Here is a 57,671-nt window from a genome sequence, read left to right on the forward strand (position 1 = left end):
GGAGCGCGTCCGGGTCGGCCAGCAGCCGCGCGACCGTGCCCTCCACCGCCGCCGGGGTCATCGCGTCGGCGCCGTGGAGATGCGCCAGGAAGGCGAGCACGTCCAGCACCGTCCGGTACCGCGCCGCCTCGGCACCCGCCGGGCGCGGCAGCCATTCCAGCGCCGCCAGCCGCAAGGTCTCCGCGTGGGGCAGCCGCGCCAGTCCCCACCGGGCGGTCGCCACCAGCCGGTCCACCCGCATCGGCCCGGCCGAGGTCCCGATCGGCATGACCTCCGCCAGCAGCCGCCGCGCCCGGTACTCGGCCGCGCGGTGGCCACCACGCCGTCCCGCGTCCGCGACCGCGTCCACCAGTCCTCTGTGGAGCGTGGTCCACGACGCCTCGCCCGCCGTCTCCGGGCGTGACACCTCCGGCCGCGGGCCGATCAGCTGTTCGGCCTCCGCCTCCCAGTCGATCCCGGCCACGACACCGGCACCCTGGCGTTCGCCCAGTGCTCGCAGGTGGTCGAATCCCGGGGCCTCCGGCGTCCCTTCCCGCAGTTCCCTGGCGAGTTCGGTGCCGGCACCTCCCCTCGCGAGCTCGTCGACCACCGCGTGCAGCATGTGCTGGTACAGCTGCCTGGCACGGTCGAGGGACAGACCGCCCCGGGTGAACCGCCGCTCGTCCAGCGGGCCGATCAGCTTCTCGGCCCTGCTCAGCTCGCCCCAGCGCAGGTGCCGCGGGTCGAGGCCGTCCAGATGCGCCCGGCCCGCCGCCGCCCTGCCCGCCCAGTGCCGCTCGAACCGCTCGGCCAGCTGGTCGAGGCCCGGGCCGATGATCTCGTCTTCCTCGTAGCCCGGCAGTCGTACGCCGTCGTCCTCGTACCGCGGCGTCGGATTCCTCGTGGTGAACAGTTCCCGCAGCCCGGTGTAGCCGGTGCCTTCCCGCAGCCGGGTGAGGACACCGGCCGCCCGTGCCCTCGGGTCGGGCCCGAGATCCAGGTACCGGCTGACGACGTCCACCATCCGCTCACGAAGACGCGCCACCTCTTCCACGCCGAGCCCGGCCGCCCGGTCCCCGCCGATCAGGGAGTCGATGAGCGAAGCGGCCTCGCGCCGCCGTTCCGCCGGATCCACGTTGAGCGCACCGGCCCCGGCCGCGAGGTCGCGCGCCTCCCGCTCGAGTTCGTCCAGCATGTCCTCGAAGTCGGCCACCAGATAGGCCAATTCGTGCGTGCCGGCCTGCCGCAACCGCTGGTCGGCGGCCTCCTCGTCCACCGCGTAGCCGGTCCGCCCGCCGGTGAACGGGATCCCGTCCCGCTGCCAGGAGCGCACCCGCTCCGCCTCCTGGCGGACGAACCGGGTCTGCTCCCACGCCGCCGCCGTCCATTCCCCGAATCCCCGGACGCCGAGGTAGAAATCGGCCAGCCGGGCGGCCAGCAACGTAGTCAGGTCCTCGTGCAGCTCCGTCAGTTCCGGGCTTCCGTCTTCGAAGCCGGGCTCCCGCACCGGGCCCAGCATGGCGCTCGCGTAGTCCCGGAACAGCTGTTCGCGCCGCGCGGGCAGGCTCTCCAGGATCTCGCTGGCCGATGCGAATTCGTCGTTCCGGCGCTGACGGAACCTCCGGAGCAGCCCCGTGCGCACGTCGTACCGGACCAGGTGTTCGAACCTCCGCCGCAGCGCGCGGGCGGCCTCGGCGTCGAGATTCCCGCGTACCCCGGCCTGGCCGATCCGCTGCCAGAGGCGCTGTTGTTCGCTGAGGCTCGGGCCGCGTCCCTGACGCGGGAACGGCTGGTCGCCGAACAGCTCGGCCGCGCGCCGCGACTCCTCCGCGGTGAGCTCGGCGGTTTCGGCTTCCGGCGGTATCCGCTCGTCCAGTTCCGCTTCCAGCGCGGCCAGGTCCGCCGCGAAGGGCTCCGACTCGAGCCTGCTCTCGGCCAGGTCCTCGAACGAATGACCGAACCACACCCTGGCCAGACCGTCCGAGTTGAGCCAGTGCTCGACGTGCCGCACCACCGGAGCGCGACGCTCCCAGGCCTCCTCCGGATCGGCTTCGGCGAGGTCCGCGGCCAGGAGGTCGGCCAGCCGCCGGTACACCAGAACGCGGCTCGCCCCCACCGGGCCGTTGCCCGGCTGACGCAGCGGGCCCAGCATCGTGCGGCTCTGCCGCCGCCGCTCGCCTTCCACCGGCCTGCCGGCCAGCGCCGCGTCGAGCTCGGTGAGCAGCCGCGTCCCGGAATCCTCGCCCAGCAGCCGGTCGTACCCGGCACGCAGCGCGGCGCCGTATCCGGCCCGCTCCTCCCTCGGCTTCCCCGCGACCGCCGCCGCCATGGCCAGCCACAGCCGTTGCTGGTCCGCGGAGCTCAGGTCGACCCCCCGCCTGATCTCCAGCGACTTCCCCAGCGCGGCCACGGCGGACTCCCACCGCCGTCCGGGGTCACTGTCCATCGCCAGCGATCGCTGACCTTCGCGGATCTCCTCGTGCAGACCCGCCTCGAACTTCGCCGCGGCGAACCGGATCCCGCTCTCCTCGGCCCGGTACCGGAGTTCGTCCCGGTTCTCCGGAGCGAAATCGACTCGCGGCACCCCGTCCCGGTTGAACCAGTTCTGGAGGTCGGGCAACAGCGAGCCGTCGAGCAGCCGGTCGATCTCCTCCGCGGCGTCCTGCCGCGCGTCGTCATCGGCGGCGTTCACCCAGTTCAGCCGCAGTCGCGCGAGCAGTTCCACCAAGCGGCCGTGCACGAACCTCTGGTCCGCGTCCCCGGTGCGCGCCTCGCGCAACGGTCCCAGTACCGCCATGCTCCACGCCCGGGTGTCGTGCTCGTTTCCCGATACCGCGCTGTCGTTCCCGGGGTCCAGGTGGTCGATACGGGCGAGCAGGAGTGCGGGTTCGCCGAAACGCCGGACGAGGCGGTCATTGGCTTCGCCCCACTCGACGTCGAAGAAGCGTTCCTCACGAAGCTCGCGGAAGGACGTGCCGATCGCCTCGGCCAGTTCGTCGACGTCGCCGGACTCGCGCTGCTCGTCGTCCTCGGCGGCACTTTCGGCCGCCTCCGTGTGCCCGAGCGCCATGGCCAGCTCGTCCACCGTCGCCCGTTCCCGGTCGTCGAGGTCCGCGCTCCAGACGTCGTTGAGGAGGAACCTTCCGTACGCGCGCTGGGTTTCCCGTCCCTCCCGTACCGCGGCTTCTTCCTCTTCCTGTTTCACGACTCCGGCCGCGGTCTTCAGGGATCGCTGGTAGCCGGTGAACTCTCCCCAGTGCTGCCCGCGAAGCCGGTTGAGCTGATCGTCGGAAAGATGCCCGGCGTAGTGCGCCTGGTACAGCTGGGCATAGCCGGTACGCATCGCCTCCGTCTGCTGCCAGGCCGAGCGGATCATCGACCATTCGGTCCGCCCGGTCGTTCCCGCTTCCGCCATCCGCATCAGGGAGGCGGTGAGCACATCGGCGAGCTGCCGGTGGAGTTCGGCCAGCATCCGCCGGTCGGGCGTTTCCGCGACGTCCGGCCGCTGGCCGAGCAGGGTGCGCGCGATCTCCGGCGCGTGCCGCACCAGCCAGTTCGGCGACTGCGCGACGTGGTCACGCCCCGCCAGGTAGGAGTCGGCCCCCAGGACCAGGGAACGCCAGCCGACAGCCAGCGCGTAGGCCTGACGCTGGAACTCGCTCCCTTCGCGGTGCTGAACGATCTCGTCGCGCGCCGCCGCCCTCGCCGGGTCGAGGGAGTACTTCAGCGACACCGGGTTCAGTCCGCTGATGAACTCCGGACCACTCGAACCGCTGGTGCCCGAATCGTCGCTGTCGTAGCCGTCTTCGCCGTCGTGGTCGCCGTCGTGGTCACTGTCGTCGTCCGAGTCGCGCGGAGAACCCGCCTCGTCGAGGTCACGGAACTCCAGCTCGATCGCGTGCTCGTCCGGGAACTTCCCGTCCACGGCAACGTGTTCCCGGAGTTCGTCCTCGGTCAACGGCGCCAGCTGGCGGTGACGGCCCCAGTTGTTGGTGTAGGACAGGCTCGGATACGCGTATTCCATCGCCTGCATGGCTTCGTGGAAGGTGTGGTGCCTGCCCGCGAGCATGTACCCGAGGATGCCCAGCCGCACCAGCGGCAGATCGAGGTCCACGCCGTTCCCCTTCAGGAACCCGGCGAAGCGGATCAGTTTGTACGCGGTCGCGGCCAGGCCCGTGCTGATCAGCCCGCCCGTGGCCTCGGCCTCGCGCTGCTCGTTCCCCGCCATCTGGACCATGTCGGTACTGGACGCGGTCTTCCACGTCAGCCCGTCATCGTCCAGCACGTAGCCGGCTTCCCTGGCGGAGAGCGGCGGACGCAGCGACGCCGGGTCGAGGTCGGTGCGCAGCTTCTTCCCGCGCTCGCCGCGGAGGTCCCACCGCTCGTCCTCGGAGAGGTGGGCCCACCGAGGATGCCCCGTAGTGGGTTCGCTGACCCACTTGTAGAGATCCGTGGGTTTCCGGAAAGGACGTTGCGCCCTGATCGCCGGGAACCGCTTGGGCAGTTCGGGAAACATCTTCTTGACAAGATCGAAGAACGCCAAAGTGTCGATGAAGTGCATCCGCTCACGCAGGTTCCCCGAGCGGACGACCTCCTCGTCGTGCACGCCTCCACCGGTATAGCCCATGTTGGCGTTGGTGTCGGGACGCTGTTCCTCCGAATGCGCCTCCAGCGCCTGTTCGGGTGTCACCAGATCCCACACCGCGGCGGCGAACCTGCCCATTTCCGCGGTCACGTCCGGATGCACGACGAGATAGTCGCCCAGCCTGCGCTCGAACTCCTTCGACCGCGCCGCGTATTCGTCGCGAGCGTCGAGCCGGATCGGATCCGGCAGTTCGTCCCGGTTGAGCCCCCGCAGCCCGGCGTAGTCCCCGCGCAACGGCGTACCGGGCCGGACCTCGTCCGCGATCCGCGCGCCCTCGACCAGATCCCGCGCGACGCGCCTCGCGACGTCCAGCGCGTCCGGTCCGATCGGCGCGCCGGTTCCGCCGAAGCGGGCCAGAACGTCCGCGGGGTCCACGAGTTCGCCGACCCGCCGACGTGCTTCGTGAACGTCGTCGATGTCGTTGTGCAGCAACGAAAGCACCTCACGGCGCACCTCGTCGACGAGCAGTTCGTCCAGCTCGCTTCGCGGGCTGGGGGCCGCCGCGCGGCTCGACACCACCGCCTCGGCGGTGTCCGGGGCCGTGCCCTGGAAGTGGATCCCCTCCCAGACCAGGTCGATGACGGGAACGTCCCTGACCTGTTCCCCCATCGTCCGCAGCTGCGTGGACAGGTTGGTGCGGAAGACCTGGCCGCTGTCCGGGGCCGCGCCGACGCCGTGGAGGTCCACGCCCAGCGCGGTGGCGGCGATGCCCGGTGTCACGAAACCACCGGGGTTGTCCCAGCTGCCCAGGCGGGCGATCTGGTACGCGACCGACTCCGGCGTGCGGTCCGACCCGAACCGGGCCAGCTCCTCGTCCCCGGCATAGGGCCTGCCATCGCGGTTGGCTTCCTTCGCCTGTTCGATGGCCTCGGCCAGCCGGGCGTATCCGATCTCGTGGTCGGCGTCGACGTCGCCGCCGAACAGGTCCGGATTGTGCAGGTACTGCCGGACGAACTCCCTGGCGAACAGCTCACGCGCGCCCGCCACGTCCGGCGTTACCCCGCGAGCGGCCAGCATTTCCGTCCAGTCCAGCCCGCGCGCCCACGCGGACTGTTCCAGCGCGTGGGGAAGGCAGTCGCCGTCCGGTGGGGTCCGCGACAACCGCAGGCCCAGCTCGCGCAGCCGGTTGTTCCGCGCCTCGTCCAGATCGACGGCGGGCGGCCCGGTGGCCTTCTTCGGCTCCGTCTTCGGCGACGCGGGAGCCTTGTCCGCCACCGGAGCGGGCGGGGTCGTGTCGCGGGTGGACTCCGGGTCACGTCCCACCGGGGCGAGGTCCGGCTCGGTCTCCTCCAGCACCTCGGCTTCCCGGTCTTCGCCGAGGGGAGCGGTCTCCTCCTCGGCGATCGGCGCCAGCGGGGTCCGGGCGCCGCTCGGCTCGGTGTCCTCGGTCACGGGCCCCGTCGGCGGCTTCAGGCCGAAGTCGGCCAGGCCGCGGGCATCGGTGACGACGAAGAACGACTCGTCCGCGCCGGTCCTGATCGGCTCGTTCCAGGCCGCCGGTCCCTCGATCAGGTACTCCGGGGTGAGCCGGTAGTGCGGGGCGGCGAGCTTGACCAGGTACCACCGGCCGTCACCGGCCGGACGATCGCGCTTGGTCGTGTGCTCGCCGTTCGCCTCGTAGACGGGCACGCTGCCCAGCGGGTTGGCGAACTCGAGCGGCCCACCGGCCGCGGTCCGGACGTTGCTCTCGTTGATGGACATCGCCCGCACGTCGGCGCCGAACGACTGGACGGTGTCGATCGTGACTCCGGACCTGTGCTCGATCTTCTCCCGCTCCGACCCGCCGGCCGTGACCGGGTCGTCGACGATCCCGAGGACTTCGACGCGGGAGAAGTCGGCCTGGATGTCGACGTGCCGCAGCACGTCGCCCGGCGTCCGGATCCGGTACCCCCGCGCGCTGACGAGCGCGGCGAGGTTCGCGCTCAGCTGCGCGACCATCGTGCCGATGACCAGGGCCTTGGCCGCCTCCGGGCCCAGCCGGGGCCGGTTGACCATCCCGGTGACCTGACCGGTGAGCAGCTCCGTGACGCGGTCGTCGAGCCTGGGCTTCCGGAACTCACGGTAGACGTAGACACTCGTGTCCTTGCCGAATCCCGGCGGGAGGCCCTGCTGCCGCCGCCACCGCAGCCAGGAACCACGCCGCACGCTCAGCGGTTCCAGGGACCTGAGCGCCAGTTCGTTCTTCGAAACGGTCGAGCGGCCCGCGCCCGGCAACGGGAACCGGTGCACCCTCGGCGCGCCGAACTCGGCGACCGACACCGGCAGCCCGACGGCCTTCAACGCCTTCAGGTAGGTACCGGGCTCCGCCTTCGGATAGACCTCCACGATCGCCCGCAGATCGTGCAGGAACCGCTCGGCCTCGTCGTCCTGGGTGCTCAGTTCGACGGTGACGGTTTCTTCGACCGACTCACCGTTTTCGGAGTTCCGCTTGACCTTCGCGGTCACCAGGATGTTGGTCAGGTTGCCCGGCCCGGTCGGCCCGTTGGCGTTGTAGAAGAGCACGCCGCCGCTGCCGGCGAGCCCGGAGGTGGTGGCCACGGTGTTCGACCGCCCCCGCACCGTCTCGCTGCTCCTGACCTCGGACACCCCGGTGATCGTGTCGAGGTACTCGCCGGGGCCCGCGATCAGGCGCAACCGGAGAAACTGCTCGAACCGGTGCTCACGGGTGAGGCGGTAGTTCACCATCGAGTGCCCCCCGTTCATCGCCGCCGAGACCATCGCCTCGGTACCGGCGAGGCCGAGCTGCGAACTCACCCGGTCGATCATCCGCTGGGTGAACTCGCCGAGCGTCCTGCCGAGCCAGTCCGGCTTCGGCTCGGCGTCCGCGAAGGCCCGGGAGAACAGCTGCGCCGCCAGCTGGGAGATCGGATTCCGCTCCGCCCATTCCCGCCGGCTGTACGCGGACCATTCCCCGGCCGAGGCGTCCAGTGCCTCCCGGAGACCGGCGAGCAGCAGGGGGATCGTCCTCGCCGGGTCGTAGAGCTCCATCGTCCCGACGCCGCGGCCCACTTCGGCGGGCACGGCGGGGACCAGCGATTCGGCCGAGGTCCCGGTGCCTCGCTCGTCGACCGGGTCGACGGGGTCGCCCGCGTCGTCCAGGTCGACGACGCGGGGAGACGGCTCCTGCTCGGATTCCCGCGAGCCGTCGAGGCCGAACGGATCCGTCAGCACCCGGGTCGCCTCGTCCATACCGCCGGTGGCGAACGCGTGCGCCACCACCTCGCGCACCTGGGCCCTGGGCAGGCCGGCGGGCACGCCGTTGTCGGCCAGCAGGCCGTCGGCCGTGCTTCGCAGCCCGTCCCCGGCGTCCGCGTCGAGGCCAGCCAGGTGGGAGCGGGCGCGCTCGACGCGAGCGGTCCAGTCCCCCGGCGCGGCGGGCGGGACCCGCTCGCCGGTCGTGCGCTCCTGCCGTTCCGGCCGTTTCGGTGTCCGCTCCGGATGCACCGCGGTGTACCGTTTCCGGTCCTCGGGGGCGAGCCGGTCCACGCCGTCGCCGGTCAGCCTGCCCACCTGGTGGATCTCACTGGCGGGCACCCAGACCGTCACCGCGTCCGGCACGTCGACCCAGCGGGACGCCTCGTAGGCGGGCCGGTCGTGCCACATGTTCCAGATGTCCAGCAGCGACCGGCGTTTCGTGGTCCGCACCCGGTAGACCCCGTCGTACCTGACCTGGTACTGGCGTTCGCGGTGGGTGCGCCGGTGTGATTCCTTGACCTTGTCCTCGGTGCCGTTCCCGTTCGTCCGCCGGACGTCGCCGGAGACGACCCCGCCGGGGCCGACGTAGGTCACCGGCGGGATGGCCATGAGGGGCGCGCCGAAGACCTCCACGTCGGCGCCGTAACCCCTGTCGTCGGCGTTCTTGATGTCGACCGTCGCGGACTGCTCCCGCGTGACCTCGCGCTCCTCCACGGCCCCGACGATCTTCGCGTTCTTGAGGCGCAGCGACAGCTCGCCCTCCCCGGACAGCTTCCAGCGGCTCAGCAGGCCACGCCTGCCGTACCGCTCGAACCGGAACTTCTCGCCGACGGTCATCGACCGCAGCCGGGCCGTCTGGTGCTCACGGCTCTCGGCGATGTCCAGGGTGGTCAGCGCGGCCGCCGGTGATTTGGCGTGGCCGGCGGGCTCGTCGAACTCCTTCGGCGGTCCCCCGAACAACGGCCGCAGCCACACCTGCCACCGCGCGAACGACGGCGCCCGCAACATCTGCGACAGCGCGGTCGCCGGGCTCGGGATCGGCTTCTTCTCGATGATTTCGGGCGTGGTCGGCAGGTACGCCTCTTCCTCCCGCCGCGTGGGCCGGGGACGGGCGTCCCACGGGGTGTCGGCGGACTTCGTCGTCATCCCGGGGAACCGGCCGGGTACCTCGGACGCGGTGACCTCGACGAGCATCCTCGGCGGCTTCCCGGCTTCCGGGGCGCCCGGTTCCGGCTGGGTCGGGGCGAGCCGCGACCACCGGCCGTCGGACAGGACGTCGAGCGTCGTGGGGTAGAGGAACTTGTGCTGCGGCCCCTCGCCGGACCGCCGGTACCCGCGGTCGTGCGCCTCCCCGATCTCGGTGTCCGCCGACGTGGACTTGGTTCCCCTCGCGTGGAACTCGAACCAGTTGAACATGCCGACCGCGGCGGTCACGATCCCGTAGGCGAGCCCACCGATACCCGCCTTGGTTTCGGTCGTCTTCCGATGGCCCGTGCTCTGCTTGAACCCGCCGGTGAGGCTGGTGTCGAGCCGCCCGCCCGCCGCGGACACGAGCCGGGCCCCGGTGGCGTCCAGGTTGGTGCGCACGCGCTCGTCCGGCGCGCCGTCGTACCACTCGCTGATCGGGATCCGGAGGCCGTTCCTGTTCAGCGCCAGGTGTTCCGCGTTGGCGTGAAGGAAGTTTTCGATCCGGCGGACCAGCACCGGCAGGTCGTCGGTCGCGATCGGGCCCCGCGTCCGCTCCGGGCGTGCCCGGACGGGTGCCCTGTTCTCCAGCGGCACGTCCTCTTCACCGGACTCGCCGGGGCCGCCGGACCGGCGCGGCCGGTACTCGACGAGTTCCACGTCGTCGGTCCGCGCCGGCGAAGAGGTCTTGGCGGCCAGGCTCCGGCCGAGCCGCTGTGCCTTGTCGGCGCCCACCCGCAGCACCGAGGAGCCACCGATCACGCCCTTTTCCTGTAGCCGCTGGGCGATCTGGACCGCCCACGTCTTCGCGGTCAGCGTGGGCAGTTCGACCTCGGCGTTCTCCCGGTAGGGCACGTCGTGGGCGCTGGCCCCCACCGGGTCGTCGGCCCGGTCGGTGGCGAACCCGGCCCTGTCCTCGCCGTCCCGCGCCTCGCGGGTTTCCCGGTCGGACCTGGTGAGCTGGTCGAACTCGTCGATCTGCCCGGGGCGCGAGGTGGCCTCCGGCTCTTCTCGCTCCCGCAGGATCGCCAGCCCCTCCACACTGCCCGTCGGCTCGACGGTCCTTTCCCGGCGGGAGAACATCTTCGACCACCACCCGTCGGCCGCCGGCGCGTGGTCCTCCACCCACACGTCGAAGAGCACGGGCGTCCGCAACGAGGTCACGGACTCCTCGGTGGTCAGATCCCGCGAGAACTCCGTGAACGGCGAAGCCGAGTCGCGCGAGGCGTCCGTGACCGAGTGGTCGATCACCGGTCCGAGCGCCACCCCGGTGACCGGCGCCGCGAACTCGCCGACACCGACCCAGAAGCCCCAGCCGCCCGTCACGGTCCCCGTGTCGGTCGCCCCGACCGCCGAGACGCCCTCGGTGTGCCGGGTCCGCGCCGCCCGGGCGACAGGCCACGACCGGACCGCGGTGATCGGCCCCTCCGGACGGCGGATCCCGACGCGGACCGTCTTCGGCCCGCCCTTCCCGGCGAACTTGAAGGTTCCTTCCGCGATCTCGCCCGAGAACAGTTTCGGCGCGATGTTCTCCAGCTTCGCCAGCCACTCCTCGAAACTCGCCGCCGCCGGCCACGAGCCCTTGTGCGCCGCCTTCGGGTCGTTCGCCGCGAACCCGCCGAACCGCTCCGACAACAGGTCGTAGATCCCGTCGATCCCGACGAGGTCGGCGGATTCGACGGCGGCCGGATCGACCGCCTTCTCCTCCCGGCCCGCCGAATCCCGCCGGGCGAGCGTCAGTTCGGTGGACACCGACGGCAGCCGGAAGATCTTCTGGCTCGTCCACGGGAACCGCCGGGGCTTGATGGCCGTGACCTCGAACCGCGCGCGGTACCGGCCGTTGGTCACCGGCACGTCGCGCTCGGTGGTCCGGACCGTGCGCCTGCGCGACCACCCGGCCTCCATCCGCGAGCTCATCGTGTTCAGCAGCCCGGCGAGCTTGGCCTTGAAGATGACACTGACCGGCCCGATCGGGACCGGGATCTGGATCCAGGGCGAACCGGTCCCGGTCTGCGGAGTCTCCTTCGCGGAACTCGACGTCTCGTCATAGATCGTCTTCTCGCCGGTGAAGTCGGCCGTGCCCCGGCCGAGCGTTTCCAAGAGGTCCAGACCACTGAGCTTCATCTTGAACTCGGGCCCACCACCGTTCGCCCGGTGTCCCAGCCGGACGACCACGCTGTGGTCCCGGCTTTCCGCGAAACGCTCGTTCAGGTTCGCGTCCGACATCTGCACCTCGACCGCCCGGCGCCAGCGCTCCGCGTCCGCGCCGAGATGGTCGAGCACGGCCTCCCGCAGCTCCGACCAGTCGGCGCCGCCGACCATCTTCGGCTGCTCCACCCTGGCCCGCGCCGCCTCCTGCGCGGCCGCGTCCGAGTACACCGGCGGGACGTGGCCGCCGAAGTCGTGGGCGACGAACTCACCGTTGCCGGTGAGGACGAGCCGGCCTCCCGCGCTCAGGCCGACCTGCGTGGTCGGGACGAACACCGGGCCGCGCTGCCCCAGCGCCGCCAGCGTGTCGACGAACTGGCGGGCGAAACCGGCGTCGACGCCGAGCACCGCCAGCGGCCGCTCGCCGTGCTCGTCGAGCGCGCGCAGCCGAGCCCAGGTGTTCAGCGCCGCCGCGTCACCCCGCTTCCCGTAGATCTCCCGCAGCTCCGGATCGGCGAGGTCGTCCCCGAGGTCGAAGGGCACCACGATCGCGTCCCGCAACTCCGGCGCCGCGACCCGGGTGGCGGACCCGAGCACCGGATCCATCCGCGAGTACTGCTCGATCCCGGTGTCCCCCATCGCCTTCGCCAGCCCGTCGACGGCCTCCTCGGCATACGGCGCCCGCCCCTCGGCGAGGTCGGCGTCCCTGGCATGGGCCGCGATCAGCTTCACCCGGCCGTCCGGGTACCGGCGAACGCTCTCCGGCCCGGCGGCGGGCGACGCGGTGATCTCCCGCCGTGCGGCCGTTTCCTCGCGTGCCGCGCTGCCCCGGTCGGCGGCGATCTCGTCCGCGACGGCCAGCGCGTTCACCCAGCCCGCGTGCCGGACCGTCCCCGCGATCACCTTCCGGATCGCCGCCGCCACCTCCGGTGCCTGCTGCTGGTCGGCGTCGCTGAGGTGCCCGTCCTCGAACGCCGCCGCGATGACCCTGTCCGCCCGCGCGAAGTCCGCCGCCGACAACGCGTTCCCGCTCTCCGCGAGCTGCCGGTCGACCCGGGCGGCCACGTCGGTCAACCGCTCCGGCCGCCATGCCCGCCGCAACGACGACCCCGCGCCGAAACTCTGTTCCAGCTCCGCCCGGACCCGCGCCCCATCGCTCTCGTGGATCTCCCACGCGGTCTTCTCCCGCAGCCGCCACCGCTGCACCCAGTCCAGCACCGGGAACTCCGCGAGCAGCTGGTCGGCGTGCGCCAGCAGCGTCTCCCGCTCCTCCTCCGAAAGCTCGCGAAGCTCGTCCCCGGCCGCGGTACGGGCGTTCTCGAAGTCCTGCGTGTTCAGTCGCGCGTCGACCGTTTCCCGCGCCATACCCGGCCGGTCACCCTGCCCCGGCGCACCGCCACGAAGACGGCCACGGTACTTCTGCTGGAGCACCCAGCTCGGCTTCACCGAGCCGGAAAGGCGGCTCAGATTCGCGACGTACCAGTCCAGTTGCGGGCGGGGGGTATGCCGGGCCTCGGCGGCCACGAGCCGGAGTGCCTGCCGGGCGTAGGGATCTTCGTCGGCGTAGCGCATATCGATGGAGTCGAACAGTTCCCGTACGCCGGTGGTGTCGATCTCGCCGAGTGCCTCGGCCGCCCTGGCGATGTCGTCGACGCCCGCCACCGTGATTCCCGAGCGCCCGGTCACCGGCGGGGACGAAAGCCCGTCGGCGCGGGCGTCGAACCCGGTGAAGATGTCCTGGGCATCTCCGACCACGACCTCCCGGGCGGCGCCGCGGTTCAACCGCTCGACGAGGACGTCGACGGCTTCCTGATAGCCGACCGGGTTCTCCTCCCGCAGCTTCTCGACGTCACCCGCTTCCGCCAGGATCTCGGCAGCGGTCGCGCGGTGGTCGGGGGCGCCCGCGCGCCGCGGGTCGCCGGCCGCCGGTCCCGCGTCCTCGGTCATCTGGCTTCCGGACGGCGTTTCGGATTCGAAGTACCGCATGTACGGCGCCGTCCGGTCCGTCGTCACCGGTTCCTGCCTGGACGGGCCCGCCGCCGGGCGGCGTGCGCCCGGTTCGGTGCTCCTGCCCAGTTCGGCTTCCAGGTAGTCACCCGGCCGCAGCGGCGGGTACCCGAGCGCCGGCCTCGGTTTCCTTGCCACGCCGAGCTTTCCGCCGATTTCGTGCGACAGGGCCGTGGCCTGGTCGATGTTCGGCGCGGTGACGCCGGACTCGATGAGCCGCTGGGCGACGAGCTGGATCATCGGCGCGCGCCAGTGCAGATTGGGCGGACGCTGCCTGAGCCGGGGCGCCAGCTCTTCGTTCTCCATCAGGCTTCCGGGCCTGGCACCGCGCGGCTTCTTGTAGGGGCCGGTGAACACCCGCGCCTGGTCGACGATCTGGGTGGCCAGCCTGGTCAGCTCGTCCGCCAGTCGCTCGTCGAACCCGCGCAGTGCCCGCACCGCACTCGCCGCGGTCTTGCCCTCGCGCAGCACCCGTTCCGGGGTCCACTCCAGCGGAGTCCGGTTCGGCCCGCCGCCGAGCCGCCCCACCCGCTTGACCGCCAGCTCGTGGGCGAGCTCGTCCACGACCTGCGCCGGTGTCCGCGACGGGTCCCGGCTCAACCGGTTGATCGCGACGAAGGCGAGGTCGCTCTTCGAAATCCCCTTCAGCTGCGCGACACCGAAGTGGACCAGGTTCCCGAGCTGCTCCCACACCGAAACCCAGGATTCCCAGGGAACCCCCGCACGGGCCTGACGCCCGAGTTCCGCGTCGAACCGCTGCCGGGCCGGACTCGTCTCCGGCTGCTCGGGGCGCTCCGGGGCGGCGCGGCGCTCGAGCCTGCCGGATTCCTGGAGCGGGCCGAGATGACCGAACCCGGCCGGGTCGATCCCGGTGAGGTCGGCGACGAGGTCGTTGGTCAGCCCCGCGACCGCGTCGGCGAGCCCGAGGAGGTTCGCGACGGTGCTGTCGATCCGTCCCGAAGACACGTTGGCGGAACGCTTGTTCAACGCGGCCGACACGACCGACTCGGCTTGGCCGCGGATGTCGGGATCGGCCAGCCTCAGCACGTAGTCCTTCGCGAAATGAGATCCCGGGAAGGAGCCAAGACCGCTGACCATCGCCAGCCTGTCGAGCAGCGCCGGAGTCCACTGTGGACGTCGGCCGGTTCCGGGGCCGAACTCGCCCTCCGCCGTCCGGTGGACGAGATCGTCGTTGCCGAACGCGGTGAGGTAATCGACCGCGGCCGAAACCTCGTCGTCCGACACCGCTTCGTGGGCCTTCCGAAGCGTTTCCATGATGTTCAGCTGCAGGAACGGGGCGTACGCCTCGTTCCCCGGCTTGATCAGGTGCGCCATCGCGTCCGCGATATCGCCCGTGTCCATGTCGAACGCCCCGAGTGCGCGGTCCAGCTTCCCGGCCTCGTCCGCATCGGTTACCGGCTTGAACAGCTCCCGCTCATCGAGATCTTCGCCCTGCTCCTCCTGGTCGGCCTGCAGATCCCGCGTCTCCTCCGCGGCTTCGTGGATCTCCTGACGGCTCAGTCCCAGGCCCAGATCGTCCCGGATGGCCTGCGCCACCACCGCCGCCTGCAGCAGCAGCGTGCTGTCCCTCGAACGCACGGCCTGCGCGTAGATCCGCGCGAGCACCGGCCCGACACTGCCGACCAGACCGCGGTTGCCCAAGCGCGCGAGCGAGAAGTACCGGTTCAGGGCCCGGCCGGTGTAGTGCTTGGTCATGGCCAGCTGTTGCTCGTCGAGACCGGAGGCGTAGCCCTTCGCCGCGTTCCCCGCCGCCACGAGGTCCTGTTCCGTCCACGGCGACGACGCGATGCCCATGACGACGTCCTCGGCGGGAACGCCGTACTCGGCCTGCGTCCTGGCCGCGACGAGCGCCGCCCCGGCCGGAGGGAGGTTCCGCCGCCGGAGACCGGCCAGCACCCGCTCGCCGTACTGCCGCGCGGAATCCTGCATGGCGCGCAGGCGTTCCTCGGTCCAGCCGTCCCGCGCCTCATGGAGCGCGGCCCGGAAGTCCGTCGTCGTCCAGGTGGTCCCGATACCCCGGCCGATCCGCATCGCCCGCTCGAAGGCCGCCGTGCCCGGCGCTCCGGTCCGATCACCGCTTTCGTGCATCGCCCACATCAGGACGGAGGTCAGTTCCCCGGCGTACGGCGCGACCTTCGCCGGGTGCTGGGTGCGCGCCAGCAGGCCGGCGGCGTCCCGCTTCAGCCCCGCCAGGGTGTCGTCGTCCAGCTTGGCCCCGGCCAAGCGCTGACGCGCGGACCAGTCCGCGTGCCGCAGCAGGTAGGGAGTCCACTCGGTCGGATGCGGCCGCGGGGTGTACCCGCCCTCTCCGGACCTTTCCTCCGGTTCCTCCAGGTCCACGATCATCTGATCGGCCCAGTCGAGATCCCGTTCACCCCGCGCGCCGGAAGCGGTGCCCCCGGCGGGCGTCGCGCCGGCCCGCTCCGGCTCGGACTCGCGGCGTGCCCGCTTCGCGGGTGGTTCCCGGCCCTCGGCGGGCGGGCCCTGGATCCGGATGTCGCGGACGCGGCTGGCCGGGCGACGGTCCCGTCCCTCGGAAACACTGCCCACCGCCCGGGTCGGCATGAACCAGGTCTGGTGGTTCCGGTCCGGCTGGATCAGGCTTCCCGCACCGTCGCGGTAGGTGACCGTCCCGTCGGCCGCCACGTCCGCTAGGTACTTGACCTCACCGGACTGGCCGTCGAGGTAGTGCACCCGGCGGCCGCGACGGTCCCGGTAGACGTTGATCGCGTGGCCGGGGCCGCCCCGGTCCCGCACGGTCATCAGCACACCGTGCGCGCGCTCGTTCCGGTCCCGGTCGACCATGGTCCTGGTGACCTCGTCCAGCCCGGCGACGCGCGCGAACCGGGAGCCGAAGTAGCTCTCCAGGTCCAGGGCCCGCCGCGGTCCCTCCAGGGCGGCGGTGCGCACCGACCCGCCCAGTGTCTCGAACACGGCGACCGTGGCCGAGAAGCAGTTCGTCATGGCTCCCCGGACACCGTCCAGGAAGTTCTGGCGGTTGATCGGCACCAGCCGGCCCCAGACGCCCCGCAACCGGTTGCGGGTGTGCGGTTCCGGCGGCAGGAGGCGGTCGAGAACGCTGGCCGCGTCGCGATACCCCGGGCTCGTCGGCTCCAGGGACGCACGGGGCGCCTCACCGGTCCGGCGCACGCGCTGGTCCAGCCGGCCGATCAGGACCATGCGGACCTCGGCCGCGCGCCGCGCACGCGGATGCGTTGCCGGGATCCGGTCGCGCTCCCGCTGGATGATCTCGTCCACCACGGACTCCAGCGACCGCCGCCGTCCGGGTTCCATGGCCGACAGGAGCTCGCGGACCGCCGCCGCGCGAGTCTCGAGCCCCACCGGAGCGGCGTGCGCGTCCGGCCGGTCGCCGCTGTCTTCGACCGCGTTGTCGAACAGCTCGTCGAGGGACTCGTGCGCGAGGTCGCGGGGCACCCTGCCCTGGTGGATCACCTCGATGCTGCCGGTTTTCAGCTCGGCGGCGATCGAGGGCACGTGGGACATCGCGAAGTCACGGTCCTGATAGGACAGATAGCCCAGCGCGTCGAGCACGAGGTGGTGGACCGGCCGCCGGCGTTCGAGCTCCTCGCGGGGCAGGCCCTCGCGGGGCGCGAGCCACGGCAGCATCTTCAGCCGGTGGAACCGCGCGTCCGACGCCGGCACACCCTCCCGCATCCGCCTGGCCAGGTAGCCCAGCGACGGGACCAGATTGTCCATGATCCCCGCACCGGACGCGTCGATCCAGAACCGCGCGGCGGCGAGCCGGGCGGTGTTCTCCCCGGCGGGCTGCGGGAGCAGCGCGGCGAGCAGGTCGGTCATCCGGCGGCGCAGCCGTTCCCACTCGTCGAGGATCCCGGGACGCTGATGCCGTTCCTCGGTCAGCGCCGGGAAATCGAGGAGCTGCTCGGCCCGCTCTCGCAGAGATCCGGCGTCCCCGGGGTGCCCGGCCAGGACGTCCTCGGCCCAGCGGAACAGGTCCTCGCGCTGGTGACGCATTTCCCGCAGCGCCAGCTCCTCCGCGGAGGCGTGCTCGGAAACCTGTTCGGTGTCCTCCGGTGCTTCCCCGGGGTAGCCGGGCGGCTCGCTCTGCTGTGCCGCTTCCGAGTACGCCGGGCGGTCGGAGTCCCGTTGCGCACCGGTGTTCCGGTTGTGCGCCGACCACTGCTGGTCGTGGTGGATCACGGTGCCGACGCGGAGGTCCGGCTGCCCCCAGGGACCCTGGTAGATCGCTTCACGGATGTCCGCGAGCGATTCGAGGGTCTTGGCACGCCCCCGCGACTCGTCGGTGATGCGCGCCTGCCTGCGCTCGATGTGCTTGCGAAGGCGCTCCAGACGCTCCGGCGCGTCGTACCGCGAAGGTGGCGTCGCCGCCTGTTCCTCCTCGTCGAGCCAGTCCCGTTCGCGGTCCAGCTGGTCGCGGTCGGAGTCGAGGCGGTCCAGCACGGCCACGCGCTTGTCCTGCTCGGCCTGGTTCGCCCGCAGCTCCGCGTCGTTCCGGGCACGGTCCAGCTGGTACGCGCTCCGTTCCCGGCTGAGCGCGTCCCGCTGTGGCCGGGTCGTCGCGGTCGCGGTGTCGAGCGCGTCCTGCCTGCGCCGCAGGTCGTCGCGCCGCCGGTCCAGCTCTGTCCTGACGTCTGCCAGCGCGCGGCCGGCATCACGCAGAGCGCGGAGCTGGTCCCCGACCTCCTCGGAGAGCCGGACGGCCTCGTCGTGCCAGTACCGGTCCAGTCGCAGCGACTCCTTCCACGCGGCTGTGTGCTGACGTTCCTCTTCCGGCGACCGGACGGACCTCTGGGCTTTTGTTTCCTCGTCGTACCGGGACTTCTGCCAGTCGAGGAAGCGCTGCGCGTCGTCGATGTCGCCCTGGTGGTGGATCCCGCGCAGGACGATGATGGCCGGCACGGCCAGGAAGGTCAGCTCGTCCCGGAGTTCGGCGAGCCCCGCGTCGTTGATCCCGGCGGGCCAGCGAGTCCCGCCCGGCCGCACCACCTCGGTACTGGCCGGGAACCAGTCCGGGTCCGTGAGTTTGAGCTCGTCCGCCGCGGCGGACAGCACCGCCTGCCGTTCCTGCGCGTCGAGGTCGCGCAGATCCTTTCGCCCCTTCTCGACGTCCGCCGCCCAGTAGGCGCGGAACCGCCGGATCCGCGAGACGAGGTCCCGCTGCGCGGCGTCGTACCCGACCCTGCCGAGGCCCTCGCTCTTCCGCGTCAGATCGACGTCGGAATGCTGCGGTACCTGCCCGTACTTCGTCCAGGTGAGCAGTTCCTGCGCGGTTCGCCGCACCTCGGACAGGTCGTCCCACAGCTTCGCCCGGTTCAGGTTCCGGGTCAGCTTCCCCGCCACGAGCGTGACGAGGTCGTCGAGGACCTTCTCGTGCGTCTCGCGGTCCGGACCGACGCCCTGGACCCACACCGGCTTCTGTTCCCACAGGAAGTTCTCCGCGTCGTGGCGGAACGCGGTCACCGCGTCTTCGCCCTGCCGCCGCGCGATGTTCTCCAGGACCCCGCGCTGGTCCCCGAATCGCTGGACCGCCGTGGTGAACCGCTGGTGCGCGTCCTCGATCCCGGCCTGGTGCAGATCCACGAAGTCGAGCCACATCCGGGCCGCCAGCGCCCGGATCTCCCGCTCGGCGAGCAGGTGACCGGCGGCGAGCGTGGTGAGAACGCGGCGCGGCTCCGGGTCCAGCTGATCCAGCGCCTGCTCGACCCGCTCCGGCGAGACGTTCGTGCGGACCGCCTGGGCACGCAGGCGCCGCCGGAGATCGGCTTCCGCCTCCTTGAGCACGTTTTCCCCGGCGTGGGGGCCCGCGTCGGCGGCGAACGCCTCCAGCCGCCGGGCGGCGTCGCCCAGCCGTCGTCCGTTGTCCGCGGTGAGCCAGGGCCCGGTGAACCGGGTCAGGTCCCCCGCCGCGGCGGCGGCGAGGAAGTCTTCGGCGGGGGAATCCAGGACGCCGGCGGTGGCGGCTTCGTGCGCGACGGCCCCCACCATGCTCTCCCACAGGACACGCTGCCTGCCGGCGAGCGGGCCTTGGCCCTCCTCGACCAGCGGCGGCTCGTCCAGCATGGCCTTCGCCCGGTCGACCGCGCGTGCGACCCCGGGATCGCCGGACCGCACGTACTGCCTGCCGCGGTCGAGGTGGCCCTGCCAGGTTTCGAGGAACTTCGCCTGTTCCGCGTCGGTCTCGAGTCCGCGACGGCGGGACGCGTGCTCCCACGAGACGTCGAACCGCACCCGCCGGTGACCGTCCTCGTTGAACCAGTACTCCAGCCCACGGCGCAGATCGGCGGTCTCGTCCCAGACCCGGCTCCCGTCCACGGTGTCCCCGGCGACCCAGCCCGCGGCGAGCACCTCCTTCAGCTGCTCGTAGCGCAGGACGTGTTCCGGATTCTCCGGGAACAGGTCCCGGCCCGTGCCGGCCCGCGGCCTGCCCAGCACGTCTTTGGCCGCCCGCAACCGGTCGCGCCGCGTCGCCGCGTCCAGCGTCGTGAGCAGCCGCACCGCCTCTCGGGCCCGGCCTCCCAGCTCCCGGATGACCTCGGGCACGTAGGCGCCGGGGGAGCCCACCTCGGTCGGCGAAGACATCGATTCCGGTGTGCCGCCGGTCGTTTCCCGACCATCCACACCGGACTGATCGTGCGGATCGGAGTGCCCGGGGTAGGGCGGTGGCTCCTCGCCCGGCTGACGGCGCGGAGTGTCGGCCGCGTCCGGAACGTGCTCGGCGTCGGTCATCTCCTGATCGAGCGATTCCCCGTCCGAGGCCGGAAGGCGCGGTGTGTCGCCGGTCCCGGCTTCCCGCATCTCGACGTCGCCGGGCGCGGGCGACTCGGCGGCTTCGTTGTCCAGCCGGTTCCGCTCCGAGTCCAGTCCGAGGTCTTCGTTGGTGGCGCGCAGGTTCGCCGTGGGCTCACCACGATCGCCCGCCGCGGCGATGGCCGCCGACTGCACCACCTGCAGCGGCGGCGAGAACGGCGCCGCGAAGGTCCGGAAAATGCTCTCCAGATCCTTGGCGAAGGCCAGGTTCGTCGCGCGCCCCGGATAGTTGCCCACCGCCCAGAACCCGACGACGGTGGCGAGTTTCGGCCGCGGCGAAAGCCCGGCGTCGCGGAGGATCGGCGTTCCCGCGTCCCGCCACTGCTGCCGTTCCGTCTCGGTCGCCGAGGCGATCGCGTCGTTGGCCCGCTTGAGGTCCGCGCGCAGGAACTTGGGGGCTTCGTCCGAGTTGCCCGCCAGTTCGGCGAGTACGTGCGCGGCGGCCTGACCGTCGACGTCGAGCCGAACGGCGAGCGTGCTCAGCTCGTCGGCGGTGGGACGCCCTTGGTACCGGGGAGCGTCGGCCCCTTCGGCCAGCTTTCCGACGGCGAGGGCGAGCATGCCCAGGTTACGCCGGCGCGGTCCGTCCCGCAGTTTCCTCGGTGTCCCGAGAATCTCGTGTCCCTTTCGGACCCAGGCATTCCGCTGCGTCATGGGTGCCGCGGCCGAATGGTCGAAGGCCTCGATGATCTTGTTCCGCAGGATGCGGCTGACGCTCCGCAGGTCCTCGCCCGGCGCACGCTGGACACGGGAGGCAAGCCACTCCGCCAGCGCCGCCGCCGATTCGTCGACACGATCCAGCTCGTCGCCCAGTACCTGACGACCGTTCTTCCGCCACTCCAGCCGGGTGTCCCAATGCCGCTCCTGGCCCACCCCGACGGTCCGCGTCCGCTGCACGGCCCGATACCGGGAGGCCGCCAGTGCCCCTTCCCCGGCATGCCAGCGCTGGCCGACCATCTCGGCGAAGACGTCGTACATGTCGAGCTCCGCGAGGCTGGGATCATCGCGGTCCAGGCTCAGGTGCCGCTTTCCGGTCTCGCGCCATTCGTTCAGCCGCCGGTCCGCCTCGGCGTCCATCTCGGCCATCGCGTGCCGCGCCTCGGGGAGGGTGGTCCAGACGTTCTCGGCGCGCCGCATCCAGTCGCCGTACCGCTCGTACAGCCGGTTCAGGACACCCAGGTCGCTGAAGGACCCGCTCTCGTCCTGTGTCCGCCGGAACTTGTCGCGTAGCTCCCTGGCGAGCGGCGCGACCGGATCCGCGTCCCCGGGCAGCCGCTCGTGCTCGTCGAGCGGGACCGTGTCCCCGGGGTTCTCCGCGTTCTTCCTGTCCAGCCTGAGTTCGTCGACCAGCGACGCCGCCCACGACGGCCGCCAGGCGCCGACGTAGGCGAGGAGGTTGGTCATGAGCTCGCCCAGCCGCTCCTGCGGGGTGCCGGCCTCCAGGTCCGGAAGGGCGAGCGACGTGCGCGCCTCGGTCAGCCATCGGCGATTCCCGATCCGGTAGACCGCGCGCCGCCGTTCGTCGTTCTCGGCGTCGAAAGCGCCCTGTTCGAGCAACCGCCGGTACTGCTCCCGCAGGTCACCGGCGAGCCGCGTCGCGCGGTCCCCCTCTTCGGCCGCGCCGAATCCGAAACCGGGAGCGGCGCGCAGTTTCGACGTCTCGTAGGCGACGAGGTCGGTCATGGCGGCCCGCAGGACGTCGGCACGCTCCCGGGCCTCGCCGGTGAGCCTGGCTTCGGCGAGGTCGAATCGCCGGTCCGCGCGCTCACGCTCGAAACGCGCTTCGGCCTCCTGGGAGAACTCGATGTGGTCGGTCGAGAACTCCACCTCGCCGGTGTTGCCCTCCTGGTGCCGGACCCGCTCGACGAAGTCCGCGCGCGGGTCCCGGCCCGCGCGGGAGGCATCGGGGAGGTCGAGCATCGCCCGCGCGTCCGCGCGCCACCTGTCCGCCTTCTCGCGCAGGCCCGCGACCTCGGTGAATCCGCGGGCCAGCTGTGCGCCCAGCCGGTTCGCCGCGGTCAGCGTCTCCACGGCGTTGGAAACGTCCGCGAGGGTCGGCTCCGTCCGGGTCGGCGCCACCTCCCGCAGCCACTCCAGGGCCTTCCACTGCCGCTCGAACTTCCTGCCCTCCCCCGACGCCAGCGGATCGCGCATCTGCTCGCCGTCGAGCGGCAGCGCGTCGAACCAGTCGCCGATCATGTCCCCGTGCATGAGGACCACGTCGCGCACGATGTCCTCACCGACCTCGGTCAGCCCGGTACCGACGTCCTCCCCGAACACCGCCTTGCCGAAGGCGAACCGCGCACGCCGGTCCGCCAGCGGCATCGCCCAGACCGCCTCCCACAGATTGGCGAGATCCTCGGTGTGGTCGTCGCGGGCGTTCCCGATCCGGTCCTCGTCGGTTTCGTCGGTCGTCCATCCGGTGGCGGGCCCGCTCGGGTGGACGTACGCGACGTTCTCGTCGAGCGCCATCCGCTCGACGAGCGTCTGGGCCTGTGCCGCCGACGGATCCGCTCGCAGCGCCTCGAAGTCCAGGCGCAGCGAGCGCGCCAGTTCGCGGGCGTCCACCGCGGACATCCCGGCGCGCAGCCGGGCACCGACGACGGCGGTGATGTCGGCGAGCACGGTCTTCGCGACCTCGTCCTGGTGCGTCGCCGGATGTGCCGCGTCGACCAGCTGCTGTGCCAGACCTGTCTCGTCGGACTCCTGCCGCAGGAAGGCGGACCCGGCGAGCAACGCCGCTTCGTGCTCTATCTCGATCAGGTCGAGCGCGTCCGCGACCTCCTCCCTGGCGGTGTCGCTCCCGTCGCCCCATTTGCCGAGAGCCTCCTTGAAGGCCGTACCGAGCCGTGTCGCGGTCGAGGGTCCGCTGTCCGGGTGCTCCGGCGCCCGGCCGAGCCGCTGGTCGAGCACCTTCGCACGCGCCACCGCGTCGATCATCTGATCGAGGAGCACCACCGCGCGCCGGGTGTGCGGGTCCGCCAGGCGTGCCCGGTGCTCCCCGAGCCCCAGCATCGTCTCGGCCTGTTCGAGCAGGCTGTCGTGGGTGCGGGTCGCGGGCAGCTGGCCCACCGTACGCAGGATCGAATTCCAGCGCGCGGAACGGGAATAGAACCCGGTGACCCCGTCCCCGGCCTCGGTGTGAGAGCCGCCGGGGAACGCCGCGCGCATTTCGGCGAGCACCGGGTCGTTCCACCTCGCCTGGAACGCCTCCACCGAGCCGTCGCGCACCAGGTGGTCCTCGAGCCACCCGGACAGTGCGGCCGCGTGCGCGTCGAGCACCCGCTTGCTCAGCTTCGACGTACCCAGGGTGCCGAGAGCGGCTTCGGCGGCCTTCGACGCGTTTTGCTTCGCCTCGTCGTCAAGATTCGCGAGTACGTCGTCGGCCTCGTCGAACCGGTCCTCCCAGCGTTGTCCCAGCGCCCTGGCGAGGGCCACCCCGACCGGCAGGTCGTAATGGGCGTGCAACCGGTTGATCGCGGTGCCGAGCCGTTCCACGAGGGCGAGCGCGTCCCCCGACGGCTGGTTCCAGTCCACATCGGGATACCTGCCGATCACCGCGAGCACCGTGTCCCGGACGAGTTCCCGCTCTCGATGGCTTTGCAGCGGAGCAGGGATGTGCCAGAGCAGCCAGCCCTCGACCAACGGATAGACCGCGGGGAGCGTCCGGGGCCCGGCCGCATCGTGGCCGAGCCGCTTCAGTTCGCCACGCAGGCCGGAAAGGTCACGGAACTCGTCCACCTCGTCGTCTCGCACCGGGCGAGGGGCGCCGGGCAGGTTCGCTTCGAAGTTCGCGCGCAGGGCCACGAGGCCCGGGTCGTGCCAGATCCGCGCGAATTCCTCCTCGGGGTGGGCGGAACCGGCGGAAGGCCAGCCCTCCAGTAGCTGCCGGTGTGCCGTGTACAGCGCGAAAGCCTGCTGCCGCAACGGATGGGCGGGATCGCGGAACGGCGCGGGGTCGCCGAAGATCGCTTCCACGATCGACTCCGCGGACGGGGTTCGTGCGGTATCGGCGTCGGCCATGGCCACGTCCGGTGCCTCGTCCGCCGGCGGCGCGTTGGTCCGCTCCAGATCGGAGTCGTACCCGGACGACTCCCCGTCGGACCGCTGTTCCCCGGTGCCAGGCGGCGCACCCGCCTTGACCCCGGCCACTTCCGAAGGCTCGTCGAGCGTGGTGCCACCTCGCGGCTCACTGCCCGGAAGCGTCTTCGCGGTCGGCAGGAACCAAACCCGCAACCCGTGATCGGCGGGCGGGTCGACATAGCGACCCGTTTGGCCGCTGATGAAGTAGGCCCGCCCGTCCTCGGGATTCACGTGCGCGTTGAAGACGTCCGCGACCCCATCGCCCTCCCGCACGAGCACGAAACCGTGCGCGTGCGCGCCTTCAGACTCAAGCTGCTCGCGAATAGCGTCGAACCCGGACTTCCGGAACCGCGCCCCCTCCGACCGCTCCAGCTCGGTCACGTCCCGAGGAGCACTCGGACCCGCCCGATGCACCACCCCACTCGCCAACGTACTGCGCGTCGCCACCGCCGACGGAAGACAGTTCGTCCGGAAACCCTCATCCGGACTCCGCTCGTAGTTCTCCCCGTTGACCCCGCCCACCGGCGCGTAAGGCCCGTCCAGTTTCCGCCCGGTACCCAGCACCCCCGGCAACGCGGCGGCCTCGACACCCTCCATCGCCGACACCCCGGCCGGCTCGGCCAGCAGGCCCAGCGCCTCGCCGAGGTCCGCCACGGGCAGGGTCCTGATCCGCTTGCCCTGCTCCCAGAGGTCCCAACCGGCCGGGACGTCGCCCCGGCCCGCCTCCGGCCGCACCTGGATCCGGTCCTTGTCGCCGAGGAACGCGTGGTTGCCTTCGGCGGGCACGAGAATCCGCCGACGCTTCAACCGGCCCGACGCGGTCTGCCCGAGCGCCGCGGTGTCCCCGTCCCCGGCCACGGCCAGTGCCACGGTCCGGCCCGACCTCCGGTTCAGCCTGCTGAGCAGCAGCAGGGAGAACCTGTCGAAGTCGAGGTTCCGGCCGTCCCACGCCGGGACGAAGGACGCCGCGTGCTCGTCCCTGCCGGTACTGGCGATCACGACGTGCGTGTCCGGGTACCGCGGCACCGCGTAGGAGAGTTGGGTCACCGCCTCCTCGCCGACGCCCTGCCTCGGGAAGACCACGCCGTGATTGCCGGGCAGCCCGACCGCCGCGGTCCGGAAATACGCGTCGTCCGCGCGGTCCACCGTCCACGGGTCGGTCAGGGCGTGCAGCTGCACCAGCTGCTTGACCGCCGCCGGGGAGAGGCGCAGTTCGTCCAGCATGTCGAGCAGCTCGGCCAGCTGGGTCCGCCGGTCGAGGCCCGGGTCGCCGCGGCCGAGCAGGCGAAGCCGGTGGGCCTTCCGCCGGACGAACTCCGGATCGTCCATCGCGGCACGCAGGATCGCGAAGCTCAGCTCCGCGCGCGCCTGCCACACCGCGGGGTCGTCGGTCCCGCTCCACAGCCGGAACTCGACCCGCCGCTGCTTCGGATCGGGATGCGCGACGTGACGGAAGCTCACCGCGTCGTTCTTGTCCCAGTTCAGTTTCCGCGTGTCATCGAGGGAGCGCACGGCCTCCGGGCGCGGTGGCATCGGGGTGGGCCCGACCTGGGTGGTCCGCCGCTGCCGCGCGCTCGCCGGCGGGTTGCCCAGCTGGTACAGCGTCCGTTCGTAGGCCTTGACGAACTCGGCCACCGCCAGCGCGGCCTCCGGATCGATCGACCGGCCGGGGAAGCTGACGTTGATGTGCCCACCGGTGGTGTCCATGACGACGTTGTGCTCTCGCATGACACGCAGCAGTTCGGCCCGTTCCTGCCATCCGTCGCGGCCACCGGTCCGCGCCGGCGGGACGATTTCGAGCCCGTTCTCGTGCGCTGGTTCGTTGACGAGCTGGTGCCGCCGGCTGGAGAGGTGCTTCTGCTGATCCGGCAGGGCCTGACCGTTCGTCCAGTCGATGAACCCCTCCGCCCGCAGGTCCGCGGCCAGGTTCTGGAGCGACTGGTCGAAGTCGTCCTGGAGGAGCTGCCCCTCGTATTCCGTGCCGAGCATCGCGCCGGTGTCGGCCGTGTACCCCCCTGGAGTTCCGTCGACGTGGAAGTCGACCGGGTCGCGCCCTTCCGCGAGGGCGTCACGCGTGTCGTCCTGCCACCCCAGCATTTCGTCCAGCTGCTTCTCGCGCAGTTCCGCCATCAGCGGCTGTGCGCGGGCCGGATCGTGCCGGACGGCGCGCAGCCGCCGCTCGAACTCTTCGCGCTCCCGTGGCGTGTGCGGAAGGGTGTCGAAGTTCCGGCGCAGCTGCTCGATCGCCTGCGCTCCGGGGTCCGGAAGCAGCTTCACCGGGCGCGTGCCCTCGCCGAGGGACCAGCTGTGCTCGCTGCCCTGCTCGAACGCCAGCAGGTCGCGAACTTCCCGCGGCAGGGGGAAGACACGCGCCTCCGGGCCGTCCCGGCGCTGGTCGGTGATGGTCCGCGTGATCAGGCGCAGCTCCGGCCGGGCGGCGATGAACCGCATCGCGGAGGTGAGCACGAGATCCGGGTTCTCGTGTTTGCGGATCGCCGACTCGACCGCGAACAGGTCGAGATCGCCCGACCGGTTGTGCAGCTGACGGATGAGCGTGTGCGTGACGGCGGCCGTCAGCTCCGCGGTGCCGACCGGGTCGTCGGCGCGAACCAGCGTGTCGTGCACCGGCACACCGGTGGGCACCCAGCTCAACGCGCTGTTGATGGTGACCCCGTGCATTTCCGGGTAGTTGGTGTAGTCGACGGAATCCAGCAGATCCCACAGCATGTCCGGTCCGGTGCGCGGCAGGATCGAATTCCGGCGAATGCTCAGCAGCGGCTGGTCGATCGTGCTCTCGACCTCGTCACGGCTCTGGGGAGGTTCCTCCTCGAACGACTTGTCCAGCAGTTCGTCCTGGGTGAGCAGGTAGTTGCTGTCCAGCTGGTCGCGGTAGAACTGCCAGAACGGATGGCCCTGGACGATCGTCAGCGCCGAGTTCCCCGCCCTGCGGTAGCCGGTGACCGGATCGTGCGACGCCTGAATGGCGAACCCGTGCGGGGAGTCCAGCACGTCCTGCGGGTCCCGCAGATGATTGATGACGTTGTCGCCGTCGACGTACAGGCCGCCGAAGCGATCCAAGTGCAGGCGGCTGATGTCGCTGGCCGCGCCGAAGCCGAGCTTGGAGTTCTTGTGCATCTCCGTGGCGAAGTGCGGTTGCAACGACATGGGTGTTTCGCGGTTGAACACCTCGCCGACGTTGACCAGCACGGTGTGCGGCAGGCCCCGCGCCCACGAGACCATCTCGCGCACCCCGGCCAGCGGATCCTCCTGCCCCGCCGGTGGCGGCGGTTCGTTCAGCACCCGCTCGATCTGGTGCCGGGGGATGTCGGTGAGCAGCACCGACATCATCCGGGAGCCGTGCGGTGCGGTGCCGAACTTCCGTGCCGCGGCACCGAAGTTCGCCATGAACTGGCTGCGCGCGGCACCGTCCTCGCGCAGCGCGCCACCGAACCACTGGGCGAACCGGATCAGCGGGATCGACCGCTTCTCCGGAAGCTTGCTCAGGTCGAACTCTTCGAAGCCATCCCAGTGCTCGATCTCGTCTTCCGGCCATTCCGATTCCAGCACCCCGATGCCGTCGTCGTTGCGCAGGTTCGCCGGATCCATCTCGTCCCGGCTCGGTTCCCGCCCCCGGAGCAGGTCCATGTTCCGCAGGTAGCCGATGTTCTGGTCCGGGGTCAGGGCGGTCAGCTCCTCCCCCCTGCCCCGCAACGCCTCCAGCGGTTCCGGGGCCTGTCGCAGGTTGAGCAGGTCCGGGCCCAGCAGCTCGGGTCCCGTCGAATCGGACGCCGGCCTGCCGGTGTAGGCCTCCAGCGCGTCCAGCACGTCGGGGACGGTGACCTGCCCGGCCGGTGGCGCGCCCGCCTTGATCCCGGTCACCTCCGAAGACTCGTCGAGCGCGGCACCGTCACCCGGCGGCTCACTGCCCGGAAGCGCCTTGGCGGTGGGCAGGAACCACACCCGCAACCCGTGATCGGCGGGCGGATCGATGAACCGGCCCGTCTGACCACTCAGGAAACGAGCCCGCCCGTCCTCGGGGCTCACGTGCGCGTTGAACACGTCCGCGAGCCCGCCGCTCGCCTCCTGGACGAGCACGTAACCGTGCGCGTTCGCGCCCTCAGACTCAAGCTGCTCACGAATCGCGTCAAACCCGGACTTCCGGAACCGGGACCCCTCCGACCGCTCCAACTCGGCCACATCCCGGGGCCCACTCGGACCCGCCCGATGCACCACCCCACTCGCCAACGTACTGCGCGTCGCCACCGCCGACGGAAGACAATTCGTCCGGAAACCCTCATCCGGACTCCGCTCGTAGTTCTCCCGGTTCACCCCGCCCACCGGCGCGTACGGCCCGTCCAGCCTCCGCCCCGAACCCAGCACACCCGGCAACGCTGCGGCCCGCATCCCGCCGGACTCCGAAGTGGACTCGCGTTCGGTGTAGGACGGCGGACGACTGGTGGAGTACTGAGGCGCGATCTCCCAGTCCCCCCACGTCTCCTCGGTGTGCGCGTTCTGCTGGTCCGTGGCCCAGTCCTGGTCGTGCCAGTGGAACAGCGGGTCGAAGCCCGCGATCTCGTCATCACCGTGCAGCAGCGATCCGGCGATCTGGCGCGCACGGCCCTGCGCGCGCCGGGCACGTAGCCGGTGTTCCTCACGCCGACCGGATCGAATGCCTCGCTCGTTCGCCTTCGCCTGCTCGTCCGCGGCCTCCTGGAGGGGTTGCGCGACGATCGCCACCATCTGCTGGTAGTAGCGTTGTGCCCGCTCGCCGCCCAGCCTCGACCGCTCCGCCAGCTGTTCGGGCGTCCGCAGGTCGAGGAACCTGCGCGCCGCCTCCAACGTCGCGTCGGTAACAGGGCGCTGCTTACCGGTCAGCAGCGGTCGCGGGCCCTTCGCCGGGTTGTCCAGGACGTCTTCGAAGGCCGCCACCGCACGTTCGAACCCGTCGCGATCGACCGCGGCCATCCGCGAGAGGGCTTCATCCCACCCGGCCGCGAAGCCGCTGTCCTGGCCGGCACGGCCGTCCACGTTCTCGTCCCCGACCTGTGCCAGCTGCGCGTCAAGCCGGACGTCGGCGCTGTCCTCCCACACCTTCCGCAACCGGGCTTCGCTCGGGTACACCTTCACCTCGCCGTCGATCAGCTCGGCGGCGAGGTGATCGACCAGGCCCGCGCGTACCTTCCGCTGTGCGTCACCGCGCACCGCGAGATCCGGCCCCAGCAGGAGATTCGCATAGCCACGCGCGGTTTCCCGCGCGTTCGTCGTCGCGGCGGCGAGCAGCTGACTCGCCCGCGTGAGCGTGCCGTCCCGCTTGTCGAGGAACCAGGCGGCCCGCGCCTCGGCCTCGTCGTGGACGGCCGGTTCCGCGAGCCGTTCACCCAACGACGCACCGAACCGCTCCGGCTCCGCGCCCTGTGCACGAAGGTGCGCGACCATGGCCTGGATCGCGCGCTGCCGGAGCCGTCGCGGCTCGCGGGCGCCCGGGTCCGGACCGGCGCGCGACTCCGGCAGACGGCCGAGATACCTTTCCGCGGTTTCCCGTTCGGTGTCGGTGTGGGCCGCGGTTTCCTGCTCGGGCGTCATCAGTCCGTCCAGGAACTCGTCGGCCCTGCTCACCACTCCTTCGACGGACCCCGGAATCATCCGTTTCACCGCCGAGTGCGGAGACGACCCGAAGTTCACCCGCTGGACGCCGTCGGCGTTGAACCAGCCGGCCAGCAGCCCCAGCAGGTGCTGGTGACGCTCCCGCACCACGAACGCGTTGTCCGTGGTGAGTTCCTCGGCGAAGGCCGCGATCAGCCGCTGGTAGGTCGCCACGCGCCGCGCACCGGCTGCACCGGTGCCCGGGTCGTGCAGCGGGCCGAGCACGGTACGGGCGCGACGGCGATGTGCGTCATCGGCGCTCCTGCCCCGCTTCCCGGCTTCGAGACTGTCCAAAAGGGACGCGGGCTCGTCGTGGTCCCGAAGCTGCTCGAACTCGCGGCGGAGGGACGGCACGTCCAGGCCCGGGTCCACGGCCGCCGCCGCGATCATCCGCTCCCACAACCGGTCCAGCTCTTCTTCGCGCGCGGAGTCGTTCTCGGGCCTGGGCCCCGGGCGCTGCCCGAACGCCGCCGTCGCGGACCGCCGGGCGGAGGCGGCTTCCGCCGTGCCGCTCGCGAAGAAGCGTTCGCCGTCGCGCATCGCCACGTGCAGTTTCGCTTCGAAAGCGGCCTGCTTGCTCCGTCCGCCCGCCTCGACGACCCGGCGCGCGCGCTCGCCGGGATTCCCCACCGCGAAGTCGACCCGGCGAGTGCCGTCACCGTTGATCCGCTTTTCGAGCCGGGAGAGCAGACCGTCGTCGGCCCGCAGTTCGTCCAGCTGCTTCCGGGCGTCCGTCTGCTTTTTGCCCTTGTGGTGTTCCTGGTCGGCTTCGAGACGCGCCATCAGCCCGGCCAGCCGGTCGTACAGCATCGCGTTCGCCGGGTCGAATCCGTGGCCGGGTTCCCGGAGCGGCCCGAGCTGGGCCAGGCTCCTCCCCAGCATCGCGCGCTGCTTGCCTTCCGCCAGCGCGACATCGGCCGCGCGCGCACGCTCGATGTGCTCCAGCAGCCGCGCGATGTCACCGAACTCGTCCGACGCGGAGAGCCGTTCGCTCACCCCGGGGAAGCCGAGGTCCAGCCTCGCGTTCCTGCGCAGTTCGAAGAACCTGTTCCTGATCTCGGCGGCCAGCTTGGCGTTCGCCCGGAACTGCGCGTCACGGCTGGACTTCTGGACCCGGTTGCCGAGCGCTTCGGCCAGGTCGTCGAACACGGCGCGTTCGCGTTCGTCGAGCGGCACACCGCCGAGGTAGAGCATGCGGTAACCGGCCGCGCGCCATTGCTCCGACATCGCCCGCGCCGCGGCTTCACCGACCTCCGGCGTGAAGCTCTTCGCGTTCCTGCGGGTCTCCAGCTCTTCGGCGGTCTTCCGCAGGTCGCCGAGCCAGCGATCGTCGGTCCTCAGCTTCTCGACCTGCTCGTCGCTCAGGTGCCACAGATTCGCCTTCTCGTACTGCTTCTGCAGCTTCTCCCGCGACGACCTCGTGCTGTCCCATGCCCTGCGCACCGCGGCCCAGTCGTCGCGGCCGGACTTCGTGGCGGCCAGCGCCCTCGCCACTTCGTCGGTCAACCGCTGGTGTGCCGCCGCGAGCTCACCGGTCGCGCCGGCGGGAACCGGCCCGGCCAGCAGCCGTGCCCACGCACCGGCGTGCTCCCGTACCAGGCTGGGACGCTCGGGGCCCCGCGCGTCCGGGGAAGCCGCGCTCGGCCGCGATCCTCCCCCGGTCAGGGTCGCCAGCGCGTCACGCATTCCGCCCCGGAAGCTCGAACCAGGGCCCCGCTCCCGCAGCTCGCCGAACAGGTCCGCGTCTCTCGGCAGTGCCCGCGAAGACGACGACTCCGACCCGAGCTTGAAGCCCGCTTTCAGCTTGCCCATCAGGCGATCCCGGCGCCTCGGGGCGTCGGGAGCGACCAGCCCCCCGGAATCCTCCGGCCGCACACGCGAGGCCTGGCTCCAGGCCACGAACGTGCCACCCTCGGTCACCACCGGCCGACCCACCCCGTCCGTGGCCACCCGCTTCGTCGGCACGTACATCTCGCCGCGCTGACCGAGTTCCCGCAACTTCCCGGTGAACTCCTGGAGATAGGACGTGTCCGGGGTCGCGCAGCTGAACAGGATCAACGGCCGGGAACCGTCCTGGCCCGCGTTCCGCATCCCCTGCCAGACGCGTTCGGCCGTCTCCGCGGCGTTCCCCTTCTTGTGGAAGTCCGTCAGCAGCGCACTGCTCGGCCAGATCCGGGCCACATGCTCCCTCGCGCCGGTCTCCGGGTTGACGCGCCAATGCCCCTGCAGACCGCCCGTCCGCACCTGCTCGGCCAGCTTGTCGGACGCCGCCAGGTCACCCAGCTTGCTCGGGTAGGCGATCGCCTTGACCTCTCCGTTGCCATACCGGTAGACACGCTCCCCCGCGGACGAAGGCTGGTGGGACTCCGCCACCGAAGACGCCTCGGGGCGGCCGCCGAGCCCGAAGCCCCGCAGCGTCAGCTGCTCTCCCAGGTTGTTCTGCCGGTGTTCCGGTATCGCCTCGCGCACCTGCCTGGCCTCGTCGTCCCTGCCGTCGAGTTCGAGGGCCGACGCGTAGCCGTCCCGCATCGCGTCTTCGAAGCCGACGTAGGTGTCGTAGAGGCTGCGCAGCGTCTCGTTCGTCGAGCCCTGCAAGCGGAACTCGAAAACCCACAGGGGCGGGTCGTGCCGCGGTACGTCGTGCTCGTCCGGATTGGTGTCGAAGTCCGGCAGGGTGGTCTGGATCCGCATGGACGTCTTCTGGTCCACCTGGTGGACGGGGTTCTTGGCGAACGCGGAATCCAGGTACTCGCCTATCGAGTGCCCGTTCGCCCGTTCACCCATCGTGGGTGCCGGGATGGAGCTTTGCAGCAGGTCACCCGTCGGCTCGCCCGGCCGCATCCTGCTGCGGAACTCGGCGGCGAACTGCCTGGCCAGGTCACCGCGATGCTCGTCGAGGTAGTTCTGCACCGCCGCGCTCTGGCGCGCCCTTGCCTGGTGCAGGTCGGTCCTGGAGCCGAGCGCGGAGTAGTTCTTCGCCAGCCCGCTACTGCCCGCCGCTCGCTCCGCGATCGCCGCGAACTGGGTGTAGGCGATCGCGACGAACGCCTTGAGCGAGGCCCGGTCCGCGGGCGAAAGCGTGTTGTCCTCCCCCGCGGCCTCGTGCGCCACTCCTTCGCCGATGCGCACGGCGTCGTCGAGGTGCTCCTTGGCCGCGCCGGCGATCCCCTCGTGGCGCATGGTGGCACGCAGGTAGTCGAGCACCTTCGGCAATCCGGCGGTCGGCACCCCGCCCGAGTAGTGCACGTAAAGCTTGGGGTTTTCGTGTCCTTCGTACTTCTGCAGCTGGAGTTCGGCGTAGTCGGGGTCCACCCGGTAACCCCTGTCCCGGGGGAAGACGTTCTCCAGCCGGGCCTTGTGCTTGGCCTCGACGAGCCGGGTCAAGATGTCGTGCAGCCGGGTGAAGACCTCGGTGACGGACGGGCGCCCCGCGTCGCCGGGCAGGATCGCGAACGGCTTGATCACCACCTCCAGCACGGTCCGGTCGTGGAGACCCTTGTCCACCACAATGGACAGTTCCGGGGTCTCGACGATGGTCCCCACCGAACGCACATCCGGGAAACCCTTCGGCAGCAACACGCCGAAGCTGTGCAGTTCGCTCTCGAGCCCCCCAGCCCCGCCGGGCAGGCCGGGCTTCAGCCCGGCTTCGTTCCAGGCCACCTCGACACCCAGCCGCTGCGCGTTCGGCATCGGCCGCCCCAGTTCCCGCCACTGCTCGTATGCTTCACGCGCATCGTCGGTGGTGACGGGTTTCGGCGCGTAGCCGAGGTTCCGCATCTCGGACCGGATGGACTCGATCTGGTACCCGGCCAGCGCCGCGGGCGGCTCCTCCCGGCCGGACGGCCGCGCAGCGGGCCTGCCGCCCATGTCACGACGCTCGCGGGGGCCGCGCAACCGCAGCGGCCCGAAGACCTCCTCGTCCGCGGACCTCGTCCGCGGCGCGGACGACGACGTGCTGACCTCGCGCGGCGCGCGCGCCGGGGAGCCGGAACTCGTGGCCTTGGCCGTAGCTTCGCTCTTCTTGCCGACGTTCGCGGCGGGCGGTGCGTTGGGCCGGGCGCTGGTCAGCCGCTTCGTGCCGTCCGGCTTCGCTTCGGTCCGCATGTCGAGCTGCTGGCCGGGCTGACCGGTCTCGGACAGCAACGCGGACAGCTTGGCGGCGTTGGCGGCCTTCGTGTTGTCGGGTGTGTTGTCGCGTACCGCCGGGGCCGAGGACTTGGCCGCGTCCTGACCGGCCGGAGAGGAGGTGTTCGGCGGCAGGAGGTTGTGCCACAGGGCGTGCGAGGCCGCGTCGTAGGCCGGATCGTGGGTGCCCGGGTTGTTCGGCCCGTCCGCGTTCAGCCAGTGCTCGTAGGCCGCGCGGGCCTGCTCGATCGTGGCGGGACCGTTCTTCGTCACATGCCCGGGGTCGGAGATCGACGCGATCTCGTCGAGCTGACGGCGGATCCGCTCCAGGTGCTCCGGCTCGCCTGCACTCGGCCAGCTCGTGCCGTCCTCGCCGAGCACAGGCCGCCGCGACTCGTCCGACCGGCGCCCGGAATCCCGTTCGTCACGCGAGACGTCTTGGCTGCGTTCATCGTCGCGCGAGGCGCCCTCGCCTCGCCCATCACCACGCGAAACGTCCGCGCCACGCTCGTCGTCCTGCGACTGCTCTTCTTCGTCGCGGCCCGTCTCGGACCCGTCCTGGCCCCGCCGGGAATCCTCACCCGTCCGGCCCGGGGTGTCGTCCTTCTGCTGTGTGGACGATCCGGCGTGGTCGGAGGTCTTCGCGTCGCCGGAGGTGTTCTCACCGGTCGCGTCCTCGTCGACCGGAGCCGGGGTGTCCAGCAGGCCGTTCTTCTCGAGGTAGTCCGCCGCGTTGAAGGCCTGGTCGGCGGTGTCGCCGAGGTGCCCGTCCGCGCCGCGCCAGTGCCCGTAGGCCGCGCGGGCCTGCTCGATCGTGGCGGGACCGCGCGACGCCGCCTGCGCGGAATGGCGGAACGCCATGACCTTGTCGATCTCGCGGCGGATCCGGTCCAGGTGCTCCGGAGTGGCCACCCTCGGCCAGTCCGCGCGGTCCTCGCTCTGCTCGGAACGCCACGATTCGTCCCGTCCCGCACGCTTCCGCCCGTCGTGCGAGACGTCCTCGCCACGCTTCTCCGCATCGCGATCGCCGCGCTCGTCGCTCCCTGCCTTGACCTTGTCCTGGCCACGCTGGGCATTGTCGCCCTTCGAGGCCAGAGCTTCGTTCTTCGAGCCGTGACCTTCGCCGGTGCGGTCGGCGGTCTTGTCGTCCGTGTCGGAGTCACTGCCCTCGTGGGCGGGCGGGGTCTGGAGCAGCCTGCCCGCGGTGAACCGGAAGTCGGTGTCCTTGCCGAGCTGCTCGAAGAGGCCGCGCAGTTCTTCCTTGGCCGATTCGAGCGCCTCGCGCCCCGCGTTCGTGGGGTCCTTCCGGAACTCGTCGAGCCTGTTGGCGTGCTTGACGATGCTGACCTGCGTATCGGCCGCGGCCGACTTACGCACGACATCGTCCCCGGGCATGATGTAGACCGAGACACTGCCGTCGTCGCCACTGCGCTGAGTCCGGTAGAACGCCTGCTTGTCCACCGCGGAGTGCAGATCGGAAGGCTCCATCACGATCACGTGCAGGCCGCCGTCGACCTTGGTCTTGATGTCCGAGCCACGCCCGGCGATGTCGCTGGCGAGGAGAACACTCTTCTTGTCGCCCGCCTTTTCGATCTCCTTTTCGAAATTCTCGTAGCGCTTCTTCCCCTGGTCCAGCTGCCAGTCCGCATCGATGACCTTGTGGTCGACGGACTTTCCGTCGACCGGATTGTTCTTCATGTAGTCGGAGAACATCTCCAGCTTCGCGTTGTCATGCGAAATAAGCAGGATCGGCCTCGGGTTCTCGCCGTTCTGTATGGCATGGATCTCGTCATTGATACGTTTGAACTTGTCCTGCAGATCGGAGGCGATGTGCACGGTGGTGTTCTCGTGCATGCGGTCCTCGTAGTAGGACGCGATGTTGTTCACCACCTCGGAAAGCTTGATCCTCCCGAGCAGTGACCCCATGCCTTCCACGGTCCCGGACGCCCCGGTGGCCTTCACGTAGCCGGAGAAAAGGTCCTCGGCGACAAGTGTCTTGCTGTTCGCCTCGCCCGAATCGGCGCGGATCGGCAGGTTGTGCTCCGCCTCGATGGCCTGCGCCACCCCGTTGTTCCAGCGGCTTTCGTTCCCGGTCCTCGGGTCGATCATGACCTCGCCGGTGCCCTTGTTGATGATCCCGATGCGGCGCTTCCGCTTTTGGATCACGAAGTCCGACTTCAGCTTCCAGTCCCCGAGCTTCGCACCGGCGGCGTTGTTGATGCGGTGCTCCTCGTGCTCGAGAAGCGGCCGGTCCAGCAGCTTCTCGAGCTTCGCTCGCCCTTCCGGGGTGAGGGCGGATCGTCCGGGCTCCTCGCCCGCCCGGTGACCGAAGTCCTCTTTGGACAGCAGGGCGTCCGGCCGGCTTCCGGTGTCCAGGTGCTGATCGAGGATGCCCTTGGCCCACAGGACCATCCCCCTGGTCCCCGCGTCGGCCTTCTTGTTCCCCGTCAAGGACAGGATCCACTGAGGCGGCGAGAGGACCACGGAGTCGACCTCGTCCAGCAGCAGTCTCATCCGCGTCGAGTGATCATGCGCCTGACCGGCCAACCTGCCGACCTGCTTGCCGTCCTCGAACCCGCCCGTCTTGAGCAGATGGAAGGCGGCCTCGTCCTTGGAACCGATGTAGATCGTCGGTTTCCCCTTGACCGCCACCGGCGGCGGCTTGTCGGAATTGATCCAGTGCAGGTCGATGTCCAGGTTCTTGAGGACCCTCTGGTGGGTTTTGAAATCGCGGTCCGCGAGAAAGCTGTTGCTGGTGAGGAGGTGCACCCCGTCGACATCCGGTTTGACCGCTTCCAGGATGGCGGCGAGCAGGAAGACCAGCGTCTTGCCTTCGCCGGCCTTCATGTTGATGTGGCCCCTGCTCAGCTGATCGATCGCTTCCACCTGGGTCCAGCGCCCCCAGATGCCAGCGTCCTTGTCGCCACCGTGGAACTTCTCGCTGCTGTCCTTGCGCGCCGCCTCGTAGGCCGCCGCGAACCGCTCGTCCGGATCGGCCGAGCGCTGCATCTCCTGGAGCTGCTCCCAGGACTTGTTGTTGAGCCGCTGCTCCGGGTCGGGATGGGTGTACCGGTCGGCGAGATCGTGCATCTTCCGGGCCGTCTCGTGCCGCATGTTCGCGGCCGCCAGCCAGGCCTCGAAATCGACCTTCGACCCGATGTCCGACAGAAGTTCGTACTTACCGTCCGGACGAAGGACATAGTTTTCGGAGCCGTCCTTGCTCCGGTACTGCACCACCTCGTCCTTGGTGCCGGAGCCGCGATGCTTTTCCAGGACGTACTCGGACCCGGCAGACAGCTTCTTGGTCGCCCCGCCGACAAGCTCAATATCCTTCGACAGGTACAGCTTCCGGACGACCATTTCCTTGCCAGGGCGCTCTCGCAGGCGCGACCACGCGCCGCCCGGCTCACGGCTCCCGTCGGACCTGGGGTTTCCGTCCTCGTCGAGCCTGGGGTTTCCGTCCTCGTCGAGCCTGGGTTTTCCGTTCTCGTCGAGCCTGGGGTTTCCGCCCGGCGCACGGTCGTAGCTCGTCCCGTCGGGCAGCTCGATGAGCCGGGGCTCACCGTTGGCCCGGAGCTTGATCTTCGTGCCGGGGGGCAGGTCGACGGCGAACGGCCTGCCCGCCCTGTCCTCGCCGTGGCGGAACCGCCCACCCTGCTCGGTGACGTACCGGCCGCTGTCGTCCGGCTTCCAGGACAGCTCCCCGATGGTCCGCGAATGCGAACCCCCGCCGAGGCCACCGGGGTCATGCGAAACGCCCGGCCGGTCCGGCACCCGGGTGTGGTCGACATCGGCCATCACCGGCACCACGCCGCCCGGATGCTCCTGCCTGTCGTGCGCATCGGGCTGGTCACCGCGGCCACGGTGCTTCGAGTCCGCCGCGCCGTCCGCGCGTGCCCCCGGGGTGCGCGGACCGTCGCTGCTCAGCTCCGGCCCGCCGGGCCGCCGTGCAGGTGCCTCCGGCCCACCGGACGGTCGCTGCCCGTGCCTGCCCGCTTCCCCGCTCTCCGTGGACGGTCGCGCCGGCCCCTGCTTGGAGTTCCCCGCGTCGGAAGCCGGACCGGTGTCCCGGGTCCTCGGCTGTTCTCCCTTGGCACCCGGCTTGTCCGGCGTGGCCGCGTCGCCCGGCCGGTCCGGCAACGGCTTCTCCGGCAACGGCTTGTCGGAGAGCGGCTTCTCGGCCGCCGGCCTGTCCGACAGTGCCCTCTCCGGCAAAGGCTTGTCCGGCAAGGGTTTCTCGGGCAGCGGCTTCTCCGGCAGCGGCTTCTCGGGCAAGGGCTTCTCGGGCAGTGGCTTCTCGGGCAGTGGCTTGTCCGAAAGCGACTTGTCCGACCGCGATCCCTGGTCGTTGGTACGGACGTCGCGACGGGACTCCGGACCATCCGAACTCACCGACTTGCGCGTGTCCTCGCCCGGCTTCGAGCCGGCCCCCTCGTCCTTGCCCCGCCGGATGTCCGCGTCGGACGACAGATCGGGCCGGTCCGTGCGCGGCGAACGAGCGGGATCCGGCGGCGGCCCGGAGGAAGAGGACCGCGAGTCGCGGGAACCGGCCTCGGCCGTGGCGGTCTGCCGCGTCTCGGGCTGCGCGTGCGTGCTCGACTGCGGCCCACGCCCGACCGTGTCCGGCTGCTTGCCGGCGGACGTCTCGACGCGTGGTCCCTCCGAGCTGGTGTTCGGCTTCGACGAGCCCGGCTGCGGCCCACCGGACCGGGACTGGTTGTTCGGTCCCGATTCCGACGGGTTCGGCCGCTGGTTCGACTGCGGATCCCGCGGCGGCGGGGTGCCCGAGTCGCCCTGCGTGGTCACCCGGTGCTCGGTCTGACCGTTCGAGCCGGTGCCCTTGATGAAGTCGGTGGTCGCCTTGGATCCGTTCGACCCGGGCGAATCCGACGACGTCCTGATCTGGTCGGCGGGCTTGGCGGCAGACCCCTCGGAGCCGCCACGGTGTCCTTCGGAACCGGTGACGACGGACTGCTGCTTGTTCTCGGAGAACATGGTGCCCAGCGAGGAGTCCCCGGTCTTGATTTCGTTGTGTACCAAGCCGTTGTCGGACGAGCCCTCGCTTATGGAGGTACGACGGCTCGACGAATCGCTGTGGGACGAGTCATCACTGAAGGTGGAATCGCGACGGCCCGACGACCCGCTGCTGGAGGAGTCCTCGCTAGAGGTGGAACCACGACGGCTCGACGAGTCCTTTTCGGACACACCGTCACCGGAAGAACCACGACCATCCGAGGATTCCTTACCGGAAGCACCATCACCGGAAGAACCACGACTGCCCGACGAATCCTTACCAGATACACCGTCACCGGAAGAACCACGGCTGTTCGACGAATCCTTACCGGAAACACCATCGCCGGAGGAGCCCCGGCTGTCCGACGAACCGCCGCTCTTGGCGACCTCGCCCGGCGCCCCTCCTGTGCCGCGCTCACCGATGGTGCCGAGCTTGTCCAGCTTCGACCCCAGCCCGCTACCGAGCTTGTCCAGGAGGTTGTGACCCCCGGCATCCAGCTTCGCCGACCACCCCTTGCTCGTGTGGTAGGGCCCGGCGGCGCCGAGCATCCCGGCCCAGAGTTCCCCGTGCCCGCCGGTCGCCTTGTTCACCAGCCAGTTGACCGGAACGGTCATGGCGACCTGCGCGACGACGTACCCGCCTTGCCAAAGAAGCGAATTTTCGGGCCCCGCCTTCCCGGAGCCACCCTTTTCCCCGGGACCCGTCTTCTCCCCAGGTCCCGCCTTCTCGCCGGGTCCGGTCTTCTCGCCAGGCCCCGTCTTCTCCCCAGGACCGGTCTTCTCCCCAGGGCCCGTCTTCTCGCCAGGCCCGGCCTTTTCCCCAGGCCCGGCCTTTTCCCCGGGCCCGGTCTTCTCACCAGGCCCAGTCTTTTCCCCAGACCCCGCCTTCTCGCCGGGCCCAGTCTTCTCTCCAGGACCGGTCTTCTCCCCAGGACCCGCCTTCTCGCCGGGGCCAGTTTTCTCGGTGATCGGGGGCTTCTCGTTGAGCGTCGACTTCCCGCCAGGACCGCCCTTCTCCCCGAGTCCGCCCTTCCCTCCGCCGGACCCCTTCCCGCCGCCGCCCCCGCGCCAGTTGAGGCCGCCCGCGAGCCCCTTCCCGACGCCACGCACCGCACCGAACCCGGCGCCACCGATCGCACCGCCGATGGCGGAGTTCTTCAGCGAGTCAAGATCCCAATCGTCCCGCTGCCCGGCAAGCTTCTCGATTCCCTGGATACTGACATCGAGAAACTCCATGAACGCGGCATTGCCCACCGCGTACTTGGCTGCCGAAATGATGACGTTCTTCAGCACCGACAGCAGAATCTGCCCCAGGGTCGCCCTGGCCCCCGCGATGGCGGCGGGCGCGAGCCAGGCGGTGAAAATCGTCCAGAGCAGCGCCATGATCATCAGGAAGAACATGATGGCCATGATGATCAGCATGGCCTTGCCCTTCCGGATATCACCACCTGTGTTCCGGCAGGTACTCGAGTACTTGTGCGCCCTTTCCGCGGTCTCCTCGAGAGCTTTGATCTGGCTCTTGAGCCATTCCGTGTCCGCATCTGCGGTCTTGCCACGCATCGCACCGGGAATCCGGGGCAGCAACGCTTTGAGGTCGGCGACTCGACCATCAAGGTCATTGGCGAATGTCTTCCAGGCGTCCGCCATCGCCCACATGGCGTTTTCATCACCTTCGGGCCAGGTCATGCCACAGGTGACCTTGAAAAACTTCTGCAGGTCCGGCGGCAACTGGGTACCACCGCCACCGGAGTTCGTACCGCTGCCGTAGCCGCCAAGGCGCCCACCACCACTGCTGACAACCATTTTGTTTTTCACCTCCTTTCCATGGCTGCACAGTGTTTGCCTGGCGCGCCGAATCACTACCTACGCTGCCCGCCGCCGGGTACCGAACGGCCGGTTCGCTTGATCAGGTCATCATGCGAAGGTCACTGCAGATCCATCTTCTTGGCCGTCTCACGGTCGACCGAGGCGAAGTTCCTCGCGTTCTTCTTGCCGATTTCGGCGGACTTGTCCAGGTTTTCCTCGACACCGCCGAGCGCCACGACGTCCGCACGCGCACCGTCGTCCGGCCCCTCGCCAAGGTACTTTTTCGCGAACGCCTTACCGATGTCGTCGGTGCCCCACGCACCGTCGTGTTCCAGGAGCACGTCGGCCAGGGTCTGGAAGCTGCTACCGATCCCGTGCCCGATGCTCTGGAGGTCGGTCATGATCCCGTCGTACGCCGCCTCGTCGAGGTAGAACTCGTCAGCCATGCTCGCGAGCCTCCCGCTTCTGGTTCGCCGGCTTCGGCGGTTCGATGTCGAGACCGAACCCGCTCAGGGTTTCGAGCATCGGCCCCATCATCGAGTTGATCATCTCATCCGGCCGGACCTTCCCGGAGATCAGCCCGTCCAGGTCCAGCCCGGGAATGGCCGGGGTCCCCATCAGCTCCGACATCTTCTGCTGGGACTCCGCGCGGCCCTTCCGCAGGGTTTCGATGATGACGCTGGCCAGCTGGGCGGGCGGCATCTCGCGGTACTTCGAGGGGTTGAAGGTCAGCTCGGTCAGCTCACCCCGCCCGTCGAACGTCATCTCGAGCGACTGGTCCTTGGCGCGGATGGTCGTGCTCGCCTCGTCCCAGTGCTTGCCGAGTTCGGCGAGCTTCTCCTTCTCCTCCTCCAGCTTCGCCCACGCCTGGTCGACGGCCTGGTCGGTGTCCATGGAGTGCCAGTCGGTCATCGCTGCTTCCCTCGTTCCGTGAGCCGGTCCAGTTCGGCGAACTTCTCGGCGAGCTTCGCCTTCGCCTCGCCTTCGGCGAATTCGGTGCTCTCGTGCTGGTTTTGCTCGCGGCGGCCCAGCGTCCCGGACGCGCTGCTCCCCGACGGCCAGGCGTCCGGCCTCGGCTCGGCGGGCATCGCCGCCATCCGGCTGTTCTGCTGCCCGCCCTGGCCGCCCATGCCGGCCATCCCGCCCATCATCATCGGCGACATCGGCATACCGCCGGGCTGCGACGTCATCGGATCGGCGGGATTGTGGCCCGGCTTCGACGCCGGCGCGTGCGCCGCCGGGGCGGCGGACGCGTCGAGCCCCTGGAACGTGCTCGTGTCCCCGCTGCCCGGCGTGAACATCCCGCGATCCTCCGGTTTGAACGCCCCGGACGCGGACCCGCTGCCACCGCCGCCGCCCGCGCCGAAGGACGCCGACTGCGTGACCGGCGGGGCCTGCTGCCCGTCCGTCGCGTTGAACTGGACCGACTTGACCTGCCCCGGCGACGGCACGTGGCCGGTCACCGGCGGCGGCTGGGTGGTGACCGGCGGGGGCTGGGTGGTGACCGTCACGGGCTCCCCGGTCGAGGTGACGACCTTGGTCTCCTCGACCGGCACCGTCCTGACCGGTACCGGCGGCGCGCCCTTCGGCGAGTCCGTCGTCGTCTGCACATGGTCGGTCTTCTTGATCTCGACCGGGTGCGTCTCGGTGCCCGCCGGGCCGTCCGTGATCTTCTGCACCACCGGATCCTTCTCGATCCGCTTGGCCTTCACCGTTGCCGGCTTCTTCTCGTGCTTCGCCTTCTTCTTGTCCGGGCGGTGTTCCTTCTCCGGGCGGCCGTGGCGCTGTCCCGGATCCGGTTTGCCCAGCACCGGAGGCAGAAACTCGGGCTGCTCGCTGTCCGGCATCGCGGGACCGGGACCGCCCCCCAGCGGCATGACGAACGGCACCTGACCCGGCTGCGTGATGATCGGCTTCAGCGCTTCCGCGGGCCCCTGCTCCGGACCGGCCGTCCGCCACGGCTGCTGGACATGCGTCACGAACCCGTCGGTGTGCCGCTCCGGCCGGTGCGACTTCCAGTGCACCACGCCGTCCTGACCACCCTGGCCGTCCCGGCCGCCCCCGCCGTCGTGGGAACGGCCGAACGGGCCGCCAGGTGAGAGCAGCAAGGCGTTCGTGACCAGCGGGAGGTCGTTGCCCCCGTGCCCGCCGTTGTTCCCGTTGCCGCCGTGGCCGTTCCCCTGCCCGTTCGGATCGCCCTGCCCGCTCGGACTGCCGTTCCCGCCGCCGATCCGGGTGTCCTTATAGGACAGAGCGGGCAACTGGTTGCCGACGTCCCAGTAGGCGGTCCGCAGGTCGAGCAGGATCTGCCTGGCCGAGTCGCCGTGCACACGCGCGTTCTGCTCGGGCGAGGGCGCACCGGGAGCGGGCGGCTTGCTGTCGTCCTCGGTCTTGCGGCCCTGCAGGTCCCGCATCCGCCGCTGGTGGGCGGCGAGCGTGTCACCCGCGGCGCGGAGCACCGAGCCGTAGCCGGGGGTGTTCATGGTCTGCAGTGCCCCGGTGACCTTGCCGGTCACCTCCTTGGCGAGCGCGTCGAAGTCGTCCGCGCCGCCGCCGGTCCACGCGCCCCGCACGATGTTCAGCTGACGCCGGACCTGCTCGACCGCGTCCTGCAGCCGGGCCGAGGCCCGCTCGAAGGCCTCGGCACGCTGGTAGAAGACCTCGGGGCTGACCTCGTTCACCAGCTGCGCGAGCTGTTCGAAGGTGAGTTGCTTCAGCACCGGGTCGTCGGGGACCGGTGGCGGGTTGCCGGGAGCACCGTCGGCCATGACCTACTTCTTCCTGCCCAGTACCGCTTCGTCCTGGCCGTCCGGGTCGTCGGTCCAGGCGTTCTTGTCGGCCTGCAGCCAGATCTGCGGTTCGCGCTGGTTGTTCTGCTGGCCGCCACCGCCCATGCCGCCCATGCCGCCGCCCATCGGCATACCGCCCATCGGCATCCCCTGCTGCTGGGGGTTGACGGGCTGGCCCCCGCCCGTGACCGCCGCGTTCACGGTGTTCGGCACCCTGGCCCCGGTGTTGCCCGGCTGGGTGTAACCACGCTGGGTGGCGACGTCGGTGTCGAACTGGGCGCGCTGTCCACCCGGTCCCTCCGAACTGGTCGAGAAGTTCCCGCCGCCACCACCGCCGGTGCCGCCACTGCCGCTGCTGCCACCACTGCCGCCGGAGAGGAAGTCCTTCATCTTGCCGCTGGCGTCGAACTTCGGCACGTCGTGCGTCGTGCCGTCGATCGGAGTGGTGCCGACCCCGTCGATGGACTTGCCGACCGCGTCCCTCGCGTCCTCCAGCGCTTTCCTGGTGGCCGGGTCCGCGTCCTTCATCGCGTCGTCGAACGCCTTGTACGCGGCGCTCTTCGAGTCGTCGAGCAGCTGCTTGTCGTGCCCGTCGCCGGGCGTCCGCAGGTCGTTGACCTTCGGCGGATCCGGCAGGACGTCGTCGATCGCCTTCTTCGCCTCTTCCAGGGCGTGCTTGGCGTCCGGGTCGGTGGTGTTCTTGATCAGCTCGTCGAGGGCCTTGTCCGCCGCGGGCTGCGCGTCGTTCGTGGAGAAACCCTTGACGTTCCCCGGGTCGACCGCCTTGGCGACGGCTTCCTTCGCCTTCTCCAGCGCGTCGTGGACCGCGGGCTTGTCCTTGTTCGCGTCCTCGATCTTGTCGATCGCGTCCATCGACTTGTGCTTGAGGTCGCCGAACGGCCCGTCGTGCTTGGCCTGTGCCTCGTCGAACGACTTGTCGACGGCCTTCTTCGCGTCCTCCAGCGCCGCCTTGGTCTTCGGGTCGGCGTCCTTCATCGCGTCGTCGAGGGCCTTGTCGGCCGCTTCCTTCGCGTGCTTCAGGCCGTCCTCGCCCGGCTTGACGTCGTTGATGGCGTCGCCGACGGCCTTCTTGGCCTTCTCCAGCGCGTCCTTGACCGCGGGGTCCTTCTGGTGGTCCTTGACGTCGTCGATGGACTTGAGGGCCTTGTCCTTGGCGTCGCCGAGTTCCTTGCCGTTCTTGGGATCGAGGTCGCCGATGGCCTTGTCGACGGCCTTCTCCGCCTTGTCGAGGGCCTCCTGCGCCTTGGGGTCGTCCTTGTACTTGTCCTTGACCCCGTCGATCGCGTCCTTGGCGGCCTTCTTGGCGTCTTCGAGCGCCTTGTTCTTGCCGTTCTCGCCAGGGCCGCCGGTGACCGGGATGTTGCCCTTGCCGCTCTTGTCGCCGCTCTTGTCACCGGCGCCGATGTCGCCGATGGCGTCCTGCGCGGCCTTCTTCGCCTTGTCCAGCGCGTCCTTGGTGGCCTGGCTGTCGCCCGGGTTCTTGATGCCGTCGATCGCCTTGCCCGCGGCGTCCTTCGCCTTGTCCTTCAGCGCCTGGTCGTCACCGCCACCGCCGATGCTGCCGCCAGGGCCACCGCCGGTGCTGCCAGGGCCACCGCCGGTGCTGCCAGGGCCACCGCCGGTGTTGCCGCCCGTACCACCGCCGACGCCGTCGATCGCGTCCTGCGCGGCCTTCTTCGCCTTGTCCAGCGCGGCCTTCGTCTCCGGGCTGTCGCCCGGGCTCTTGACACCGTCGATCGCCTTGCCGACGGCGTCCTTCATCTTGTCCTTCAGTCCCTGGTCGCCACCGGAACCGCCGCCGCCCTTGCTGCCACCGCCGCCGCTGTCGCCCCCGCCGAGGTCCAGCTTCTTGTTGTTGCCCGATCCCCCGCCCGAGCCGCCGCCCGAGCCACCGGAATCTTCGTCCTTGTCTTTGTCCTTGTCTTTGTCCTTATCTTTGTCTTTGTCCTTGTCGTGATCCTTGTCTTTGTCCTTGTCCTTGTCTTTGTCTTTATCTTTGTCTTTATCTTTGTCCTTATCCTTGTCTTTGTCCTTGTCCTTGTCCTTGTCACCACCGCCCGCGGGGACCGGATCGTAGTCGTAGCCACCGGAGGGCTCGATGGTGGACATGTTCCGGCCGCAGATGCGGTACTGCTCGCCCACGTTGGCGAAGCTGACCTTCAGCTTCTCGATCAGCTCGGATTCCTGCTTGTCCTTGAGCTTGTCGATCGCCTTCTTCGTTTCCGCGACGATCGCGTCCAGGTCCGATCCGTCGGTGGCGAGTTCAGCCGCCTTGTAGGCGGCGTTCCGGATATCGCCCTGAGATATCTCGAAGTCCTTCTCCGCCTGCGCGACCGTGTCCCACCAATGGTCGTAGAACCAGCGGATCGTGTGGCCGATGTTGCCGATCGACTTGTGGAACGAGTCGGCGGCCACGCGGTCGTGCAGCGACCTGCTCTTCGAGAGCAGACCTTTCGCCCAGTCGTTGAAGGCGGTCGCGGACTCGCCCTTCATCATGTCGGCGACGTCTTTGATCTTCTTCTCGAACGCGTTGTTCACGTCGTCGAGCCGGGTCATGGCCTTGATGACCGCGGCCTCGAACTCGTACCACGGGCGGTCGCGGTACATGTCGTCGAGCAGACCGCCGGTGTAGGCGATCAGCTTGGCCAGCGAGTCGTAGCTCCCGTAGTTGAAAGCCGGCGGGCCTTCGTCGTACTGGCCAAGGCCCCATCCCTTATTGTCAGCCATCTTTCCCTATCCTTGTCGACAGTCCGGAGCAACCTTGGCCATCAGCAGTACGATCGATCACTAAGCCGCGAAGAGACCTGTTAGTTGATTTTCGGGCCTGAGCCAGACGGCTTGGGCGTCGGCTTTTCTTCCTTGTCTTCGTCCTTGGGCGGTGGGTCCTTGTGCTCGTCCTTGGGAGGCGGATCCTTGTGCTCGTCCCCGCCGCCACCACCGGTCACAATTTTTTTTGTTCACCACCTGCCGGGTCGAACGCGTTGTTGACGTTCTGGGCGTAGCCGTCGCCAGGGTTCCGGTTGTCGCCGGAGTGGTTCCCCTCGGCCTTTTCCCGGTCCGTGTTCCAGGTCTTCATCTTGTCTTCGGACGTCTTCTTGCTGTCGTCGAAGATCTTCTTGACGTCCTTCGCGTTGCCCTCGTCGACCTGGTCGAACTTCTCCGCGATGGCGTACAGCGCGTCCGACATCTCGGCGAACGTCGTCTTGAGGTGCGCGGCGTGCGCGACGATGGCGTTGCGCCGGTCGTCCAGGATCCGCTCGACCCAGACCCCCAGGTTGAAGCTTCCCGCGTTCGGCCACCGATGGACCAGATCGTCGAACGGCGCCATGTCCGTTTCGATGAGGTCCTTGAACTCCTTCGCCTTGTCCCTCAGCTTTTTGTCGTACTCGGTGTTACCCATGACGTCCCCCTCACACCTGGCTCAACGCGGCGAGGTCGTCACGCACCCGGGTGCGCAGGTCGGCGACCACGGCATTGATCTTCGCGGCGGCCCCGTCGTCGATGGACTGGATCTCGGTCGCGATCTTCGTCAGCGCCCTGTCCATCTCGTCGAGCGCGGTCTTCAGCTGGTCCGCGTGCGCGACAACGCCGCGACGCCGGTCGTCGACGATCGCGTCGAGCTGCGTGGCGAGGTCGAAGTTCCCCAGCTTGGGCCAGTCCGCCCGCAACGCGGTGAAGGCGGACATGTCGTCCATGATCCGCCCGAGGGCGGTGGCCGACGCCTTGACGACGTCGGTGTCGAGCTTCGTGTTGCTGCTCATGTCATCACTCCACAGTGGTTGACGGGCCGGAACAGACAGGTGTGGTGTGCCGGAATCGTCTACTGATTCCGGCACACCACATCTGGCTCAGTGGGCGAGGCTCTTTTTGCCCTGGGCGTCCGTCTCCTGCATGGTCGTGGCGCCCGTGTGGGCGGCGTTTTTCAGCGCGGCCAAGGTGGCCATGTATTGCTTCATGTCGTTGTCGAGGTCAGTGGACAGCGAGTCGTAGGCGTCGGCCGTGTCGCCGTGCCAGTCCGCCATGACCGCGTGCACCTGTTTACGCTGCTCGTCGAGCGTCGTGTCGATGAACTCGGCGATCTTCGTCAGTGAAGTAAATGCCTCGTCGAGCTTCTGGTAGTCATACTTGATAGCGTCGGACATAAGTGATCCCTTTCAGTGACCGATCGGAAGACTGAGCCGAGCCCGGCTCACGCGCCAAGGAAGTTCGCGGTGCCGATCGGAATGTTGTTGATCTTCTGCACGGCCGCCATGTCGGCCTCGCTCTGGTCGCTGGCCGCCTTCCGGATGTTGGTCACCATCTCGGTCATGTGCTGGAGCACGGAGAAGTCGACCGCCTTGGCCCAGTTCTCGCCCTGCTCCGCGAGCGCGCGCGTCATCGCACTGTTGCTGTGCGCCTTGGCGTCTTCGAGAGTACTGAGGACCCGCTTGAGCTGGCCGGAGATGTCGTCCCGCTTCCCCTCGTGCATCTTCGCCTGCGACTCGACCTGAGTAGGGTCAATCGTTGTGTCCTTGGGCACCTGTCCTCCTAGAGATATCCGGTACAAGCCTGCAAATCTCACGTTAGGTTTCGCCGGGGCCAAGCACGTCGCCCTACGACCGAAACCGGCGAAGGGGCGTAACTCCCCCCGTGAACGTCCGGTCAGGACTGGACACGCAGCGCGCCTTCCACACTGAGCAGCGGTCCCGAGGGCAACAGGGACAGCAGTTCCGCCGGCATCCGCACCGGGTTCTGCCCCGAATAACCGAGCGCACCCGCCACGTCACCGTTCGCCAGCGGATACTTTGTGCCCGTCTCGGTGACCAGGTAGACGGCGCCGGGCGGCGCGCCCGGCACCTGCTGCGCGGCGACCAGCATGCCGCCGCCCGCGGGGATCACCACCCGGTCCGCCGTGGTGCCCACCGCGTGCGCGCTCACCGGGATCCCCTTCGTCGCGCTGACCGAAGTGGCCAGCAGGCCGGCGCTGACCTGCTGGCCGCCGGGGCCCAGCGGCGAGAAGTTCGCGCAGGCCATGGCGTCCGGTGGCGGGGACACGATGCGCGGCGGTTCCGGCGGCAGCCCGCCGACCAGGTCGGGCCCCGAGGTCGAGGCGGGCACCCCGGACAACGCCCCCGGCCCGGCCGGGATGGCTTCCACCGGCGAGCCCCGGTACGCGGCCCTGATCGACGGCGAGGCCATCAGCAGCGCCGCGTTGGTCGGGCTCAGCGTCGCGACCCCGTCGGCGCGGACGAGATAGAGCTGGCTGGTGCCGATCGCCGGATTGCGCACCTGGTAGACCTGCCCGACCACGCTGGCGTGTCCGTCGATCGACGGGCCCTGCGAGCCGACCTGGTCCGGCACCGACGCCGCGACGTCCGGCCCGGCGGGCAGCGCGTTCATCCACGCCGGGGTGACCGTGACCGGGGCGACCCCGCCGTAGAGCGCCTCGATCTCGGACCTGCCCGGGATCCGGTGCCGTTTTCCGCGCCAGATCAGGAAGTTCGTCCCGTCCGGGGTCCGCGCCAGCAGCGCCTCCCGGTCGTCGAGGGTCCGCTGGAGCGGATGTCCGAGCACGAGGCTGACGGTCGGCGGCTGGCCCTGCGGACCGTTGCCGGGCGGCTGCGCGCACACCGTCCACGGTCCGTTGTCGAGGGCGGTGGGCAGCGCGTCCGGCGCGCCGACGATGCCGATCGGCTGCCCGACCGGCGTACCGTCCAGTGACTTCTGGGCCACCGAGACCACCTGGCCGCTGCCGGACTTCCCGGCCGCCAGCCGCGCCGAGGAGTAGTTCAGCACCGGCCGCAGCTGGTCGTCGAGATAGATGTAGCGCGCGCCGGTCGTCTCGTTCATCACGATCGCCCCCGGCTGGCGCCAGGAGGTGTTGCCGCCGGGCACGAAAACCCCGTAAATGCCGAAAATCCCCATCACGATCGCGCCGACGACGATCCCGAGGAAGACACCGGTGTTGAGCCGTTTGTTCGGTGGTTGCAGCACATCGGGCTTGCCGTGCACGACGGCGGCCACGAGCCTGCCCACCACGAAGAAGTAGGCCTGTACCTGATCCCGCCGCGACTGCATCTCAGCCCGCCAATCCGCGCATCCAGGCGTACACGCCCAGCACCTGCAACAGAATCGGGACGACGGCGATGGCGGTGATCGACTCGAAGATCTCCACCGCGCGGCCCCAGTACGGCCGCAGCCGCTTGCCCGGCAGCGTCCGGCTCGCGAGCAACAGGAGCGCACCGGCGACGAACACCGGCGCGAGGATCGTGAGCAGCCGCGAGGCGTCGGTCTGCTCGCCCGCCAGGTGCCACACGTTCGCCACCAGGCCGGCGGCGGCGGGCGTGATGATCGCCCATCGCTGCACCACGCTCGCCGGATGCCGGGTGCGCAGGAGCAGCAGGAGCGTGACCACCAGCGACAGCACCATCTCCCAGGTGTTGCCACCGGAGACCAGGAGCGGCAACAGCACGGTGAGCGCGGCGCCGAGCCCGGTGTGCAGTGCCGTCGAATAGCCGACGGTCACCGCGCCCCGGTCCACGATCAGCTTGGCGGGCACCGGATCGATGTCCTCGGACAGCTCGTCCTTGTCGCCGGGCAGCATCGGCAGCGTCAGCCCGGACAGCCGGAACGCCGTCGCGGGCAGGAAGACGCCGATGATCAGGCCCGCCGCGATGCCGAGGCCCGCCGCCTGCGGCAGGCTCACCTCGGCGGCCGAGGCGATGACCCCGGTCAGCGCCAGCTCCAGCACGAACGTGATGGCACCGGCGAACAGCAACGCCGAATCGGCGACGAGGAACGCCCCGAGTCCCAGTACCAGCAACGCGACGGCGAGCCCGACGGTCGCCTGGACCGCCGCCGGGGCCAGCGGCGCCAGCACCCGCACGAGCAGCCCGCCACCGAGCCCGCCGTAGCAGGCCGCGGCGCCGGCCACGATGGTCGCGGCGCAGGCGTCCGCGGCCCCGCGCGCGATCAGCCCGCTCGCCGGCAGCAGCAGTACCGCGAGCGTCAACGCGACCGCGGCCTGTGCGCCCACCGCGCCCACGCCGGGCAGCACCAGCAGCCCGAGCAGGAACGCGCACCCGGCGCCGATCCGGAACATCCAGCGGCTGTGCCGGGGTTCCCAGGTGCCGCGATGGTCGCGTACCTGCTCGCCGACACCGGCGACGAGGTCGTCGAAGTCGATCGGCGCCAGCTGGTCGGCCCGGGGTCGCAAGTAGACGGTCTCGCCGTCGAGCAGGTTGAGCTCGGCGAGCGTCCGGTCCTCGTCCAGCGGCCGTTCGCCGACCCGCTGCGCGACCCAGCCCTCGTGGTCGGCGCCCTGTTCGATCCATTCGGCACCGAACTGGGGCAGCACCGCGGGCAGCAGATCGGTCAGCGTCGCCTCGGTGGGCAGGGCCACCTCGGTGACCTGCTTCCCGAGAACGAACCGTAGCCTCGCCGACGTTGTTGTGCGATGCTGTGTCTGCTCTTCCATCTGGTTGTCAGGTCCTTCCTGCCAGGGATCTCAGACCGTGAACCAGCCCGGAACCTACCTCCGCGCGGCGTCCGTTTCGCCGTTCCAAGCCCGGTCGGCGCGGAAAAGGGGAAGTCCACTCACGAGGGAGAGCGACCTTTGAGCACGGTGCTGTTCGCACGCCGGGCGCGGCGGCCGAAACCGGCCGTGCCCACCGAGGAGATCGAGGTCCAGCCGCCGCCCGCGGTGCCGGAGGACACCGGCGGCGGGATCAGCTCGGTGCTGATGTACGCCCCGATGGGGCTGGGCTCGCTGGCCATGGTGATGATGTTCGTCCGCCCCGGCTCGGGGATGATGTCCTACATCGGCGGCGGCATGATGCTGCTGTCGGTGGTGGGGATGCTCATCGTGCAGCTCGTGCGTTCCTCGGTGACGCACAAGCAGAAGCTGCACGGGCACCGGCGTGACTACATCCGCTACCTGACCCAGCTGCGTGAACGCGTCCGCAACGCGCTGACCGCGCAGCAGCGCGCCGCGCGGTGGATCCACCCCGACCCGCGCGCGCTGTGGTCGCTGGCGCTGGGCTACCGGCTGTGGGAACGCCGGGCCTCGCAGGACGACTTCGGCGAGATCCGCATCGGCCTCGGCACGCAGCGCTCGGCGCTCAAGCTGCTCCCGCCGGACACCAAGCCGATCGAGGACCTCGAACCGCTGGCCGCGCACGCGCTGCGCCGCTTCCTGCGCGCCTACTCCAGCCTCCCGAACGCCCCCATCGCGGTGTACCTGCGGGGGTTCGGGCAGATCCAGTTCAGCGGGGACGACGGCGCCGTGACCGGCCTGGTCCGCGCGATGCTCGGCCAGCTCGCCACCGCGCACGGCCCGGCCGAGGTCCGCATCGCGCTGTGCGCAGGCCCCGACCGGGTCGAGCGCTGGAGCTGGCTGAAGTGGTTGCCGCACAACCAGGATCCGGAAAGCCGGGACGCGGCGGGCGCGCGGCGGCTGGTCGCCGAAACCGTCACCGAGGCCGAACTGCTGCTCGGCGGGCCCGCCTTCACCGGGCGGCCCCGGTTCGAGGCGGACACGCCGATCACCGCGTCGGAACCGTTCGTCGTGCTCCTCGTCGACGGCGTGAGCATCCCCGCCGACCACCGCGCCGCCGAGGAGGGCTACCGCAACACGGTGGTGCTCGACATCTCCGGTGCCCTGCCGTGGCAGCAGCGACCGGGGGTGCTGTTCCTCGACGTCGACGCCGAGCAGGTCAGCACGGTGTCGTTCGACCGGCTCGGCAGGCAGCACACCAAACCGCTCTGCACGCCCGACGCGCTGAGCGCGACCGGCGCCGCCGCGCTCGCGCGCACGATGGCGAAGTACCGCATCGGCGAGGTGTCCGAGGACGAGGAGCCCACGGCCGCCGACTACGAGCTGGCCGGGCTGCTCGGCGTCGGCGACGTCGCGCACTTCGAGCCGACGCGCTACCGCAGGGAACGGATGACCGCCAAGCGGCGGCTGCGGGTGCCGATCGGCATCGCCGCCAACGGGGCCCCGCTGGAACTGGACATCAAGGAGGCCGCCGAGGACGGGATGGGCCCGCACGGGCTGTGCGTGGGCGCCACCGGGTCCGGGAAGAGCGAGCTGCTCCGCACGCTGGTGCTCGCGCTGGCCACCACGCACTCCTCGGAGGACCTCAACTTCGTCCTCGTCGACTTCAAGGGTGGCGCGGCGTTCCTCGGCTTCGACCAGCTCCCGCACACCTCGGCGGTGATCACCAACCTCGCCGAGGAACTCGAACTGGTCGACCGCATGCAGGACGCGCTGGAGGGCGAGCTGAACCGGCGCCAGGAGTACCTGCGCGCCGCGGGCAACTACGCGTCCCGCCGGGACTACGAGGCCGCGCGCGCCCAGGGCGTTCCGCTGGAGCCGATGCCCGCGCTGTTCATCGTGGTCGACGAGTTCTCCGAGATGCTTTCCAGCAAACCGGAATTCATCGACACCTTCGCCATGATCGGCAGGCTGGGCCGCAGTCTCGGGGTGCACCTACTGCTGGCCTCGCAGCGGCTCGACGAGGGCCGCATCCACAAGGTGGAAACCCACCTGTCCTACCGGATCGGCCTGCGTACCTTCTCCGCGATGGAAAGCCGCAGCGTGATCGGCGTCCCGGACGCCTACGAGCTGCCGAACAGCCCCGGCAACGGGTACCTGCGCCCGGACACGCAGACGCTCATCCGGTTCAAGGGCGCCTACTCGTCCTCGCCGTACCGGGCCAAGCGCCGCGTCGCCACGACCGAGTCGGTCGACCAGCACGTCGTCCCGTTCGGCATGGGGTACGTCGAGCCGCCCACCACACCGGAGCCGGAACCCGAGCCGGAACCCGCCGACGAGCAGGAAAGCATCGAGACGGTGCTCGACGTGCTCATCACGCGGCTGCGCGACGTCGGCCCGCGCGCCCACCAGGTGTGGCTGCCGCCGCTCAAGCAACCGGCCACTTTGGACCAGCTGCTGCCCCCGCTGGTGGATCACCCGGAACTCGGGCCGCGTCCGGTCGGCGACCTGCAGACCGCGTCGCTGACCGTCCCAGTCGGCCTGATCGACCTGCCCGCGCAACAGCGGCGCGAACTGCTGATCGCCGATCTGTCCGGCAGCAAGGGGAACGCGGCCGTCGTCGGCGGCCCGCAGAGCGGGAAGAGCACGCTGCTGCGGACCCTGATCGCGGCGCTCGCGGTGACCCACACCGCGGCCGAGGTGCAGTTCTACTGCCTCGACTTCGGTGGCACGCTCACCGCGCTGGCGAAGCTCCCGCACGTCGGCAGCATCGCCAACCGGCTCGACCGCGACCGGGTCACCCGGACCGTGCTCGAAGTGACCAACCTGCTGGCGCGGCGCGAGGCGCTGTTCGCCGAGCACAACATCGACTCGATGGCCACCTACCGGCGGGCGCGGCGGTCGGGCAAGTACACCGACCTCGATCCCTACGGTGACGTGTTCCTGGTGGTCGACGGCTGGTACACGATCCGCCAGGACTTCGACGACATCGAGGACAACTTCACCGAGATCGCCGCCAGGGGCCTGAGTTTCGGCATCCACCTGGTGGTCGCGACCAACCGGTGGTCGGAGATGCGCCCGTGGCTGCGGGACGTGGTCGGCACCCGGTTCGAGCTCAAGCTCGGCGACCCGGTCGACTCGGAGATCAACAGCCGGTTCGCCGCGACCGTGCCGTCGATCCCGGGCCGGGGCATCACCCCGGACCGGCTGCACTTCCTCGCCGCGCTGCCGCGTATCGACGGCTCGCCGACCACCGACGACCTCGCCGACGCGACCGTCGAGCTCGCCGAGGCGCTGGACCTGCCCGGCGCGCCGGCCGCCCCGAAGGTCCGGCTGCTCCCGCACCAGATCACCGCGCGGGAACTGCCCGGCCCGAAGTCGCCGGGGCCGGCGGCGGAGATGCGGGTCCCGCTCGGCATCGACGACGTCGAGCTAGCCCCGCTGTGGCACGACTTCGACAGCAGCCCGCACCTGCTGATCTACGGCGACGCCGAAAGCGGGAAGACCAACCTGCTGCGGCACATCGCCCGCTCGGTCGTGGCCCACCACAGCAACGACGAGGCCCGGATCATGTTCGGCGACTTCCGCCGCGAACTGCACGACTCGGTCCCCGCCGAGTACCAGCTCGAATACGCCGTCGGCGCGGACGCGCTGGCGAAGTCCATCGCGGGCGCGGCCTCGGTGATCAAGGAACGCCTGCCGGGGCCGGACATCCCGCCGAGCAGGCTGCCGCTGCGGGACTGGTGGACCGGCGGGCGGCTCTACATCATCATCGACGACTTCGAGCTGGCCGAAGGCGCGGCCCCGCTGGACTCGCTGATCCCGGTGCTGCCCCAGTCCGCGGACATCGGGGTGCACATCATCGTCGCCCGCAGCACCTCCAGCGGGAGCCGGTCGATGATGAACCAGGCGATCCGGCGGATGTGGGAACTGGGCACGCCCGCGTTCCTGATGTCCTGCCCCAAGTCCGAGGGCTCGTTCCTCGGCAACCTCAAGCCCCGCGTCCTGCCGCCGGGCCGGGCCCAGTTCGTCAACCGCCGCCGCGCGGTCCGGCTGGTGCAGACCCCGCTGGTGGAGGGCTTCGTCAAACCGGAGCAGCCGGACTGAGCTTCTCCCGACAGTCCGGATTCCCGGTCCGTGGGGGCCTCCTTGAGGGACCTAGAGTCCCTCAAGGAGGCCCCCACGGACCACAACGCCTCCCGCCCCGCCTGACCACACGGCCCTTAGTGCTGAAGGACGCCTTCGGTGCGCTCAGTGCACTGAAGGCGTCCTTCAGCGCGGCCAACGCACTGAAAGCGTCCTTCAGCTCCCGTGCGCAAAGTGGGCCCGTCCGGAGAGGACGGGCCCACTTTTGGTGGTACGGAAGGCTTTACTTCTCCGGTTCCGGAGCGGAGACCTGGAGGACGCGGGCGGGGCGCCAGCCACGGCGGCGGCCGGACCGGTAGAGCCGGGTCAGCAGCACCGCGGCCAGCGCCACGCAGCCCGCGCCGATCACCCCCACCACGGCCAGCACCGGCCCGAGCTCGTCGCGCGGTGTCGCGCCGACGCCGCGGGCGTCGGGCGGGACGACGGCGGCGGGCTGCCCGGCGGCCCCCTCTTCGGGGAGCACGGCCGTCACCGCCGCCATCGGGTTCACCGTGCCCCAGCCCAGCGCCGGATCCGGCAGCTGCGCGGCCGGATGCGCGGCGGTGGTGAGCAGCCGGTGCTTGACCTGCGCGGCGCTCAGCGTCGGGCGGTAGGCACGCACGAGCGCGGCGGCCCCGGCGACGAACGGGGCGGAGTAGCTCGTGCCCTGACCCTGCCAGTGCCCGGGACCACCCGGCCCGAGCCCGAGCACGTTGACCCCGGGCGCCACCAGTGACACGAACGGCCCGGTCTGGGAGAACTCGGCGTGCTGGCCAGCCTCGTCCACCGCGCCGACCGCGATCACCGACGGGTAGGCCGCCGGATAGGTCACCGGGTCGCCCTTCTTCGCGCTGTTGGCGGCCGAGGCGACGAGCACGACGTCATGGCTCGCGGCGTAGTCGACCGCGGCGGCGAGCTGCGCGTTCTGCTCGGCGGTACTGGCCGAAACGTTGATCACCCGCGCGCCGCCGTCGACCGCGGCCCTGATCCCGAGCGCCATGCCCTCCGGCGTCAGCGCGCCTTCCTTCTTCGGATCGTCCGTGGTCGCGCAACGGACCGGCAGGATCTGCACCCCGGGCGCCATCCCGGCGTACCCGGTGCCGTTGACCGGGGCGGCGGCGATGATGCCCGCCACGAAGGTGCCGTGCCCGTAACAGTCGTTGTCGGCGGGGCCCCGGTCCGGTTTGGTCGTGTCGATCCCGCGCAGCACGGTGCCGCCCCGCAACTGCGGCACCGAACCGTCGACGCCGGTGTCGACCACAGCCACCGTGACCCCCGCGCCGTTGGTCAGCGGCCAGACCCGCTCCGGCGCGAGCTGACGCTGTGCCCACGGCACCGAGGGATCGGTGATCCGGGGCGGGGACAGGCATTCCACCTGCTTGTCCGATTTCCCCGACGGCGGCGGCGCCCCGGACGAGCCCGGTGGCAGCGCCGGCGAGGACGGCGGCGCGGCCGGGGACGTCGGTGCCGCGTACGCGGGCGTGCCCATGGCGAGCACGCCGACGGCGACCAGCACCGCGGCCTTCACCGTGGACCGCGCGGAACTGTTCACGACGCCACCGCGACGGGCTTGCCCTCGCCCGCGGCCTCGTCCCGCCAGAGCACCATCGAGGTGGTGAGCCGGGCGATCGTGTCCGGGTCCTCGACGAGCCGCAACGCGGCGCTGCGCCGTCCTTCAAGCACGCTGTCGAGTTTCGCCAGCACCGCGCGGTCGCGGTCGTCGAGGTCGGCCGACTCCAGCTTCTCCCCTGGCGCCAGCTCACGGAACAGGACCGCGACCTTCGGCGCGGACAGCGCGTCCGGATCGTCCTCTGGTTCCTCCTGCTCGTCGTCCGGCACGGACCGGATGGCCAGCGTCTTGAACCGGGCGCCCGCGGTGAACACCGCTTCGCCGACCGGACGGCTCAGCATCAGTTCCGAGGTGCGGCGCGCGGAAGCGGGCCAGATCAGCACGTCGAGGTCGGCGCCGGGCACGGTGACGTCGAGATCCATGCTGGCGGCGAGGAAACCCGGCTCGGTGAGCACGGTGCCGGGATCGCCCCGGTGTTCGAGCGACTCGGACACCCTGCCCTGGCGCAGCACCGCGCGCCGATGCGTGGGCAGCCGTCGCAGGCCCGACATCAGGCAGGGGATGTGCCCGTCCAGCACCGCGCCCTCGCCGGTGCGCAGCGCGCCGTTGACCAGGTTCGCGGCCCCCTCGCCCCGGCTGAGGTACAGGCAGACCGCGACGTAGTCGGCCTTGCCCGCGGGCGAGTCCTCCGCGCGCATCGACGGCCAGGTGGCCAGCGCCGCGTTCACCGTGGCGAGCGCGATGCCGAAGTCCTCCCCCGCGGCCGCGACGAACCGGTTCTGCTCGCCGGTGGTGCTGTCCCGCGCCGGCACCTCGACCGGCCGGATCGCCGGGGACGACGACGGCGGGCCGGGTTCCCGGTCGACCGGCGGCGCGGGCGGCTCCTCGACGGGCGGAGCCGGCGGGCTCGCGGGCGGCGCCACCTCGGCGTCGGCCGCCGCCTCCGGCTCGGCGTGGACCGCTTCGGTACGCAGGGTCGCTTCTTCCGGCTCCTCGCGGAACTCTTCGCGCGGCGGTGTGGGCGGTGCCGGC

Annotated in this window: 14 protein-coding genes (2 of these 14 running past the window's edge); 1 reads left to right on the forward strand and 13 read right to left on the reverse strand. The window is 70.4% G+C overall.

All coding sequences use genetic code 11. The features are described from left to right. The 11 genes from ABD987_RS11085 to eccD form a co-directional block, all read right to left on the reverse strand. Window positions 1-40,657: the 5' portion of a toxin glutamine deamidase domain-containing protein gene (locus ABD987_RS11085; RefSeq protein ID WP_345390166.1), read on the reverse strand. It extends 35,864 nt beyond the left edge of the window; 40,657 of the gene's 76,521 nt are visible here — the first part of the coding sequence; it begins with the start codon at window positions 40,655-40,657; the stop codon falls past the left edge of the window. Window positions 40,658-40,779: 122 nt separating this feature from the next. Continuing rightward, window positions 40,780-41,106 (reverse strand): hypothetical protein, encoded by a 327-nt coding sequence (locus ABD987_RS11090; protein WP_345390169.1) that lies wholly within the window; start codon window positions 41,104-41,106, stop codon window positions 40,780-40,782. After that, window positions 41,099-41,572 (reverse strand): YbaB/EbfC family nucleoid-associated protein, encoded by a 474-nt coding sequence (locus tag ABD987_RS11095; protein ID WP_345390172.1) that lies wholly within the window; start codon window positions 41,570-41,572, stop codon window positions 41,099-41,101. Before ABD987_RS11095 ends, ABD987_RS11090 begins: the two co-directional genes overlap by 8 nt. Then, the gene (locus ABD987_RS11100) at window positions 41,569-43,428 is read right to left on the reverse strand and encodes a WXG100 family type VII secretion target (protein WP_345390175.1); all 1,860 of its coding nucleotides are present in this window, start codon (window positions 43,426-43,428) and stop codon (window positions 41,569-41,571) included. Before ABD987_RS11100 ends, ABD987_RS11095 begins: the two co-directional genes overlap by 4 nt. A gap of 3 nt (window positions 43,429-43,431) precedes the next feature. Next, entirely contained in the window at window positions 43,432-46,197 is a 2,766-nt protein-coding gene (locus tag ABD987_RS11105; RefSeq protein ID WP_345390178.1) for a hypothetical protein, read from the reverse strand. Between the two features lie 214 nt (window positions 46,198-46,411). Continuing rightward, complete coding sequence (locus tag ABD987_RS11110) at window positions 46,412-46,870, reverse strand: hypothetical protein (RefSeq protein ID WP_345390181.1); 459 nt, start codon at window positions 46,868-46,870, stop codon at window positions 46,412-46,414. 10 nt (window positions 46,871-46,880) lie between these two features. Then, complete coding sequence (locus ABD987_RS11115; protein WP_345390186.1) at window positions 46,881-47,231, reverse strand: hypothetical protein; 351 nt, start codon at window positions 47,229-47,231, stop codon at window positions 46,881-46,883. Window positions 47,232-47,318: 87 nt separating this feature from the next. Continuing rightward, window positions 47,319-47,612 carry a WXG100 family type VII secretion target gene (locus ABD987_RS11120; protein WP_345390189.1) on the reverse strand — a complete coding sequence of 98 codons (294 nt, stop codon included), beginning with the start codon at window positions 47,610-47,612 and terminating at the stop codon, window positions 47,319-47,321. A gap of 47 nt (window positions 47,613-47,659) precedes the next feature. Beyond that, the gene (locus tag ABD987_RS11125) at window positions 47,660-47,989 is read right to left on the reverse strand and encodes a hypothetical protein (protein ID WP_345390192.1); all 330 of its coding nucleotides are present in this window, start codon (window positions 47,987-47,989) and stop codon (window positions 47,660-47,662) included. 122 nt (window positions 47,990-48,111) lie between these two features. Beyond that, window positions 48,112-49,527 (reverse strand): type VII secretion protein EccB, encoded by a 1,416-nt coding sequence (gene eccB, locus ABD987_RS11130; RefSeq protein ID WP_345390195.1) that lies wholly within the window; start codon window positions 49,525-49,527, stop codon window positions 48,112-48,114. Between the two features lies 1 nt (window position 49,528). Continuing rightward, a complete protein-coding gene (eccD, locus tag ABD987_RS11135; protein ID WP_345390198.1) occupies window positions 49,529-50,926 on the reverse strand; it encodes a type VII secretion integral membrane protein EccD in 1,398 nt (465 codons plus the stop codon). Between the two features lie 147 nt (window positions 50,927-51,073). Between eccD and eccCa the strand changes: the two genes are divergently transcribed. Continuing rightward, window positions 51,074-55,051 carry a type VII secretion protein EccCa gene (eccCa, locus tag ABD987_RS11140; RefSeq protein WP_345391580.1) on the forward strand — a complete coding sequence of 1,326 codons (3,978 nt, stop codon included), beginning with the start codon at window positions 51,074-51,076 and terminating at the stop codon, window positions 55,049-55,051. Window positions 55,052-55,313: 262 nt separating this feature from the next. Here eccCa and mycP read toward each other — a convergent pair whose 3' ends face one another. Both mycP and ABD987_RS11150 read right to left on the reverse strand, forming a co-directional pair. After that, entirely contained in the window at window positions 55,314-56,621 is a 1,308-nt protein-coding gene (mycP, locus tag ABD987_RS11145) for a type VII secretion-associated serine protease mycosin (RefSeq protein ID WP_345390201.1), read from the reverse strand. Then, window positions 56,618-57,671: the 3' end of a hypothetical protein gene (locus ABD987_RS11150; protein WP_345390204.1), read on the reverse strand. 2,183 nt of this gene lie beyond the right edge of the window; only the last 1,054 of its 3,237 coding nucleotides appear in the window; the start codon falls outside the window, past its right edge; it ends in the stop codon at window positions 56,618-56,620. The genes mycP and ABD987_RS11150 overlap by 4 nt, the downstream gene beginning before the upstream one ends.

The organism is Amycolatopsis samaneae (assembly GCF_039541975.1).
GTDB lineage: Bacteria > Actinomycetota > Actinomycetes > Mycobacteriales > Pseudonocardiaceae > Amycolatopsis > Amycolatopsis samaneae.

Coding starts and splice junctions, on each gene's coding strand:
- eccB (WP_345390195.1), bottom strand. CDS start 49,527: ATGCAGTCGCGGCGGGATCAGGTACAGGCCTACTTCTTCGTGGTGGGC.
- ABD987_RS11110 (WP_345390181.1), bottom strand. CDS start 46,870: ATGGGTAACACCGAGTACGACAAAAAGCTGAGGGACAAGGCGAAGGAG.
- ABD987_RS11095 (WP_345390172.1), bottom strand. CDS start 41,572: ATGACCGACTGGCACTCCATGGACACCGACCAGGCCGTCGACCAGGCG.
- eccD (WP_345390198.1), bottom strand. CDS start 50,926: ATGGAAGAGCAGACACAGCATCGCACAACAACGTCGGCGAGGCTACGG.
- ABD987_RS11105 (WP_345390178.1), bottom strand. CDS start 46,197: ATGGCTGACAATAAGGGATGGGGCCTTGGCCAGTACGACGAAGGCCCG.
- ABD987_RS11120 (WP_345390189.1), bottom strand. CDS start 47,612: ATGTCCGACGCTATCAAGTATGACTACCAGAAGCTCGACGAGGCATTT.
- ABD987_RS11115 (WP_345390186.1), bottom strand. CDS start 47,231: ATGAGCAGCAACACGAAGCTCGACACCGACGTCGTCAAGGCGTCGGCC.
- ABD987_RS11090 (WP_345390169.1), bottom strand. CDS start 41,106: ATGGCTGACGAGTTCTACCTCGACGAGGCGGCGTACGACGGGATCATG.
- ABD987_RS11100 (WP_345390175.1), bottom strand. CDS start 43,428: ATGGCCGACGGTGCTCCCGGCAACCCGCCACCGGTCCCCGACGACCCG.